This is a genomic window from Phaeodactylibacter xiamenensis (assembly GCF_965229835.1).
Taxonomy (GTDB): domain Bacteria; phylum Bacteroidota; class Bacteroidia; order Chitinophagales; family Saprospiraceae; genus Phaeodactylibacter; species Phaeodactylibacter xiamenensis.
This window is the reverse complement of sequence record NZ_OZ245931.1, coordinates 1,326,443-1,384,113: the sequence shown is the minus strand read 5'-3', so window position 1 is coordinate 1,384,113 and position 57,671 is coordinate 1,326,443. Positions and strand designations below refer to the sequence as shown.

Sequence of the window (57,671 nt, the reverse complement as noted above, 5' to 3'; positions counted from 1 at the left end):
GTTTCTGTACCAAACGGTCCTTTCGGTTGGGCCCAATCCAGGCACCTAAAGGTGTTTCGTGTTTTTCAAGGGTATCGAAGAGGTAAAACTTGTACGCCACTTCGAGGTGAACGGGCTGGCCTTCGAGGTAAAACAGGGCATCGATTTCACCCACCGTTCGTTTGTCCTGATGTATTTGAAGATTGTCGCAAATCCAGGAGACCGAAGGGCGCTTCTTTAACGCATGAAAAACGAAAGCCTCCGCCAGTTTGCCAAGCCGGTACTGATCAAAGGAAGCTTGCTCCTCCAAAGGCTCAGGGCTTAGCGCAAGCGCTATTTGCCGGAAAGGGGAGACGGTCGTGCCTTTCCAGAGTGGTGGGGTGGCGAGGCAGCCGAGATAACGTTGCTGAGTGCGTGGATCCATACTTTGCTGAAAGTACGAATCATTTAATAGATTTTAGAGTAGTTTTCCCGGTACCAGGCCTTCCAGTCTGCGGGAGTGATAGAATTAATGATGACGAGTTGTTTCTGAAGCTGCTGCGTAGAGTAGCCGTCCAGCTCTTTGGCTTTTTTGCTGACCAATTCTGAAACCGAAATGGCCTTTTCTGCGCAAGGCGCATCAGGAGGGACCATCAGGAGCATATCGATGGCTTTGCTGAGGTCCTGCCGGGAGCCGCTATTGGCAAGAATGGTACTCTTTTTAATGATGACATCACAGGCGTAGGCCTGATGCTTATCCAGTATGGCCTGCTCCGCATTGCTTTTAGCTTCCTGACAATTGCTTAGGGCATCATAGTATCCCAGCAAGCTGTTCGCTTTTGCCATTTCATGGTTGGCGAGCCGTTCATTAATGACGCTTGTTATTTTTGTGCAGGTTCCAAGGTTTTCCTGAATGTATTCCTGTATAAAGGCATGGACCTCATCATAATGCGCCCTGTCTCTAGCCATGGTAGTGCCTAATTTGGTAGCCAGGTCTTTCTCATTGGTGCCTTTGCATTTGATGGAAAGCGTTTTGCTGCGGTTTGGCAGCCCCTCAGCAGACAGGGAGTAGGTCAAATCTGCATCAGCGACGGTGTAGGTATCCATACCATTGATGGTGTGCATCTCACCGAAGTTGCCTGTTACATGCAGTGTGATGTAGCTGGAGGATAGTACATCGTAGTCCTTTTTTAGTCTGTTTTCCAGTTTCTGCTTTACTCCGCGAGCTGCGAAGGCATTGTCCTCTATTTCTACCTGTCCTACTACGAGGCTCGGTTTGGCTTCCTGCGCGAAAGCAAAAGGGCTGCCAAAGAGCAGCGTCAACATTACGGATACCATTATTCTCATGATCAGAGGCTTGAAAGGGTGATGGTAATGGCGCTACCGGTGATGGTTCGGTCTGCTTTGATACCTTTTTCCCGGAAGTGCCGCCTGAAGTCTGTCGCAAATGTTGAAATCCGGTAGTTTCTGCCCATATCATCTTTGAGAGGTACTTTTATGATATCGAATATTATTTTAGTTTCGCTTTGCCCCTGTATATGGAAATAATGTTTGTGGGCGTTTTCAGCAACCCATTCTTCGATCAGTTCAGAGAGGTAGTAGCCGCTGTCGTCTACTTCTGTGTCCAGGTTGAAGTCTGTACCGATTTCAATGCCCACTTCCATGGTAATTGTGCGGCCGTTTTCAACCATGTCGTTGAATTTTTCCTGTATGGTGTTGAGCAGGTTGTCCACTTCGGCTTCGATGGCTTTTTGCGTAAGCTTTTCGAAGTTTTCAGTATTAAATTTCGGACTGGAGGATACCTTGTTCGCCAATGACTCACCGGAAAAGGCATCGTAAGCAGTCAGGATACAGGTAACGCTGTTGCCAGTGTTAGTACGGTCTTTATTGGCCTCTACTTCCACATAAATATCAGCGCCGGACATTTTAATGACCTCGTCTTTAAGCGTCATTTCCTGGTCTTCCGTCAGAGCTTCAGCGTTTTGCAGCTGCTTTAGCTTCGCCCTGAAGTCGATGGTGTTTACGCCTCTTTGGTCAAATGCTTCCTTCACTTTGGTGATAGCTATTCTGTTGAGTTCGCTGTACTCATAGGCTTTCCTGGTGCTATTGCCCTCTTTGGCGAAAGGAATGACCATGATCGTGGGCTGAATCGTCGGTTGTTCCTGTGCAGTCAGGCTTTCGGCCAGGAAGCATATGAATAAGATTGTCAGTAGCTGTTTCATAGAGATAGGTTGAGGAGACTAGAGTCCAAATTTTTTCGTGATGCCTTCATCTTGTAAGAAGTTTCTTAAACTTCTTAGGTCTATTTTTATGACCTGATCCACAAAGGTGACTCCCCGGGAAGCTGAAGAGTGGCTAGTGTAGGAGTCCATAATAAACCGTTTATAGCCCTGATTTACCAGCAGTCTTTCCAGTATAACACCATTGTCTTCAAGGGCCAGATATTCATTGGGGACCATTGGTGATTCCTGATTGGTGTTGGGAATGCCTTTGAAAAGCAAATTTTCGAAGGCATTCCGCTCCGCATGGTAGACGGCTTTGTCCAGGTGCTCCGCCTGCCCCTGACTGCTGAGCACGACGATGGCATTCTCGTGGCTTATGGCGTTAACTTTTCCTGTTCGCTCGTAGGGGATTATGGTTTTGCTGCAACTCCATAAGAGCAGAACAAGCACTAAAAAACCGAATGGGTACTTCATATGCCTTTAATATCTGACTTTAAATCTGATTTTATCACCGTTGTCCAATGCCTGCTGTAGTTCCTTCTCACCTTTCGTGACCTTAACTTCCGCAATGGTGTTCGTTTTCTTTCTTTTTGCCCACACTTGCCCTATTTCTTCTTCTCTTTCTACCGTTCTTCCGCCAACCGTTTCCTCGGTGATTTTCATGATGTATAAAGTTGAGATATTCTCAAACCCAAAGGCACTGTAACCCAAAAACTCCTTGATTTTACCTTTTTTCTCTTTGGTGATTTCCAGGATTTCCAGGTCTTTATTCATGATATCCATGCACATATTGACGATCTGTACTTTCCTGTTAGGCGGTAGCTTGAGCAGCCCGCCGACCCCGCTGGCTTCTTCGTGCTCCAATCCCACAATCCTTCCGGTTTGTACATCCGTTGCTTTCATTCCGGTTGAAGTTTTTTCAAAAATCACTTCCACACCCTCTTGTTTATCCTGTACGGCTTCCATTTTGAAGTCCATGAATTTTTCAGCGGTATACTGGTCTGTGAAATAGCTGCGCTGCTGGTCAAAGTTTCGTTCTATAAGCTTTGTAGTCGCCACATCCAACAGGATGCTTTCCAGGTACAGCTCGCACATAAAGCACTCCCCTTTGACTTGTACGCGCTTCATAGGCTCATCCCTGCGATTCGCTTCATTGATCAAAGCCGTGCTTCTTGCGAATACAATTTCGTCTCCGCTTTGCAGGGCTTCGGTCATCTTTTTCTTAGCAAATACAGAAGGCACGGCTTTCGTCCGGTCCGGCCCAGCCTGGGTTACTTCCACTATGGAAAAGCCGGAAACCGAGGTATACATTTCAAAGTCTCCATATTTAGAAAGCTGATACATACTCAAAACATCGCCTTTGGCAATGTTTTCGGTAGATTTGGCATCTAAGTAGAGCTCACCCCATTTATCTTTTTCATCCAGCGTGAATTCATCCACTTTAAATAATCGTTTGTCTCCGGAAGCTTTGACCAGTCTTGCGAGGTCTATATTTTTGCCATACGATTGGACTTTTTTGGTATAAAATTCATCAATACGTTTGAGTTCCGCTTTTTTGAAAGCCTTCATTTTTTCATTAAAGACCTTTCTGTTGCGCTCCAGTAGTTTCGGGTTGTCTCCAAAATACTTTTTGAAGTCGGTTACCTGATAATGTTCCTGAATTCCCCAGTCTTTGGTATCAAAGGCATACACCGCGATAACTTCCGAGGTAGGCAGGTCAATCATCTTAAGCCGCGGCCCTATCTTATGCGGGTAGTAGACAAACATCTGCAAGACATTGCCTAAAGTATCTACCTGATAATTGGTTTTCAGTGTTTTTTCAAAACTGAACTGGGTATCGAGGTAGAGTGCTTGTTTGATGGGGATTGTACCAAAACCCTCGCCGTTCAGCGCTTCGATGGGTTCCGGATTGGATTCGGGGTTTTCATTCCAGGTATAAAATTCGGTATGTGGGGGGCTTTGATTGTTGTACTTTTCTACGATGGCCTGAACAAAAATCTTGTTGAATTCCCCCTTGTTGGGAGCTGTATCCATGAGTACAGCGGTGCCAAAGTTTTGAGAGAAAGCATAGACAGTTACCAGGACGAGTAGGCTGGTGAGTTGGCTTTTCATGATTTGTTATAATGTTTTTGTTTGTATAAAAATATTATCGGATTAATGCTCCGTATAGCTGTTTATTAGCGTTCAGCGCATTCATTACTGCTTCACCATTTTTGGTGACTTTCAGGATAGAGAAGTTAGCATCCTGAATTTCATCGATTTCGCCCATGGCAATCACTTCTTTGCGTTCGTATTCTTTGCCACCAACGGACTCTACTACGAGCTTGTAAATTTCGTAGGTATCTTTTTCCTTAGCTCTTTGATTGTAGCCAATTGCAAAAAGTAGATTTTTTGCTTTTGACTTCATTTTTTTGTCTGTGCACCTCAGGATCTCATACCTCAATTCAAAGCAATCTGCATTTACTTTTTCGATGACTTTGTTGATGGCAGACTGCAGGTTTTTGGGTGTACCAAGGATGGTGTGTCCCAGTTTTACTTCCTGGTTTGATATGACCATCCCTTTTTCAATATCATACACTTTGACCGAAAGAAGCTTTTCCTTTTTGTCATAAATCGGGTAGTAGCAATACTCAAAGCCTTCCTGCTTGCCCTGATTAACGATATAGCCGTCAATGAATTCTTCAGATTTTTGGCGGTCCTGCTCGTCTTTAATGAGCTGTATGTTGGCTTTGTCGATGACGATGAAGCGGTCATCGCTTGCATAATGGGCAACGATCTGACTACTGACCTGTCCCAGGCCTGCTATAGAACCGGCGGTGGTCTGTACATTAAAAATAGCAATTCTATGCTGCCCGAACAGAGATAGGCTAAAGAAGAGCCCCAACGATAAAAAAGAGAGTCTCATATTAGTTAATGCCTTTGTAATTTAAAGCCTAAAATTATAACAATTGCAGCAAAATACTGCAATCTTAGCCTGAAACATTGCAAGTGGTTGCGAGGCATGTGCTTCGCTTTTTCGATTTTGGAACCTAATACAAAGGCAATTTTCTTTGTTGATGCAGAGCTTATGCTTTACTGGACCGCATCAAACTCATGAGCTTCTGGTACACTCCTCCGTTTTGGAAATTCACCCTGAACATTAGGGAAATCAAATTTCCGGTTTCTTCTCTTCCGAGGTCGATTCGCTTTGTTTCGCAAAGAGCAATCAGCTTGCTTGCCTTGTCAGCATCCTGTTCCTGTATCCCTTCTTCTATTCCGCGCAGTAACACTTTGGATAGCTCAAAATTGTTCATCTCCGGGATCGGCCCATTATTCAAAATGGTGGCGAGGATCTCTGAGTAATTATTACCTTCTTTTACTTTTCTTAGCGCAAGAATTGTCATATCATCATTTTGCAGATCCTTGTATTTTTGATAAACCTGCATCAGCCCCTGCTCCAGGCTAATGGCATTGAGGGCCTCCTTAATATCTTCTTCAAAGGTGGTGGACAACCCATGGAATCCATCGGTTGATAACACCATACCATCAATACCCTCCGTGTCTTTTGTTTCAATTCCGAAACTAACCTGTTGGCTACCCATGACATTGGTTATGCCTTCTGCGGTAACGGCTATGCCCGAAACAATCATGGGTTTACCATCTTTTTTCCGGAGGATAACGGATTTTACTTCATCGGTGCTGATTTGGCTCACCTTGTTATTCGAAAAGGCATAAATCCTTGAATCTCCAATGCTGGTGTAGTGCACTTTTTTCTTCCCGATGTCCCATACCACCCCGCAGAAAGTGGTTTTCATCCCCTCGCACCGGTCTGTGGTTAGCAAGACTTCCTGATTAGCGGCTTTCAGGGCTTGCAAAAAGCGCTCAGTGATATCCTCATTGGTATCCGCCTTAAAGGCTTCGATGAATTTTTGGCAACTGACCATTGAAGCTTTCCAGTCACAGGGGCTGCTCCCCACACCATCCGCCAGGGCCAAAACAGCCAGGTGCCCGTTTTCCAGAAGCTCAAACGTACAAAAATCACCGTTCCTGTTTTTCTCCGGGTCTTTATAGGACTGCTTCGAGAGTTCTACTTTCATTCTTTGGTATTTCATTTGGGGGGCGCAATTTACAGCTGCTCTGGCAGCTGTAAACGGCTTTGTAAGTTAAGAAGCCTGTGAAAAATAGGTTTTTGTGTGAAGTTTCAACTCTTCCCACCCCAGTCTTTCATAGCTGTTTTTATGAATGTAATTGAGGATTAAATAAATCGTTTCTCCTGCCCGGAAACTGTTTACGTAAAAATATTCCGGGGCCCCTGTGTCCTTTCTATCCCATTTCAGGATTCTTACATCAGAATTAGGGCTAGGCTCATAGAGGCTTAGGTTAAGTGGTTGATTTTCATCTATCTTTCTAATTTCCTCTTCTGAAAGGAAGAAAAATGGGTTGATCCCCTCCAACGCCTTCGTTGAAATGATATCACCAAAGTATTGCCACCAGTAAAAAAATGAAACAACGACTTGTGGTGGTCCTCTTGCCACTCGACATTAATGCCCTCCCGAAGCGCAAAAATGGTGAAAATCCATAATCGGTTTCCTGCCCACATCTCCGTCTCCAGCATTTTTACCTGGGCTTCAGACAATACATCCCCAAGTTGGCCCGGATGGTATGCCGGAACGTGAATCATTACCCTTCGTCCTACCAAATCCCGATCTGCATCAAAGGATTCATGGCCATAAAAGTCTGCAAAATACTGTATGCTTTTTTGAAAGATGGCTTGCTGCTCCGGATTGTATAGAACTACTTCTATCTCCGTCTCCAGCAATTCGGGGTTTTCGAGTATCTGGACTTCAATAAAGGTGAAATGCCACCCTCGCAGGGAATACCAAAATAAGTATTCCGGAACAGCAGAGGGCCGCTGAGTTTTGATGCCTTCGTCGTGAAGGTCCCGATCGTTTATACCATAAATATATTGTTGCATATCGCTGTGATTTAAGCTCCCGGCTGACCTCAATTAATCCTTCAGCAGCAGGAGTGTCATATCATCAAATTGGGTCAACTGGTTCAGGTACATGATTTCGTCAAATTTGCTCTCCCAGTTTTCGGAACCCAAAACGAGGGCAATTTCCTGTTTGTAGTTTTTCCGGTTCGTGGAGACCCCGTCAGACATTAGGGCAAAGCAGGTCCCTTCCTTTAAAGAGCCTCCGCTTTTCACCCTGGACGGCAGTAAGTCGGGCTGTATGCGGAATTCGCATTCCGGAGTCAGTTCTTCAATTGCGCCCTCTTCAAATTTAAGGATCAGGCTATCTCCAATCCCGAAGTAGAAATATTCCCGTGACTGCCGATCAATGATAACGGCCACCAGGGTAGTCAGCATACCCTCGCATTGACCTTTGGTCCAATATATCCTGGCGAAGGTCTTCCTCAGGCTCTGTGCGATACCCTCCCGCACGCCTAAATCTGCAAATTCATTCTTATAAAAATAGACCAGGTCCTCACAGGCCTGTTCCGATGCTTTCCAGTCGCAGGCGTTTCCACCTACGCCATCCGCCACACAGGCAATCTGTACCTGCTCGTCTTCGTAAAAGCCGAAGTGGTCTCCATTTTTAAGTTTCCCTTTTTTGGGGAGGCTTTTGGCGATGTATTTCATTGGTGTGGGTTTTCTCAGCACTTTGGCTTTGTTGAATGTTTATGCCTGCGGTTTATTGTCATAGTTATTACTAATCAGCATTGCTTCCTGGTTCAATGGTGGCAGTGAATATGGCTGTTTGGGTATTACAGCACACAGCTGGAAATTTCAATACCAACAATGCAGGATAGCGGATTAGTTCCTGAGCGTACTCTTTTTCAACAATCAGGGAGTGTTTATAGTCAGTTGGCGGGGTTAGAGTTCCTCTTTCGGAGCAGATCATTGCTCATCAGAAGCTCAATTAGGAGAGGATAGGGGGCGTTCTCCAGTGGTATTGCGGGGCAGGGGCTGACTTGACAGAAAATCCCGAACCCAGGCAATAGCCAGGATTCGGGATTAACTCAAATGGATATAAAGTTTAGCGCTACTGGCGTACCACTTTCAGTATCTCCCGGTAGCCATCGTCTGTTATGGTTTCAAGGAAGTACATCCCGGCGGGCAGGTTCCCGGTATCCCATAGCAGCTCCGTTTCACCGGTACGCAGGGTCTGCCGGGCTACGTGCTGGCCGAACTCATTGAACAAGGTAGCGGTACCCTCCGCAGGGAGAGGCCTGCTGAAGTGCAGGGTAAAGGCATCCTGCACCGGATTAGGCGATACGGTGGCTTTTGGCAATTCAGGAATTTCCGTTTCCCATATCAGGTTGTCAGGAGCCGAGAGGTTCGCATTGACCTGGCTGCGGTAACGGACCATGCCAAAGGATGCACTGGCATCCCCATTCGGATCGGTGGTAAATACTGCCAGCCCCATTTCCACGCAGTTGTCCATCGGCAGGTAGGCCTGATGGAACAGCTGCCAGTCGCCATTATCTGTATTGCGATAGAAGGCGCGGATGTAGTCTCCCTGACGTCTCAGTCTCAGCCAGTATGGGAATGAAGCATACAATAGGTCTGAGGACCGTACCCCATTTTCCTCAGTCCGGATTTCACGCCGTATCAAATTGGTGAGGTTGGAATAAATAGCAATCATCTTTGCGCCCGGGGCACTACTCTCCCGGATCATGAGCCCGGCGTAGCCGCCCTGAACGTTCTCGATGCGGGCCTGAATACCGCCGTTGCCGCACAGGGGTACGCTGGCAAAAGCCAGGTTGTCGCTGTCCTGTGGAATAAGGTTGTACCCTCCGGTGTTGATATTGAAGTCGCCAAGGTCCGGGTTATCACCGGTACAGGGGTCGTAGGTGTAGCTGCTGCCATCGCCCTGATCGCCGATATCATTGGCAGTCCACGGAAGGGGCAGGGCAGTACCGATTTCCACGGTTACTGTTGCCATGCACAAAGCGGAGTTGCCATTTACATCGGTAGCCGTCAGGGTCACCATGTTTTGGCCCAGATCCTCACAGTTGAAATGCATAGGGCTAAGCGTCAGGCTGGCGATACCGCAAGCGTCTGTAGAGTTGTTGTTCACCTCATCGGGAGCAATACTCGCACTTCCTCCCGCATCCAACTGAATGGTCCGGTTCTGGCATCGAGCCTCAGGGGCAATATTATCGATGACCGTGATGCTGAATTCGCAGGTTGCTGAGCCGCAATCGTTCGTACCTGTAATAACAACCTCTGTTGTGCCTACTTCAAAAGCGCTGCTACTTCCCGTTCCTTCACCATTCGCAATAGTCGCACCTGAGAACACATAATTGTAGCTTGGTTCTGGTATGCCATTTGCTATTGCATCGTAGCTCACCAAGGCTGAACAGGCATCCGGATCTACATTTACAGAAAGCTCGCCAGGGCATGCTGTAAAGTCAGATGTTGGTACGCAGGAGCAGGGCTCAGGCGCAGTTATGAGCGTAGCACTGGTGAAACTACAGTCTGATGAAAACTCGGCTGTCAGGATAACATCGTTGCCATCTGAAGGCAGTTGCACTCCTGTAAAAGTATAAGTAGTTGTACAGGTCAGATCGGCCTCCGTAGTCGCCAGAGTCGTATTCCCCAGCTTCAACGTCAGGGTGCCATCAGTTGGCGCATAAGCAAAGGTCACCGTTATGTCTGTGGTGAAGTAGTCATCGGTGTCATCGATTGTGCCGTTGTCGTCGCAGCCGCTGGTGTTGTCGAGGCTGATGTCGGTGATGTCGCAAGCTGGGCCACTGCCGCCACTGAGGCTGCCACAGCCGCCGCTCAGGGCAATAGATCCCGAGGATAATGCACAACCTTGCGGGTCAGTCCAGCCAGTCGTGCAGGGAAGGTTGTCAACGGAGCCGTTCGGGTTGGAGGACCATACTTGACCAACTCCGCCAATCAGCCATTCAGAAGATGCCCCGTCCCACATAATGAAGAAACCATTTGCGGACTCCCAAACCGGAGCGCCATTCGGCATGCCAATATAGGCGTAAGTGCCGTTTGGCCCAAAGCAGCCAAAACCGGAGACGGTGATGTCAGATGGGATAAACTCCCCACTGCATTCGGGGGCCGTACCGATTTCATCATCACTGTAACTGCACCCCTCAGAGAAGGTGGCTGTCAGGTCAATATCACCGCCATCGGCCAGCATCTCCACGCCGATGAAAGTGTATGATGTAGCATCGGTACCAGATACATTGACCACCTCACTACTGATGACGTTCGGACCATTGAGCGAGAGGGTGCCGCTGGCAGGTTTTTCGCTGTAGGTCACCGTCACATCGGCAGTGTAAGTATCGTCGGTGGTGCAGGTGGTGTTGTTGCATTCGGCATCACTGATGTTGTCGATGGTGATACCAATTTGACCATAAGTAAGTGTCACTTTATCGGTCAGGTATTCAATCGAAAAACCAGCGGGTAGATTGACCGTGGAGAAAGTGCCTGTGTTTGAGGCATGGGTGATGATATCGAAAGCATCGCCGCAGGCCGGTTCGAAGCCATCCACGAGCGTCACGTTGAGCGTACCGCCCAGTGTGGAACTGGTCGGGAGAGCAAGTACGTCGTACTCTGTATCTGGCATAGTCCCACCGATTTCGATATCGATAGCACCTGTCGTATTCAGCTGGTTGATGGTCAGTGTACCAGGGCTGTCACCCGGCTGGATGCTGCCCATGGCGTCGTTGTCCAATGTGCGTCCGGCACTGTTGTCCAATGTACCCGTACCCTTCAGGATGCCATTGTTGGAAAATTGACTGGAGGTTGGGTTACTTGCCGTCATGGTGCCATCGAGGACGAACGTGCCGGTAGCCGTATTGTTGAACACATAGTTAGACCCCGTAATATTGATGGTAGCCCCTGCGGGAACCAGCAGGCTGTCGTTGTTCTCGAAGAAGGAAACTGATGAGCAGATCATCGTGGCGTTTTGGTATATCAGGTTGTTGTTCCTGACGAAGGCTGCGTGCTTCTGCTCGATGGTTCCTTCGTTGGTGAGCGTCCCGTTGTTTTCCAAGCCCACATTGCCATATTCGATATTCAGGGTGCCGCCCACATCGTTGAGAAAATCCCCGTTTTGGGTCATTCCCTTTTGCAGGGTCATGGTGCCCCCATTGCTGAAAGTTCCACTGGCCTCATTGGTCACGGTAAGGCTTCCATTGAAAATGGAGGTGCCACTGTTGGTCACGGTACCCGAATTGGTAAAGTAAGCGTTTTGAAACTGGCCAAATTCAATTGTACCTGCTACTACGTTAAAAGTGCCGCTGTTATTGACCCCCATGTACCAGTAAAGGCTGTTGCCCGGCCAGTTGTGGGTAAACTCACCCTCATTGGTGAATACCCCGGAACTGAAGTAAATATCGGCCTGGTTGTCCATCACCCCGGTAGCGTAGTTCGTGATGTTGGCATAAGAGTCCAGCTTTTTCAGGTTGGTGATAGTCCCCGTATTGAACAGATTGGCAGCACCGCTCATGGTAAGGCCGTTGGAGCCACCGTTGATGGTTAAGTCGCCGTTATTGTACAAGTCCATGTTCGGGAAGGTCGCCGTGCCGTTGCCCGTGAGGGTAACCGTACCGTTATTTTCAAAACCACCCGTGCCATTGACAGAGGCATCGGACTTACTAAAAGTCACGGCTTTCTGGATGTCCAGCGAACCGCCCATGGCTACTACTACCGAATCCCCGATACTCGAAAAGCTCATGCCGGGATAAATTACGGCATCGCCCAAGTAGGTGAAATGGCGGTTGTTGCCACTTGTTTCGGGCTGGTTGTTGTCCTGCCAATTTTCGGGCACGTCCCAGTTGCCGGTTCCGGTGAACACGTAGCGGCTGCAGGGGAATGGCGTCGAAATCATGGTGGAGGCATCACAGGTGCTGGCCGAGAAGGAAGCGGTTATTTCCACCTCCGTCCCGGTAGTAGCCATTTGTACCCCGTAAAAAGTGTGCGAAGTTCCGCTCAATGTGGTTACATCCACCGATGCTGTACTCAGCAGCCTGGTGCCGCTCAGGTCCAAAGTACCCGATGCAGGGATGCTCGTGAAATTGACGGTGATGCTGCCCGTCGTATAATCATCCTCATTGACGTAGGTCAAATTGCCATTGCAGGAATCAAAACCGGCACTGGTGATACCCGTCACACCGGGCACGACCACGACTGATTTAGGCTCTTCTATCAACGTAACTAACGAACCTGTAAGTGCGGGTACTTCGGTCTCGTCAGTCGTGCCATTTCCAATCTGTCCATACTCATTGTAGCCCCAGCCGTACAGGTTGCCATTTGATTTTAATCCTAATGAACTATATGCCTCATAGCTCCCTGTGACCTCTATCCAATCCATGTCAGTCCCTGATTGTACAGGGACGTTGGTATCATCAGTAGTACCGTTGCCCAACAGGCCATATCCATTGTATCCCCAGCCCCAAAGCGTGCCATCTGTTTTTACGGCATTGGTACAATAATATCCTGTCGTCATGTCTGCCCAATCAGTGCCAGTACCTACCTGAACAGGTGTGTCGCTATCATCATAGGTACCGTTGCCCAATTCGCCTTCGCCATTATAGCCCCAGCACCAGGCAGTGCCATCAGTCTTGAGACCTACTGAGTGATAGACGCCCGCATCCACTTTTGCCCAATCGGTGGCAGTACCTGACTGTATGGGCACCAGGCTATTGTCGGTGTCACCAGTACCAAACTGTCCATAATCATTATCAGAGCCCCAGGCCCATAGCGTACCATCCGTTTTGATGGCCAGTGCATATTTGCCATAAGGATTGGTAGAAATGCTTGCCCAATCGGTGGCTGTGCCGACCTGAACGGGTGTATCGCTATCATCAGTGGTACCGTCGCCAAAAAGTCCATATCTATTATACCCCCAGGCCCAAAGTGTACCATCAGATTTCAGGGCAAAGCTCATATAATATCCTGCCTCCACTTGTACCCAGTCCGTGCCTGGGAATAATTGCAGCGGGTTGGGGTTGTAACATCCTGCGCTGCCCAGCTCCCCGTCATCATTATAGCCCCAGCCCCACAGTGTGCCGTCGGTTTTTACCCCTAAGCTATGACGGTGACCGGCCGAAACATTTGCCCAATCAGTGCTGGCGCCAGATTGTACGGGTACGGTGGTGTCATCATAAGTGCCGTTGCCCAGTCCCCCGTCATCATTATAGCCCCAGCCCCATAAGGTACCATCTGTTTTAACGCCTAAGGAATGGTAACTACCTGCGGACATTTTTGCCCAGATAGCTGACCCAAAAGTATAAGTGACCGTACCACCTGCCCCGGCCCCAGCGGGGTCAAAAGTGGCTGTGCCATCCCCGTTGTCGGTGATGCCGGGGCCGCTGAAAGTGCCTTCGGGCGCCCGGTTGCCTGTAAGCGTGACAGGGCTGTCATCTGCACAGTAGGTTGGGTCAAGTCCGGCAAAATCCACGCAAACTTCGACGGTCACATCAGCCGTGAAAACAGCAGATATTACTTTCGTGAAAGTATTTCTATTCATATCGGTACCATCGCCGAGCTGGAAATAGTTATTGGTCCCAGCGGCATAAAGGCTGCCATTGCTTCTGATGGCGAAGGCATTTCCATTCCCCCTCGAGACAAGGGCCCAATCGCTGATGGTGCCGATTTGTTTAGGGGTATTGATAGGGGCACCAGATGAACCATCACCAAGCTGCCCAGCCCAGTTCTGACCCCATGCCCAGAGTGTGCCGTCTGATTTAATGGCATGGCAAGAATAATCAGCGTCCATGGTGACCCAATCCGTATCGGTACCTACCTGTACCGGGGCGTTTTGGTTGGTGTTGTTCCCTATTCCAAGTTGTCCATCCGTGTTCAGTCCCCATGCCCACAGCGAGCCATTTGTTTTTAAGGCAAATGCCTCGAAATCGCCGGGCACCACCTTGGCCCAGTCCGTGGCTGAACCGACTTGTCCTGGGATATTGGTGTCGGTATTGTTGCCATTTCCTAATTGCCCTTGTTCATTACGCCCCCATGACCAAAGGGTACCATCCGTTTTTGTAGCGAGGGTAAAAAGTCCTCCTGCACCAGCGCTGGCCCAGTCATTGTCACTCCCAATTTGCACCGGCGCATCACGGTTGGTATTGGTGCCATCGCCCAATTGTCCAAAAACATTATATCCCCAAGCCCATAGTGTGCCGTCCGTTTTTAAGGCAACGGCATGAAACCTCCTTGCGCTGATACTGGCCCAGTCGGTGTCGCTCCCAATTTGCACGGGGATGTTGCTATCCATGAAAGAGCCTATTCCCAATTGGCCACGATTATTTCGTCCCCATGCCCACAGGGTGCCGTCTGTTTTAAGGGCTATGGTGAAATTATCACCAGTGGTTACTTTGGCCCAATCCGTATCCGTACCTATCTGAACAGGGATTTCACTACTCACAAAGCTGCCAATTCCGTATTGGCCATAGTCTTCATTATCACCCCAGGCCCAGAGCGTGCCGTCGGTTCTTAAGCCGATAGTATGGAACGAACCGGCGGAAACGCTTGCCCAGCCTCCAGTACCGATGGTAGTGGTCGCGTAACTGATGGTCCCCGTGCCAATGGCATTGCCGGGCGTGAAAGTAGCCGTGCCATTCCCATTATCGGTGATACCGGGACCGGAAAAACTGCCCAAAGCAGCGGGCAGGTTACCGCTTAGGATGACCGGAGCATCCAGGTCGCAATAGTTTTCGTCCAGCCCGGTAAAAGAAGGAGTAGGGAAGGCGCCGACCTCCATCGTTACGGCGTTGCTCGTCACCGTTGGCGGGCCGGCACAAGGGTTGTGGGTATTCATGTCGCAAGTGACCACATCGCCATCTTCCAAAGCGTCGGTAGTGAAGGTATTGCTGTTTGTGCCAACAGGGCCTCCGTTCACTTTCCATTGGTAAACGGGCGAGGTGCCACCGTTCGTCGGGGTGGCGGTAAAGGTTACGCTGGCACCTGCGGCCAGGCTGCCACTTGGGTCGGCAGCTATGGCGACCGAGGCCGTCAATGGGTCATTGCACACAACGACCTCCATCGTAATCACATTGCTGGTGGCCATGGTGGAGGTGAGACAAGGGTCGTTGCTGGTCAATTCGCAAGTCACCATATCGCCGTCTGCCAAAGCGGCATTGGCGTAGGTGTCGCTGTTCGTTCCTACGGGGTTGCCGTTCAATTTCCATTGATAGACAGGGGTGTCGCCCCCGTAGAGCGGTATCGCCGTGAACGTGGCATTGGTGCCTTGCTCGATGGCATCGCTGGGGTCAACGCTAATGGTGACCTCTGGCGGCCCATTAAATTGGATGATTTCAAAATTGGTGATGGGCTGGGCATCACAGCCTCCCCCCGGAGTGGGCAGCCATCCGGTGGTGGGAGGCAATGGCAAGGATGTGGAAGGATTGTAAAACCAATCTTCCAAAATCCACTGGTCGCCATCAAAGTAAATCTCGGTACCATCTTCAGAATGGGCCCAATAGGCTCCACCTTGATACATACCTTCATAAAGGTAGAGGCCACTAAAACCACTACAGGCGGTCGTGATTTGCACGCTGGTACATTCCGGTGTGATTACCTCCATCGTCACCGCATTACTCGTGGCCATCATCGGGTCGGCGCAAGCATCGCTGCTCGTCATTTCACAAGTCACCACATCGCCATTGGCCAAAGCGGCATCGGTGTAGGCGTCTTGGTCAGTGCCGACGTTCGTGCCGTTTACTTTCCATTGGTAGGCAGGGGTGCTTCCGCCGTTGGTCGGGGTGGCGGTGAAGGTGACGGAGGTGCCGGGGGTGATGTTGTTGCCGGGGTCGGCGGCGATTGAAATGGCAGGGACAGGAAGGATAAATTCGCTGCACATCCCACCTGATGCTACACCGCCCGGAGTTATCCAGTTGGAAGTAGCACCCGAAAGGTCAAAGTTGGTCAAAGTCCCCGTTTGACTATTTCCACTCGCATCCGCCAAAGTGATTTCTCCTGTATTGTCTGCTTCTGCCACTCCCTGATTAGACTGGTAATAGGCCAGCAGCCCTGTCTGGTTGGTGGGGTCAAAAAGCTCGCAGGTGTAGTTGTTCTGGATTTCGCACTCAGAGAGGGCACGGTTCCAGATACGGACTTCGTCAATGGAGCCGTCGAAGTAGTTGTCATAAGAAAAGGCAGGCGAGAAAAAAATTGGCTTACCTATCAGGATAGGGTTACTCGTAGTGTTTGGCACTACCTGGGCAACAATGCTATAGAATAAGGCGCCGTCAAAGTAAAAACGTACTGTATTATTATCTTCAGGATCGAAGGTAAGTGCTACATGGTGCCAATTTCCGTTGTTAACTGTTGTAAAGGTAGTGTTAGCAGAGCCACCGCCAACGATGAAAGACAATCGTCCATTTCCCTGAACAAAAAAACCGAACCTGGTACCATTGGGACTTGCGACTCCGTAATCTAAAATAGTTCCTCCTGCCGTGCTTGTGGTCTTAACCCAAGCCTCCACGGTTCGGGCACTGTTTCCGGATGGGCCGTTGAGGGTGGTGACCACATGGTCGTCCACGCCATCAAAATGCAGCGCTGCGCCGGGGATGCTCGCAGCGCTCACTTCCATCATAATTCCATCGTTCACCGCGAGGGTCGGGTCGGCGCAAGGGTCGTTACTCGTCACTTCACAAGTCACCACATCATCATCGGCCAAAGTCGTGCTGGTGCAGGTGGCCACATGGTCGTCCACGCCATCGAAATGGAGGGCGCCTCCCGAAACGCCTGTTGTGGATTCGTTATTCAAATACAGATTGTCGGTGGCTGTAGAAAAATCAGGGATAGAGGACTTCGCATACACCGATAAGGTCAGAAAAAGACTAAAAAGTAGGAATAACTGCGTGAGCCCTCCCCGACTACGGGTAGAAGGAGCGTTTGTTGGGCTACTTTCCTTTCGTAAAGCGGACCATAGAGTATAGGGGTTAGGTAGAAGTCTTTTTTTCATAGTGTAGATTAGATTTGTTATTACATTTTGCAATTCAAAACAAGCTGTAGTCTTTTCTTTAGGCTGCGAAAACCTCAAACTGGTCCTGCTATATTGAAAGCAGTAAAAAGACCGGGGTAGCAGCGATAAAGAGCGTAAGCCTCTTAGGAATCAAGACAAGTAAAGGGTTCCGTCTTTTAGGTCGTGCGTATTTATATCGGGGTAAAGTTCACCTTTTGTACATGTGTTTCTTACAAAGCGAACCGGACAAAAACAGGACAAAATGACTTTTATCTTATTTGTCAAAAGTTGTTTTCAGCGGGAGACCATCACCTGAGGCTCAAATTGAACACCCTTTCTGCTGTATTTGATAAATAGCTGTAAATGAAGGGGTAAGAGAGGAAGGTTGATAAAAGGGCAGGCGAAGGCACCCGGACAGCACCCGGACAGTAATGGTAAATGAGGAGCCCTGCTATACCCGGTCCAAAGGTATAGGGTGGACTGTGCTTTTTGAGCAGGGCAAAAATTACAGCGGCCCATGGCAACGCCATGGGCCGCTTGAGTTAAGTTCCATTTTTTGAGATACTGTTCTGGAGGATTACACGTTGGACACGGTCTTGGAGTGCCCGGTAGAGTCGTCGAATGCCCAGGTACGGGCAAGTTCGGCTGAAGAGCTGATTGCCTGGTCCAGCAGCCACTCTTCAAACTGCTGTTGAGGGTCCTGCGCAAATACCTGCGCAAAACGCTCAGCAGTGCTTATGCTTTTGATGACACTCTTGAACATAGTCTGTGGTTTGAAAGGCACCCGGACTACGTTATCAGCGCAGAGCCAACAACGCAGACCAGGTGCAGTAACAGGGTATTATTAGCTCTTCGGCTTAGCTCCAGGCTTCAGCTCAGCGCCTGTTCTTAGCGCCATCTGTGCCTCGTCAGCTATCGCTTGCAAGTCGTTGCGGAGCGTAGCAAGCTCCTTGTCAGGGTCGTTGCCTGACTTTATCGCAGCGTCGATCTTGTCGATCCGCTGCAGGATTTCCTTGATAGTCATATCCGTGTGGGTTTAATGGATGAGTAAATGGGAGCGAAAAGGCGGGCGTGAGGGCAGCCTCCCGCTCTCGTTTGCATTCTCGCCTCCCGCTCTCGTCTGCGCTCTCGTCTGCGTCCCATCACCGCTCTCGTCACAGTCTCATACACGCCCTCTGAGCCAACTTACAGCCTGCGCTGAAGACGTAATCAGGTTGTTAGGAAAGTGCGCTTGTACGCCTCCTGACAACGTGGTGAGCGTAACTGACGACGTAGACCGGATGCTGACAACGTGGTGAGCGTAAGTAGTGACGTTGTCCGCAGGTGGTATAGAATTGCAGATCGAGCCTGTATAAGAGGAAATGCGCCAGCTCCGTTAGGAGCCAGCGCGGCATCGCTAGTCGGCGATGACGATTTCCAATGCTGCTTCCACAGCGTCAGCGGGAAGCATAATCTCTTCCAGGTCTTCGTTGTCCAGCGACAGGTAACCGCCTTCTTCACCCACCGCAGTGGCGAAGAAGTACAGCTTGTGCTTCATCCCGCGAGCCTGAAGCTCCAGGACTTCCTCGCCTTCTTCCGTGACCAACGTAATCTCTTTGCCTGCCGACGTGCGGAACTTGTCCGGCACCGTCGAGTCGTTGACCCAGATCGTGCCCGTCAGGTCCTGCTCCTCATCGACCACAATAAAGTAGCCCTTGTCGTCGCCAAACTCGCGGTACTGCACCGCCTTTAGCGGTGTCAGCTCACCGTTGTTCACACGCTCAGCGTAGCTCGCTACGAGCTTCTCAAATTCCGTTGTCTTCGCTTTTGATTTCGACTTAACTGCCATTGTAAATGATTTTGCGTTAAGCGGGGGGATATCCCACCGCCACGAACGGTGGGGGGTGGTCTGTGTGAAGTGGTGGGCGCTTTTGTCTGTGAGGTACAGAGCGTTATAGCGCTTGCGTTTACGGGGACGGTGGTCAATGGCTAAAAAAACTATGTGTAATCCGCAATAAAGATTTTAGGGTTCGAGTTATTTCTCTATCTTCATTGTTGAAGATCAATCCTACCGCTTAGCCTATTTTCTAGAAGAACAGATGATGTTTTCCTTGTCAGCTTCCGTTTACATGCTGAAATACTTGTGCCTTGAGTAAGTAAGAGCACGAGGTTGGAGAGGAAGAGGAGTTGAGTTTGTAAACGAGTTAGCTCTTATGCAAAAAGAAATATAATATGAAATTAATACACGGAATTTTAAATACTCAGGAAGTAAGTTACTCTTCAAATCTTAACAAGGACAGGTTAAAGGAAAAGTTTGACAATCTTTTTGAACAAAAAGCTTTAATCTTTAAAGGAAAATTTACGAATAATAATGAATTTGTAGCTTATGACAAATTGAATGTTATTGGCTGGAATATGCCTAATTTAAGAAGAAAATCCGCTTACTTAAAAGGGGAAATAACGCAAAAAGAAAATAGAACATTGGTGAAATTAGTAGTAAAACCAAATTCCCTATTGCCAATCTTTGCTATTCTTGCTATCCTTGGAGGGAGCATTATTACGATACTGACACTATCTAATACTGAAAATGATAAGTTCTTCTCAGTTTTTGGATTAGTTCTAATTGGGTTGGGAGTTATTTATTATCCAGTAAGTTCACTTTTAAGAAATCGCCTCAGGAACAAGATTGTTGAATATTTAGACTTGAAGAAGGTGTAAAGTGTCAATAAATGAACGAGCACAAAGAGCTAATCGAGTAGGGTAAGGAGCGGCAAAATTACCACTCCTTATCCCTCTCACACCACTTAGCGTACGGACCTCGTACTAAGCGGTTCGTGAACCATGGAAAAGTTGTTCATAATAATCGAGGAAAGATTTATAGCCGCGTTTGTCTAGTCTTTCCTTGGTGACGGTTAAGCCCATGATGGGCGATTGTGCGATGGCCCAACCACCCATCCGGGAGCGGGACCAGGCGTAGGCCATTCCGGCTTCGATGCCGAGTTGGCGGAAGGCACGCATGCGGCGATTGGGTTTCTTCCATTGTTTCCAGATGCAGTACCGCAAGCGGTTTCTGATCCAGCCATCCAGAGCTCTCAACTTACCCCACATTTTGCCTAGCTGAAAATAGCCCAGCCATCCGTACATCAGGGAGTTGAGGCGTTGAATGCGTTCTTCAAATGGAATTGGGCTGGTTTTACGCGTAAGTGCCTTGATCTTGAGCTTTAATCGCTTCCAAGATTTCGGCGCTACCCGTAGGTTATATTTCCCCTTCGCGCCTTTGCGGTAAGATGAAATAAATCCATAGCCCAACAACTCAAAACGGACCGGACGACAGATCGTCGTCTTGTCCTTGTTCACCAATAGGCGCAGTTCCTCTTCTATGAAACGGGTGATTGAGCGCAATACCCGGTGGGCGGCTCGCTTTGATTGCAGGAAAATACTGCAATCGTCCGCATAGCGGATAAAGCGATGACCACGTTGGGCAAGTTCCTTGTCCAGCTCGTCCAGTAGGATGTTAGACAGCAATGGGCTAAGTGGTCCGCCCTGGGGCGTTCCCTTGTCCCGCTGGCTAACCAGCCCGCCGAGCAATAAGCCGGAGCTGAGAAAGCTACGAATCAGTTTCAATAGAACAGGGTCCTTTACCTTGTGCTTCAGCAGTTTCAACAATAGGCTGTGGTTGACTTCGTCGAAGAAACTTTTCAGGTCCAGATCAATAATGTCCTGGAATCCTTCATTGATGTTACGCTTTGCCTGTCGCAATGCCTGGTGGGCACTCCGTCCTGGACGAAAACCATAACTGAAGGGTGAAAAGTCCTTGTCGAAAATCGGTGACAAAACTTGATGAATGGCCTGCTGAATGAAGCGGTCCGTCGTCGTAGGAATACCTAATAAACGGGTACCTCCGTTCGGTTTCGGAATTTCTACGCCCCGGACCGCCGCAGGGCGGTAGGTGCCAGCGCGTATTTCCGCTTCAATGCGCGACCAGTGTTCGCGTAAATACCCCGCTAGGTCGTCTACGCCAACTCCGTCTACTCCACTACTTCCCCGGTTACCCACGACGCGGTCGTAGGCCCTTCGCAAGTTGTCCTTGCTCAAAATCCGGTTAAGTAATGAAAACATAAAACAAAATTTCTTGCCTTTCCTTGCGGTAGCTGTAGGACTAACTACGCCCCGCAAAGCGGTCGGCGATCCAAGTCGATCCCACACCCACCGGTTGTTCCGGCGATTCACGTTCAGGCCTTCAGGCTAGCCTCTCGGGAACGGTTACTAGCAACGATGGCGGTCCCCCGTTTATCCCGGTTTGCCTCCCTACTATGCCTTCGGCTGACTTCTTGATCTATAGGAATACCGAACCTAGTTCAAGGCCTCCCCGGGTAAGACCTCCCTCTTTCTGCTGATCCCGGCCGTATCTACTGCTCAGGGTTTGTTGGTTGCGGCCTTTGACATGATGTGCTGCCTTGACCACCCTGAACAGCCTCTTATACGGTTCCTGTTCGTCCGTACCAGCATTTGCAGTCCCGCTTACTTTAGACCCGGAGTCACCTCACGCGCCCTTGCGGCTTGCTAGGTAGCTTCACCAACTCGCTACCAGTGGACTTGCACCACTTAGAAAACTCGCTATCTTTATAGCGAGGGGAGCCCATTCCGGGCACACACACAGCATAGCCGACAAGCCTCCTGACGTCGGCCTGCGGCTATGCCAACCGTTCGCTTCCACCAAGAAAAAGAAAAAATAAAAACGAAATATAAAATGACCACCCTGATAAATGAAAGATATGAAGTCAATTTAGAAGGCAAAGAAAATCTTCTTGGCAGAGGTGGTGAAGGTCAAGTTTATATCGGGAAAGATAAAACCTTGAAAACTGATGTTGCAATAAAGGTTGTAGATATAACAGAAAGAGTTTTTTCATATACTACACCCTCAAATAACATACAGAAGCTACAGTTGGAATTCCAAAAAATAGAGCAATTTGACCATACTAATGTAGTCGGATATTATGATTGGGGAGTTTTTTCAAGAAAAAGGAAAATCTATTTTGCTACCATTATGGATTTAGCTGACTCAGGAAGTTTGGCTACTTGGACATTTGACAATGAAACTAAAAAATTAAGTGAGATAAATGATTTTTTCGTTGGGATACTTGAAGGTTTAAAATATATTCATGACAAAGGGATAATTCATCGAGATTTAAAGCCAGCAAATATTCTAATAAAGAAATCAGAGAAAGGTAAATTTATTCCATTGCTAACCGATTTACTAACCAATATTGGTAGTCAAGCGAATAAGGAATTGGTAGCAACTGCAAGATTTAATAAGACATTTGGGACAATAGAATACATGGCTCCTGAATTACTTGGAACTAAGGATGTTTTCGTTGGTACGATGACTGATTTATGGTCATTTGGAGTAATGCTCTATGAATTTTTCAAAAAAGAATTACCATTTGGAACAAGAGAAAGAGGTGATTCTCCCCTTGAAATTGCTAAACAAATTTTATCAAAAGAGGTAGATGTTTCAGGAATTCCAAAACCTTATGATAAAATATTCATTGCCGTACACTTTTAGCTCGGCAAAAAGTTCATTGAAAGTTTGGAAAGAGAGACAGAAAAAATAAGGGTTTTCTGAGATTTTAAAATCTTTACAGAAAACCCTTGCAAAATGTCGTTCTGCAAAGATCTAAAAAATGGTTGATAAAGCATCAATCTGAGATTCCACAAGGCAACGCCTTGCGTCGATTAACTGTCTTATCTGGTTTATTAGGTGCCTTAATCAAAGGTGGCCGGGCATCTTTATCAGAGTTGGGCCGCCATATGGAAGACCCTACCGACCTGGAAAGTCGGGTCAAGAAGGCCAAGCGTTGGTTGCAAAATAAGTGGACCGATGTCACGGTACACTTTATACCCTACCTTCTTCCGATTCTCCACTCTCTGAGCAAGGCTGGAGAGTTAGTTCTGGCCATCGATGGCTCCTGTGTGGGCAAAGACTGCATGGCGCTGATGGTCAGTGTAATCTGGCGCAGGCGAGCCATTCCCATTTGTTGGGTAGTTCGTAAAGCTCCCAAAGGCCATTTCCCGGAACACATGCACGTGGCCATTATCGGTCAAGTGGCGATGCTTATGGACAGTATCCTGGAACAGGATTGCCGGATTTTCCTGCTGGGAGATGCCGAATTCGACGGCTGCGAGTTGCAACAGTCTTGTTTGGCTCACGGTTGGGAGTACGTGCTAAAAACGGCGAAGGATACTTTGGTAGCCGATCATCCGAACATGGAGCATGCTTCGGCTTTTGGCCATTTGGCCGCAAGTATCGGTCAAAAAAGCTTGTTCCTGCCCCAAATGTATGTGGCTAAGCAAGGGTTTGGGCCAGTCAATGTCTTGTTCTGGCATGACCGGACCCGATATGACCGACCTTTGTATCTGTTGACCAGCTTGGAATATGGCCCACAAGCCGAAACATATTACCGAAAGAGGTATCACATTGAAACCTTTTTCGGCGATATCAAATCTCGCGGATTCCACATTCATAAAACCAGGATTGAAGAGCCTCAAACCTTGTTCAATCTCTTGATCGTGGCTAGCCTGGCTTTCATCATCTGTATCTTGTTCGAGTTTGATGCCCGAACCTCAGCTCAGTTGGGCAAATTCTGCCGTAAAGACCGAATCGACAGCTTGTCCGTGTTTCAGATTGGACTGAGAGCTGTCCGATTTTATGTCAGGCATGCTATGAATCTTTCTTTCCAATTTTCAAAGAACTTCCCGTAAACTAAAAGTGTACGGCAATGAAATAAAATAATTGAACTATGCTTAGAAAAAGATATTACATCAAGAATTAGTAAGGTTGAGATATTACTGAAATTTTTAAGAACTCAACGGGAGCTAAATGAAGATAATAAATCAGAGCTAAAACCTCTTGACAAAGAATCAAATGGTTTCAAAAGGTTGCCAAAATCGAAAACTAAAAAACTTGGGAAAAGGGGAACAATAATATTGCAATCATTTATCCCATTACAATCAATGGCAGTAAGTGGAGCTACAATGATTGGAACTCCAAAGGAACTTCCTCCTGCAAAAATTCAAGAATCTGATTCAGAAGAGAAGAGTGAAAATGTTGAACAACAAAAATTTAAAAAATCACTTCTTGATGAAATTCAATTCTTAAAAGAGGAGATAGCGGCTCTTAAAGAACAGAGTAAGACTGAAAAAGATAATATTTCTATTGAGAAGTTAAAAAATCTTGTATCCGATGATAAACTTGCAGATTGTTTTCAAATATTGAATTTAAGAAGAAAATTGTTTTCACATGATACAGACAAAACTTTTATTGCAATTAAGGGAGAATGGAGTCAACTAAAAAAACAAGAATTGCTTGGCTTTATTGACTATGATACAATATCAAGGTCAAGTAGTAAAATAAGATATAAACTTCTTACTTTCATTGACGTAATTGAACTTGAAGAAAGTTGAAAAAGAAGGCGAGAAGCGAACAATGCATACCTGCCCATAGCCAGCAAAAGCTGGCTATGTCAGGTATGCGTAACGTTGAACAAAACCACCCTGTTTTTTACTCATAAGGTTTTGTTTTCCAGTGCATTAGAGCTGGTTTTCTCTTAGGTTTGGTGTTATTGTATCACCAAATCAAGAGGAATGAGCACACCCACCCCTACCCCCGCTACGCTCCGTACTACAGCTAGTTTACGCCTACTTCAAAACCCTAAACCCCCGCTCCCCAACCCACACCAGGTACATCCCCGGCCCCAGAAAGGAAAGGTCCAGCTTAACGCCCTCTGAGAAGTCTTGCTTCAGTTGAACCCGTCCCAGCAGGTTTTAAGCAACGAATACATCCCCTTCACTTCCAACTTTCCCCCAAACATCCTATCTTCACCCCTGACCAACTCGAATCCACTATATGCAGATTAACCTCAAAAAGGACGCTTTCCTGGGGCAGCGCTGTGCAATTCCTCGTCTTGGTCTCCACTAAAACTGTAACCTTGTCCAGGTTTAACCGTAAATAAGCTCAAACCCTCCTAAAGAATCAGTCTACATGGCGAAAAAGAAGAAAACATCTACAGAAGAGCCGTTAGAAACTCAACTCTGGAAAGCAGCAGATAAGCTCCGGAAAAACATCGACGCAGCAGAGTACAAGCACGTTGTCCTGGGGCTGATCTTCCTCAAGTATATCTCTGATGCCTTTGAGGAACTGTACGAAAAGCTCAAAGCCGGTGAAGGCGAATACGCCGGTGCTGATCCGGAAGATAAAGACGAGTATAAAGCCGAAAATGTATTTTTCGTCCCGGAAGATGCGCGCTGGAATTTTCTTATGTCAAAAGCAAAACACTCTAAGATTGGGAAATTTGTTGATGACGCAATGACTGCCATTGAGGGAGAAAATAAATCTCTGAAAGGGGTGCTTCCGAAGGTCTATGCCCGGCAGAACCTAGACCCAACCAGTTTGGGTGAACTCATTGATCTGATAAGTAATATCGCCCTGGGCGATACCAAATCCCGCTCCGCGGATGTCCTCGGGCATGTCTTCGAGTATTTCCTGGGTGAGTTTGCGCTGGCAGAGGGTAAGAAAGGCGGACAGTTCTACACCCCAAGAAGTGTCGTTGAGCTTTTGGTGCAGATGCTGGAGCCTTACAAGGGGCGCGTATACGACCCTTGCTGTGGCTCCGGAGGGATGTTTGTACAGTCTGAGGAGTTTGTAACGAGCCACCAAGGACGCATCAATGATATTTCCATCTACGGGCAGGAGAGTAACCAAACGACCTGGCGGCTGGCAAAAATGAACCTCGCCATCAGGGGAATCGACAGCTCGCAGGTGAAGTGGAACAACGAGGGCTCTTTCCTGAATGATGCCCACAAAGACCTGAAAGCAGATTACATCATCGCGAATCCCCCGTTTAATGTCAGTGACTGGAGTGGTGACCTGCTGCGCAAGGATGGGCGCTGGAAATACGGGGTGCCGCCTACCGGAAATGCCAACTACGCCTGGATTCAGCACTTCCTCTATCACCTGGCACCCAGCGGACAGGCGGGCTTTGTCCTGGCAAAAGGGGCTTTGACCTCCAAGAGTGGCGGCGAGGGCGATATCCGGAAGGAATTGATAGAAGCGGACCTCATTGATTGCATCGTCAATCTGCCGGCTAAGCTATTCCTGAATACGCAAATTCCGGCTTCGCTTTGGTTTATGAGCCGTAACCGCAGCAATGGGAAGTTCCGCGACCGGAGGGGAGAAATCCTTTTTATTGATGCCCGGAATATGGGGGAACTGATCAACCGCAGGACCCGTATCCTGACTTATGAGGATATGGACCAAATCTCCAGCACTTACCATAACTGGCGCAACCCGGACGGCAAGTACGAAGACGTTAAAGGCTTCTGTGCGGCAGTGCCCAAAGAGCGGGTGGCAGAGCTGGACTATGTGCTCACGCCCGGACGGTACGTGGGCTTGGCGGAGGAAGAAGATGACTTTGACTTCGGTGAGCGCTTTGCGAGCCTGAAAGCGGAGTTTGAGGCGCAACTGAAAGAGGAAGCGGAGCTGAATGAGCGGATACGCCAAAATTTAGCGAAAATAAAAATCGAAGAAAATTCAGCCATATGAACTATGAGATCAAAATAGATAATGCGGTTGAAGCCAAGGGCGCGATTGATCTCGGGCGGTTGGCAAAAATTGCAGAAGGCATCCGGAGGATATCTGAGGGGGCATTGCAAATCCGCCTCAGGGGTATCAGCCTCACAAAAGGGCGGAAGAAAGTCTCCCTGCAAAATGCGCTCAAGGTCACTTTGACTGATATCAAAGAAGGGAGCACGGTTTTATGCCTGTCTACCGAGCCATTTGAAAAAACGCTTGAGCCCTACCAAACCGATATCTTCAGGGCGGAGGCGCAGGCTGAATTGCCCGCTGAGACCCCCATGTCTTTATTCATCAAGTCTTTTCAATACGCCCTAACGGATGAGGACCCACAAGAGCTTTTGGACAAACCACTGCTGCGCGAGCTTAAGAGCCTGAAAAAAGCGTTTCTATCCGAGGGGGAAACCATGCGCTTCTCCAATCAAGGCAGTTTGCCCGTATTAGAGCTTACGCAAAAGGACTTTACGAAGATCAAAGTCTTGGAAGATGAAATACCCGACCCGCAGCCGGTGGTGCTCAATGGGATTGTAGAGCTGCTCCAATATTCTAAGCTGAAAGTGAAAATCAAAACAGCAGAAGGCATCGTGGACGGTTTTTTATCGGATGACCTGTCCTCCGAGGACATTGCTCCCTTTTGGGGGAAAGAAATAACCATCACGGGGACTAGCCACTTCAAGCCCAGGGGTAGGTCCGTTATTGAAATCGAACGCGTCTTTGAGCCAGGCGCAGGGGATGACTTCTTTTCAAAGCGCCCTAAGTCCGAAACCGTCGATATGCAGATCGCCCGGCAAATCAGGGAAAAAGGCAGCAACCCGCTAGCTGATATTGTGGGCAAGTGGCCTGGCGAGGAGACCGATGAGGAGTTTGAAGAACTGCTTAAAACGCTCGACTGATGCGAAAGTATGTACTCGACACCAGTATTCTGCTGCACTACGTCCGGCACTCTGACCTGGCACGGCAAGTGGAAGACAGTCTTAGCTTGCTGGCTAAAGACGCGGTCCCCATTATTGCTTCCGTGACGGTTGGCGAAATGCAAGGCTTTGTGCAGCGGCAGCAGTGGGGGGCGAGTAAGGTGAAACGCCTGAAAAAACTCGTGGAGAAAATGATCGTGGTCGATATCGCGGCTGTGGATGATGAGCTCATGAACGCCTACGCCACAATTTGGAATTACAGCAAGAATACCCTGCCGGGAAACAAGCTCGGGCACTCCATTGGCATCGGGCAAAATGACGTCTGGATCGCCGCCCTGGCGCGTGCCGCTAAAGCAGAACTGATAACCACCGATGGCGACTTTAGCCACCTGAATGAGAAGTGGATCACTGTGCATACATTCAAAAAGAAATAAACCAAAAATGAATTGGGAAATAAATACATATAAACCACTGACAAATAACACCTTAAATTGTTTTCCTCGCATGAGATCAGGAAATAAAACCAAGCTGTTAGGGGGCGACACCTATCCATTCACTAACCTTCAAAAAGTGAAAATTGATGAGTGAGTGGAAGGGATATTCTATAGAAGAACTTTTCCAAGTTCAAGGTAGGATTGGTTGGAAAGGCTACAAAAGAACTGATCTTGTGGATTCAGGACCAATCGTGGTTGGTGGTAGGGAAATTAATTCTGAACTATTTCTTGATCTTTCTGATGTCAAACATCTAAGCAGGGTAAAATATGAAGAATCGCCCGAAATAATGCTCAAACCCGAAGATGTCTTAGTGGTGTGTCGTGGAAACTTAGCAGAAGTTGGAATTTACCATAAAGAATATGGTGAAGGTACTCTAAACCCTTCCGTGGTATTACTGCGTTCTAGGGGAGTTATATCACCACTTTACGGTTTTTATTACTTGTCTTCTTCTATTGGAAGGGCACAGCTGCTTTCAATATCAAGCGGAAGTTCCGTACCAGCGATTTATCAATCAAGTTTGAAAACTTTACAGCTACCTGTTCCAGACAGGGATACTCAAAATGGCATTGTTGAGATTCTGAAAAGCCTAGACGACAAAATCGACCTCCTCCACCGCCAAAACCGGACGTTGGAGCAGATGGCGGAGACGCTGTTTAGGCAGTGGTTTGTGGAGGAAGCGGATGAGGGGTGGGAGGAAGTTAATATTGAATCTCTTTTTGAAGTTAGAGACGGCACTCATGATTCACCTAAAAAGCAAGAGTTAGGCAAAAAATTAATTACATCTCGCCATCTAAAGCCTAACTATATCGATTTTAAAAATGCCTATTTTATTTCTGAAGAAGACTATTTGGCTGTTAATAAAAGAAGCAAGGTTGAGAAAGGCGACATATTGTTTTCTATGATTGGCACAATTGGGAATTTGTTTTTAGAAGAATCTGACAGCGTAGATTATGCTATTAAAAACATCGGTTTGTTCAAGACTTCCCAAAATCCTAAATGGAGATACTTTACTTATTTGTGGTTAAAATCAGATTTAGGTAGTCAATTTATTCATGAAAATCGCAGCGGCAGTACTCAAGAATACATTTCTTTAGGCAACTTAAGAAGTATTGCTTTTTATGTTGAATCAGAATCCCAAGTGAGCGAATTCAATTCTGTCGTCAATCAACTTTTCAAGAAAATCAAATCCAACCAAACCCAAATCCGCACCCTTACCGCCCTACGGGATACCCTGCTGCCGAAGCTGATGAGTGGGGAGGTACGGGTGGACATATGAGGGGGGGTACCGGTACAATAAAAGAAAAGCCGGAGCTAAAAACAGGACTTATTCCGAGTTGATATGACACGAATCACCGAAAATACCATAGAAGACTTCGCCATTAAACTCCTGGAAGAGCTGGGCTATGAATACCTCTACGCTCCAAGTATTGCCCACGATGGGGACCATCCGGAGCGTAGCTCTTACGAAGATGTTTTGCTGAACAGCCGGATAGCAGCCGCCGTCAGGCGCATCAATCCCACCGTACCGGCAGCAGCACAAGAGGAAGCGATTAAGGAAATAGAGCGCATCCACTCACCCGAGCTGTTGACGAACAACGAAACCTTCCACCGCCTGCTGACCGAAGGCATTAAGGTCACTTACCAAAAAGACGGGCAGCAAAGAGGGGATCTGGTTTCGCTCATTGATTTTGAAACGCCAGAAAATAACGACTTCATCGTTGCCAATCAGTTTACGGTCATTGAGGACGGGGTCAACAAACGCCCAGACGTCGTCCTTTTTGTTAATGGTATACCCCTGGTGGTCATAGAGCTAAAGAACGCAGCCGATGAAAACGCTACGATCAAATCTGCTTTTCGACAAATAGAGACCTACAAAGCCACTATTCCCAGCCTCTTCACCTACAACGCCTTCACCGTGATTTCTGATGGATTGGAAGCACGTGCAGGAACCCTATCGTCCGGCATGAGCCGCTTCATGGCTTGGAAATCAGCCGACGGCAAGGAGGAAGCGTCACACCTGGTGAGCCAGATGGAGACACTCATCAATGGAATGCTCAATAAGGAAACGCTGCTGGACTTAGTCCGCCACTTCATCGTCTTTGAGAAATCAAAAAAAGAGGACAGCGAAACCGGCATCACCACCATTTCGACCATTAAAAAGCTGGCTGCATACCACCAATACTATGCGGTAAACCGGGCGGTGGAGTCCGCACTGCGGGCTACGGGTTACTCAGTCAAGGAAGAAACGCCGCTCAGCATGGCGATGGAGTCGCCGGAAAGCTACGGGGTGCCGGGCGTGAAATCCCAGCCTAAAGGGGACCGGAAAGGTGGAGTCGTATGGCATACACAAGGCAGTGGCAAGTCCCTCTCCATGGTCTTCTTTACCGGTAAAATCGTATTAGCACTGGATAACCCGACAGTGGTGGTCATCACCGACCGTAACGACCTGGACGATCAGCTCTTTGATACCTTCGCCTCCTCCACACAGCTCCTGCGGCAAGACCCTAAGCAAGTTGAAAACCGGGACGATCTGAAAGAAAAGCTTAAAGTTGCTTCCGGCGGGGTAATCTTCACCACTATTCAGAAGTTCTCCCCTGAGGAAGGGAATGTATATGAGACCCTTTCGGAGCGGGAGAATATCGTTGTGCTTGCCGACGAAGCCCACCGGACACAGTATGGCTTCAAAGCAAAGACGGTAGATGACAAAGACGAAGAAGGTAATGTTATTGGTAAAAAGATCGTCTATGGCTTTGCCAAATACATGCGCGATGCACTGCCCAATGCGACCTACATCGGCTTTACGGGTACACCTATCGAAAGCACCGATGTGAACACCCCCGCAGTTTTCGGGAACTACATCGACGTATACGACATCGCACAGGCGGTTGAAGACGGCGCAACAGTCCGTATCTACTACGAAAGCCGTTTAGCAAAAGTCAACCTCAGCGAAGCCGGCAAAAAGCTCATTGAGGAGCTGGACAACACCCTCGATCAGGCAGAACTGACCGACACTCAGAAAGCGAAAGCCAAATGGACACAGCTGGAAGCGCTGATCGGCAGCAAAGACCGTATAAAGAATGTAGCCAATGATATCATACAGCACTTCGGGCATCGGCAGGAAGTCTTTGAAGGCAAAGGCATGATCGTCGCCATGTCCAGGAGGATTGCAGCCGATTTATACGAAGAAATCATAAAACTAAAGCCCGAGTGGCATTCAGATGATTTGAGCAAAGGCGTAATAAAGGTCGTCATGACCGCATCGTCTTCGGATGGTCCGAAGATGCAACAGCATCATACTACCAAGCAACAACGCCACACCCTTGCCGACCGTATGAAAGACCCCGAAGACGAGCTAAAGCTGGTCATCGTCCGGGATATGTGGCTCACCGGCTTTGATGCGCCGAGCATGCACACGCTCTACATCGACAAGCCAATGAAAGGGCACAACCTCATGCAGGCTATTGCCAGGGTGAACCGGGTGTACAAAGACAAACCGGGCGGGCTCGTAGTTGACTACCTGGGCATCGCATCTGATTTAAAAAAAGCCCTGACTTTTTATTCCGACGCAGGGGGCAAAGGCGATCCGGCAATTGCGCAGCTACAGGCGGTTGCACTGGTATTGGAGAAACTGGAAGTAGTTTCTGATATGTTCTATGGCTTCCCCTATGAAAACTACTTTGCAGCAGATACACGGGAAAAGCTGAATATGATCTTAGCCGCTGAGGAACACATTCTGCAGCAGGAAGACGGAAAGCGGCGCTTCATCAACGAAGTCACCGCGCTGTCCAAGGCATTTGCCATAGCCGTGCCTCACGAGCAAGCCATGGACTTGAAAGACGAGGTTTCGTTTTTCCAGGCAGTGAAAGCCCGTTTAGCAAAATTTGACCAAACAGGTACCGGTCGAACAGACGAAGAAATCGAAACCACCATCCGTCAGGTCATCGATCAAGCTTTAGTCTCAGAGCAAGTCATTGATGTCTTCGATGCCGCAGGCATAAAGAAGCCCGATATTTCCATTCTATCAGAAGAGTTTCTGATAGAACTGAAAGGGATGGAGCACAAAAACGTTGCCCTGGAGGTGATGAAAAAGCTCCTCAACGATGAGATCAAGGCTCGGTCGAAGAAGAACCTGGTACAAAGCAAGTCGCTCCAGGAGATGCTGGAAAACTCCATCAAGAAATACCACAACAAGATTTTGACAGCCGCTGAGGTGATGGAGGAGCTGATCAAGCTCAGTAAGGAAATCATAAACATGGACAGCGAAGCCAGTAAGCTTGGCTTGACGGACTTTGAGTACGCCTTTTACACCGCAGTATCGAACAACGACTCTGCCAGGCAGCTCATGCAGCAAGATACGCTCCGGGAGCTCGCCGTCATTCTGACCGAGCGCGTAAGGCAAAACGCTTCCATAGACTGGACCATAAAAGAAAGTGTCCGGGCTAAACTAAAAGTCATCATTAAGCGAACGCTCCGGCAATTCGGCTATCCGCCGGATATGCAAAAACTGGCAACGGAAACGGTACTGAAACAAGCGGAGATGATTGCGAAGGAGTTGACAGTGTCTTAAAACGGAAGTCAATCAGATGGAAACATGGTCATTACAGCCTGGCTATAGAAGTATTTCTAACTGACATAGAAACCCCGCTACAACAATTGTAGCAAGAACGGACCACGTTGTCAGTACTGACATAGTCGGTGCGAAGCTGACGGAACGAAGTGCCTGTAAGCGATGCTGGCAAGCAGCGGTTGCAGTTACGCAGTGAAGCTCTGCGGAGCAAGTACGAAGCTAACATCTCGAAACATGCTTTTGTTTGAAACGTGCGAAAAATTTCCGGAAATATTTTTGACAGCTTTTCTGCTTAACGCAGACCTTGCCTACGCTACAAACGTAGTCTGGCTGACTGAATAATAACTTCTGGCTCACCCCGGACAACGTTGTCCGCAGTACGCAAAAAGCTCTATAAATCGCTTCTGAAGTGAGTTTGCCTGGCTGGCGGAAGCTTGTAAGGAGCTGGCGTAAACTGTGATTACAGCCAGCCGTATGCAGTAATATGGTGCTTTCTAAACTTACCAATAGACATTAACTGAAAGATAAACGAGCGGATCCTACTACTGACGCAAAGCGATGCTTTGGTCTGCATGGCTTTGCGTGCGGTGCACGCAGCCATCTGGACTGGATATACGCTCTGACTGTCAGATTCTGAACGGGGTGATTTTCAACATTCAGTCTTAATCCTACTCTGGACTGGATATGTACTCTGACACAAATTTGCCTGCAAGTTCCTAGAGGCTTTTCGTTGGTCTTAATCCTACTCTGGACTGGATATACTCTCTGACCGTTGTGGCGGGGGTTGCTGACTTGACGTACCTGTAGTCTTAATCCTACTCTGGACTGGATATACTCTCTGACTTGAGGACCTTTACTTGGAAAGCTTGGAGGACTAAACAGTCTTAATCCTACTCTGGACTGGATATACTCTCTGACGCCCAGAAATTGGAGCCAAAGAAGAAAAAACAATGTCTTAATCCTACTCTGGACTGGATATACTCTCTGACCTACTGATGAATCATCCTAAGGCGGCAACGCTTTGGGCGTCTTAATCCTACTCTGGACTGGATATACTCTCTGACAGCAAGCTGTACCCAATGGCGCAAAAGCTGGACGCCAAAGTCTTAATCCTACTCTGGACTGGATATACTCTCTGACGTAGTACACACATATAATACTCCTCCAGTATTCCATAAGTCTTAATCCTACTCTGGACTGGATATACTCTCTGACGCGGCAGTACAATACGCCTATTAAGGGAATTGAGGGGTCTTAATCCTACTCTGGACTGGATATACTCTCTGACAGCAACCTTTGCATTGCTCTGTTTATCAATCAGTTAATGTCAAAGAACTTGGAATTTTAACACTTTTTAACAGGGGTTTTTCCGAAAGAAGTACCCTGTAGTGTTAATAGATGCTTACCGAACAGAAGAGTCTTTTCCCTGCCGGATACGGCTAATATACAAACTATCTTCCGGAATGGTTCCCTTCAGAGTACGATAATGCACCCGCAAAGTCTTCTGACAAATAGTCTGTGAAGTTGTGCCGGGCAGGGGAGGAGAGGGCAGAAATTAAAAAGGATTGCATTTTAGCGTAAAATGCTGTAAAATAGGGCGTTCAGACACCGTGTTTTCGTGAATGTTTACGCAAGCGGCGCTGAAGCCTTTATTTTATAGGTACTCTGGTGGCCCCGCCAGGACTTCCCGGTAAAGCTGCGTGACGGCCTTATGGGCCTACTTCGCTAGACCGGGACAGGCTTCTCGTCCTGTTGTGGCCTGGTGGCCCCGCCAGGACTCGAACCTGGATCTAGTGTTTAGGAAACACCTATTCTATCCCTTGAACTACGGGGCCTGTGTGGGTGGATTTTGGACGCCCCAAAGATAAAAAAAATATCAAGCCACAAAATGTCGTTGTGCTTTCCTGCCAAACGATTAACTTGAGGGAAAAAGAACACCATGAATATCGAAGCTTTCCGGGCCTATTGCCTCAATAAACCGGGCGTGGAGGAGACCCTTCCCTTTGGGCCGGATACCCTGGTCTTTAAGGTAATGGGCAAAATATTTGCGGCTACCGGACTGGATGAGGAGGCCTTTCGGGTCAACCTCAAGTGTGACCCGGAGTGGGCACAGCAGTTGCGGGAGGAGCATCATCAAATCATTCCGGGATGGCATATGAATAAAAAGCACTGGAATACGGTTTACTTCGAAGATGGACTGGAGGAGGCTTTGTTGCTCAAACTGATTGATCACTCCTATGATCTTGTGGTTTCTAAGCTGCCTAAGAAAGACCGGGCGTTTATTGAGGTGGCACAGGAGCAACGCTAAGCCCTTGCTTTTTCAACAGGCGGAGCACGCCTTTGCCGCCGTACAGGTGGCCGGCGCCAACTGCGCAAAATACGGGCTGTCCGGCGATCATCTTTCCGATACGCTCCGCCATAATGGCATTGCGCCGGTACAACATGGGATACCGCATACCGGAAAGGCTGCGCTTTGACGATTGATGCAACTGAGGGAGATTGCCTGCTGCATACAATGCCGCCAACCGGAGCAAATGCCGCCGGTGCTGCCTGAAATGGCGTGCCATAGCGACAATAGACTGTGCCTGCACTTCCGGTGGGATTTTTTGCAGTACCTTCAGCTGCTCTTCGTAGGTTTCAATGCCCAGTATGGTTTTGTCTGCCTGACGGGCGTATTGCCATAGCATTTCATCCAGCGCTATAGGGTGGTCTTCTTCCAGCAGGCGCTCGTTGATGATGTTGCTGACCAGCAAAGGGGACAGCTGCCGCAGCGGAAATATGTCTACGCTCAGCGCCCGCAGGAAGAACTTCCGGATTTTCTCCAGTTTACGAGAGGGCAGCAGGGCTTCCAAAGACTGAGCAGGCACCTGTTGCATAATAACCGCCTGAGTATCCTGATCCATACGGCCCAAGTCGAACTCCAGCGCCATCGCTTCGCATTGGTCTATGCAGCGGCAGGCTTGTTCATAAAAGGTATAGGCGCGGTGGTCTCTGACATGCATGGTGCCAAAGAGGTAGGACGGTGCCATCAGGTCGGGAGACCGAACAGACCACAGCATGGTATGGTGTTGCTTTGCTGCCATAATAGAAGTTGTGCCAACTACAAAACGCAAAGCCGTTGCTGTAGGTAATTCAGCAACGGCTGTGATCGGTGTGTCATGCCATAGTATGCCGGGCGCTTACTCGTAGCGGTAAGGTAGGACTTTGGCGTCTTTTACAGTGGAAAGGGTCATGAGCGTCTTAAGGCGCTCAATTTCATCAATCTGTGAAAGTGTCTTGAACAAGAGTTTTTCGTAGGTTGGAATATCCTTGCAAACGATCTTGATCAGGAAGTCCGCTTCCCCGGTGATGATGTAGCATTCCGTGATTTCCTCGATTTCCTTGATTTTCTCAAGGAAGTGGTTGAGGGCATTTTCCTTTTGCCAGGCCAGGGATACCAGTACGAAGGTCTTAACGTTCAATCCGATTGACTGCGGATTAACCTTGGCGTGGTAGCTTTCAATTACGGTAGAGTTTTCAAGCTTCTTCACACGCTCCAGGGTGGGAGCGGGGGAAAGACCAATACGCTTGGAAAGCTCCAGGTTAGTAATTTTGCTGCTTTCCTGAAGGATTTTCAGAATTTTGAGGTCAATTTTGTCCAGTTTGTCCGACATTTTCCTGTTGATTATTCAGTTTTTACAAAACCGCTCCAATATATTGACAAAAACAGCTAATTGCAAACCTCATAGGGGTATTTGATAATAAAATATTTTGCAAAATAGCTTTTCGCCAAATATACTAAGGGTGTATGTTTAGACAGCGGGCACGTTTTGGGTGCCCGCTGTACGTTGTATATTGAGGAATGCTCCGCAGTTTATGGGAAAATTCCAAGCGACAGGTAGTCGCTGCTGATCTTGTTGATCGCGCTTACGAAGGAGGCCGTCCGCAGATCTTCCACCTTGCGCTTGCGCATCATGATCTCCCGAATCTGCTGATAAGCAGTGATCATCGTCTCTTCGAGCCCGGAGCGGACCAGGTCGATTTCTTCCGCGCCGCGGGCAACCATCATACGCTCCCGGTCGGTCACGCTCTTTCCGGTTGTCCGCTCGATCAGGTCAACCAGGTTTTGGTTGATTTGCTGATTGAAGCGTTTCTCCATACGGCCAAAGCGCATGTGCGACAGGTTCTTGAGCCATTCAAAGTAAGAAACCGTCACACCGCCGGCGTTGAGGTATACATCAGGAATGATCAGCTTGCCATTCTTAAGAAGTACTTCCTCTGCCATAGATGTAATCGGACCGTTGGCCGCCTCAGCGATGATTTTCGCCTTGATGCGGTGTGCATTTTCGGTCGTGATCTGATTTTCCAGTGCCGCAGGGATCAGGATGTCGCACTCGAACTCCAGTACCCGGGTGCGGTCCTTTTTGTCCAGATTTTGGGCACCGGGGAAACCAAGGATGGAGCCGGTTTCTTTTCGGAATTTCAGCAATTCGTGAATGTCGATGCCATTCTCATTATAAATAGCACCTTCCACTTCGCCCACGCCCACGATGATCGCATCGCCTTCGTCCTGCGAAATGGTAGCGGTGTAGGAGCCCACATTACCAAGGCCCTGCAGTACAATCTTCTTGCCTGCAATACCCGGTTCCAGCCCCAGTTTTTTCATATCCTCCACCTGATCGCAGGCTTCGCGGATACCGTAGAACACACCCCGGCCAGTTGCTTCCGTCCGGCCACGGATACCACTTTGGTTCACGGGTTTGCCCGTAACACAACCAGCAGCATCAATGTCATCGCCCTTAAAGGTGCGGTAGGTGTCATAAATCCAGGCCATCTCCCGGGAGCCGGTCCCGTAATCGGGCGCGGGTACATCCACAGAAGGGCCGATCATGTTCCGGCGTATCAGTTCGGTGGTGTAACGGCGGGTAATCTTCTCCAGCTGCGAAGGCGTGAACTCCCAGGGGTTGATTTTTACTCCACCCTTGGCACCTCCGAAGGGAACATCAACGATGGCACATTTGTACGTCATCAGCGTTGCCAGTGCCATCACCTCTTCCTGATTAACGTGATTACTGTAACGGATACCGCCTTTGGTAGGGGTACGGTGGTGGCTGTGCTGTACACGGTAAGCTTCGATGACTTTGTACTCATTGCCTACTTTGACGGGGAAGCGGATTTGGTAAACGGCGTTACATTCCCGGATCTGGTCCAGAAGCCCACGGTGCAGGCCCGTGTGCTGTGCTGCTTTTTCAAAGTAGTTTTGAACACTCTGATAGAAGCTCGTTTGTGATTTCGGTTCGAGATCAATCATTGTCCTTAATTTGGTTCTCTAATTTGGTTAGTTTCCTGTCGAGGTAAATGAGGAAAAGGACAAGACCGGCAAATATGGCCAGGATGACGGCGACTACGACGTAGATCTTCCCCGTACTACGCATGAAGTCTGTGTCTCCGGTTTGGGCCTGGAGCGCAGAAAAAAAGGTCAGGAAGACCAGAATTGAAGATAGGCGTCTTTTGATCATAAATGGTCCTATTTGTTTGGCTTGGTTAGGATTTCCCCATCCGGTTACCGACAATAGAATTTCGGGGGCTAAAGTCGTTTTTATTTTCCACTCCGCAAAATAAAATTTGGCTTTTCGGAGTCAAATTTTGGGTTTATTTAAAAACGGCTGCAGCCCGCGTTTCTTCCAGAAAACACTAACGGTGCTTTACTGTTCGTAGTGTGCAATGAGGGCTAAAGTTTTCGATTCGTCCAACCAGCCTTCAAAGGTATTGGTGCCCAGCCCGTCGTAGTACAAAAACCAGGTTTCAATGATGTGGCGCGCGCCATCATAATGGATGCTGAAATCGGTGAAATCCTCAGGTGTGATGGTCTGCAGCGTGGCATCCGTAGGAATAGCGATGACCTTAGTGTCCAGTTCGCCTTCATCCATGAGCTGCAGGGCACCAATGGCGCGCGCCTCAACTACAGTGCCGGTAGGCAAAGCTGCACAGAGCAGCAGTACATCCAGGGGGTCTCCATCACCACCTGCCGCTTTGTCCATTTGAGTGGATGGGATAAAGCCGTAGTTGCCAGGGTAGGGGAGAAAGTCAATCTGCCTGTCTTTTCCGTCGCGTTGATCCGCTTCGAAGCGCTGACTATTTTTTTGATATTCTATCTTTATGTTGGTGCCGGCGGGGATTTCCACGACCACGTTAATGCCATTGGGCGTGCGTGCAGGATAGGCGTCCGGGTCGGCCGGAGCGGCTTCCGGCTGACAACTATATATAAGGATTGCTAAAAACAGAAAAGGCCATAGTTTTTTCATCAGATTGAGGTTTAGAGTAATCCTAAAAAAAACAGGGGCAGCTGTTTTGGCAGTGCCCCTGTCGTTTGCATCAAGTCAAATAAGCTTATGCATTCACAGCCTGCCCCTGTACAGGAACAATCCAGCCGTGCTTATCTTCAATTTTGCCCGAACGCATGCCATCGATTTGAGCTTTGATGAACGGCCCGACCTTGCGTTCTTCCACCGGCGGAAGCTCCATCTCAAAGCCATCGTAAGCGACCTTCGAAACATGAGCCACCACCGCAGCCGTACCGGAGCCAAATACTTCCTGTAATTTGCCGGCTTTGTAGGCGTCTACCAGCTCGTCAATTGCGATAGGGCGCTCTTCCACTTTATACCCATGCTCAGGCAGCAGTTTGAGGATCGTGTCCCGGGTGATGCCAGGCAGGATACCGCCGTCCAGTTTCGGGGTCACTACAGTGCCGTCGATCACGAAGAAGATATTCATAGTGCCCACTTCCTGAATGTACTTGAACTCACGGCTGTCCAGCCACATGACCTGATCGTAGCCTTTCTCATTCGCCAGTTTGGCAGGAAGAAGAGAAGCGGCGTAATTGCCGGCGACTTTGGCCTCTCCTGTACCGCCTTGTACGGCTGCACGGGCGAATTGCCTGTCTGCTATCAGGCTTACTGGTTTGGGGTAGTAAGGGCCTACAGGCCCGGTGAAAATGATAAACCGGTAAGTCGCAGATGGCTTTACTCCGATGAATTCATCTGTAGCAAACATATAAGGGCGGATGTAAAGCGCACTGCCTTCCTGCGGCGGGATCCAGTCGCTATCCAGGTCGACCAGCGTATGAAGAGCTTCAAGAAACAGCGCTTCGGGGACTTCGGGCATGCACATGCGGCGGGCTGAGTTGTTGAGCCGTTTGGCATGCATCTCGGGGCGAAGGAAGAAAGGCGTGCCATCGTGAGATTTAGAGGCTTTCATCCCTTCAAAAATCGCTTGCCCGTAGTGAAGGACCATCGCAGCAGGGTGCATTTCAAACCGGCCGAAAGGAACAATTCTTGGCGAATGCCATTCGCCATCTTTGTAGTCGGCTACAAACATGTGATCTGAAAATACCCGTCCGAAAGGAATGTCGTCAAAATCCACTTGTCCGAGCTGTGAATTTTGAGCTTTCGTGATTTTTATATTAAATTTCATCTGCAATATTTTTTATGCGAAAATAAGAAAAAATTACAATTATTCTATATTTGGAATAAATCCATATCTTTTCTTATTGATTATTTGGTGTAAAACCTTAATTTAAATCAAAAATTTTGAAATCCACCTTTTTAGATTTCCATCTTTTTCCTGTTCCGGAGCAAGCTCAGCCTAAAAATGGCGTCAAAGGAGCAGGAGATAAGGGCATTTGGGTATGGTACGAGGCCGAAGTGGCGCAGCAGGAAGAAATAGAAGGCTTTCTGGCCAAAGTGTTCGGCGCTGCAAAAATTGACCTCGCACAACAGGCAAAACACATCTGTTTAACAAAAGAGGAATCCATTAGTTTCAGCCGGGTGGAGGGAAGCAAAACGGCGAAATTCGTTTTTCTTTTCGGAGTCAGTGGCAAACGGCTGGGTTTGCATTTTCAACTGCACCCTTATCAGCCTGTGCACTTCGGCACGACCTCTTTTATCCTTACCGACAGCATCGCTGATATATTTGAGGAGCGGCAGGCGGGCGGGAAAGAAAAGTCCGGCCAGCTTTGGCGAACCCTCAAAGCTTGCTTTCACGTTTAAATCAATTAAACAAAACCTAATTATACTACATGCAGTCTATTGTATTTGCAACCGGCAACCCCAACAAAATATCTGAAGTCAGCCAGTTGCTGGAAGGCAAAATTGAAATTCAGGGGCTTAAGGATATCGGCTGCGATGAAGAGCTGCCGGAAACCAGCCCCACTATTGCCGGCAACGCCTCGGAAAAAGCCTGGTACGTGTACAAAAATTACAAGGTCGATTGTTTCTCTGAAGACACCGGACTGGAAGTGGATGCGCTGAATGGCGAACCAGGCGTTTACTCTGCACGCTATGCTGGCCCTGCCCACGACGATGAAGCCAACATGAGCCTGCTGCTTGCCAATATGAAAGGGGAGGAGGACCGCAAGGCGCGTTTCCATACTGTGATCAGCCTTATCATTGATGGGAAAGAGCATCAGTTCGAAGGTACAGTGGAAGGGCAAATCATCCACCATAAGAAAGGCAATCAGGGGTTTGGCTATGATCCTGTCTTTATGCCTGATGGCTTCAACCGCACTTTCGCACAAATGTCTGCTGAAGAGAAAAGCAGCATCAGCCACCGCGGGCAGGCCGTGCGCAAGCTTGTGGCCTTCCTGAAAACGAAAGTTTGATTTAAAGGAAGTTTTTCTTAATTTGTTTGGCTGGAACAAAGGCTTTAATTATTGCAGGGAGCCTAATGCATAATCAATGTATCTCAAATTATGAATGCCGAAACCTTTAGCCGATATCTGCAAGACCGATCTTTGCTGCATCAGCTGCCCTACGAGGAGCTGAAAACCATGGCGATGCAGTATCCTTTCTGCCAGCCGCTACAGCTGCTGCTGCTGAGAAAAAGCCTGCAGGACCGTCGTCAGGACTGGGATACTGTACTGGCAAGGGTGGCGGCAACCACGAGCGATCGCAGCCTGCTTTATGCAGAAGTTGAAGCCTATCTGGAAACGGCACCGGAAGAAGAGGTTTTTCAGCTTTCAGAGGATTATCTGGAACTGAACAGCCTTGAAGAAAAACCTGCAGAAGCCCTGGAGCTCTCTGATTTGGATATTAACCCTGAACCCTCAGAATCTGTTCTGGAACTTGATTTTGGTTTCGATACCGATGCCCCCGGTGAGGCAGATCATAGCCCCGAAAGCGATACGCCTGCTGCTGGTGTGGGTGAAGAACTTAACCTTTCAATGGCAGATGAACTGAATGGACAGGAAACGGATATTGAAGCCTGGAAAAACCAGGAACTGCAGGCCTTAGAGTCCGCTCTGAATGAAGTTACACCGGACGGAGCTGCTCATCCCGAACTGGAGGAGCCATATTTCAGTGGCATAGCCGAGGAACAAGTGGGCGATCCCTCACTTGAAGCCTCCTTTTTTAACGCCATAGCCGATGCAGTAGCCGTAGCGGGGCTTATCAGCCAGGTTACTTATTCCGAGCAGGAAGAGTCACCTGGTGCAGACCGTATGGCGCCTCATGAGCCATTGCATGGGCCTAAGCCCTCTCCACGCCCCAAGAGTTCCTTCAGCAGCTGGGTTGCACAATTCCAGCCCCCGGATATACAGACTCAGCTTAGCGAAATCATGGAGTCCAAAAAAATGGAGGACAACCGGAAAACGCAAAAAAAGGAGAAAAAAGCTAATCCCAATAGTAAGGTAGATGAAATTGTGCTGCAGAGCATAACTGAAAACGGCAACCTTGTCTCCGAAACGCTGGCCAGAGTGCTGGCACAGCAGGGGCAGCACGAAAAAGCCGAAGAAATGTATCGCCGCCTGATGTTGGTTTTTCCAGAAAAAAGTGATTACTTTGCGCAGCAAATTTTGAATATAAAAAGCGATTAAGATATGCTGACTACCATGACTGTACTGATTGCCCTTGTCTGTGTGCTACTGATGGGCGCAGTTTTGATCCAGAACCCTAAGGGCGGTGGCGTTGACTCCACCTTTGGTGGAACGCAAGCCAATCAGATGTTTGGCGCAGCCAAGTCTACCGATTTTATTGAGAAAGCGACTTGGTACCTCGCCATTGCTCTGTTCGTGCTTTGCATCGTAACAAGCATGATGGTAGGTGGTACAGAGGGTGCGATTGAGCAACTGCAGTCTCAGTAATAAAATCTGACAGCATCTGTTGCTGTTGAAAGGGCTGAATGAAAGTGTTTACCGCTTTGTTCAGCCCTTTTTAATTTAATGAAGCTTTCTGAAATGCGCCCCTTGTTCGTTTACGGTACCTTGCTCTTTCCGGAAATCCTGCATATACTGCTCGGCCGCCTGCCCGGCTCATCGGCTGCCACACTTCCTGATTATCATCGTTTTTCGATACACGATGGGGCTAACGTGCAGCCGTATCCTGCTGTATTCCCACAGCCTGCCTCTGAAGTTCAGGGCTTGCTGCTACATGGGCTTTCACCGGCGGAGCACGCCATACTAGATGCCTATGAGGATGAGGATTACATAAAAACAGCAGTCCCCGTTTTACGGGATGATCAATGGGTAGAGGCCAGTGTTTACGTCTGGCGTGCAGACAAAAGAGGGCAGCTGAGAGGAGTATGGGACCCGGAACAATTCATGAGGCAGCACCTTGGCACCTACCTTAAGCATATGAAATAAAAAAACTTGTCAGGCAAGATTCACCTGGCCATCCTGATGGCGTATTTAGTCTGGCAGAGTTTCGAAAATATAATTTCTTTTTCCTAAATTGTGAGCCCTCCTAACGACCACTTACCGGCAACACTATATCAAGACTTTTATAACCCATTTGACCATTTGCAGCGCTTGTAAATGGTGCACAAAACACAAGTAAGCATGAAAAAAACGCTCTACCCACTTGCATTGCTATGCCTGTTTTTAACCCTCCCTCATTTTTCATCCGCACAACAATGGTTTAAAGATGCCCATTTGCAGGACGCGCAGCGGCTTGGCGGTACCCGTCAGATACAGCCCGATGAGGCCCGGATCATCAGTGTAGATATGGAAGCGGTGATCTCTGCTTTGTCTGAAGCTCCAATGTGGCACACGCCTGATGCCAGAGCTAACGCGATATCCCTGGAATTGCCTCTGCCCAACGGGCACAACCGTACTTTTAAAGTCGTAGAGGCACCGGTGATGTCGGAAGGCTTGTCCGCCCGGTATCCCGGGATGCGCTCCTTTGCGGCCTATAGCCCGGAGGATGGCACTGCCTATGCCCGTTTTGGGTATACTCACAAGGGCTTCCACGCCATGATTCTGTCCGGGCTGCACAGTACGGTTTTCATTGATGTCTTCTCAGAAGGGCAAACCCGCTACTATCAGGTGTATTACAAATCTGACTATAACGGCATCCCCGGTAATGAATTCAGCTGCCGGATGGATACCGATGCAGCCAGTACTGCCGGTCATTCAGACACAGCGCCCGCAGCGTTGCTCGGCGATTGTTCCCTGCGTAACTACCGGCTTGCTATTGCCTGTACAGGCGAGTATGCACAGTTTCATGGAGGGACAGTGCCAGATGTGCTTGCCGCCTACAACGTTGCCATGACCCGGGTAAACGGCGTTTATGAGCGGGACTTCACGGTGCACATGGAGCTCATTGACGAAACGGATCAGGTGATTTTTCTGGATGGCGCCACAGACCCCTTCACCAATAACAGCGCCGGTACGCTGCTGAGCGAGAACCAGGGTGTCGTAGATGGCCTGGTGGGCTTCGATAATTATGATGTCGGGCATGTGTTCAGCACAAGTGGAGGTGGTGTGGCCTCTCTGGCTTCTATTTGCACCAACCGAAAGGCCCGTGGCGTTACAGGGTTACCATCTCCAGTCAATGATCCGTTTTACATTGATTATGTAGCCCACGAGTTTGGTCATCAGTTTGGCGCAAATCATACCCAGAACAATAATTGTAACCGGGTGGCTGCTGCAGCCATGGAACCTGGCAGCGCCTCCACGATTATGGGGTACGCCGGGATTTGCAGCCCTAACGTTCAAAACAATAGCGACGACCACTTCCATGCCATCAGCATACAGGAGGTTACGAACACGATAGAGTTCGGCGCTGGCAGCACCTGCCCGGAGCTGATTGATGTCGGGAATACAGGGCCAATACTCACAGATGAGGAGGACGTGCTGTTCCTGCCTGTATCCACGCCTTTTTTCCTCAAGGCACAAGCGATGGATGCTGAAGGGGATGCATTGACCTATTGCTGGGAACAAATGGATAATGAGATAGCAACGATGCCTCCGGTTTCTGCCAGTACAGGTGGGCCGGCTTTCCGGTCCTTATCGCCAACTCCTGATCCGGTGCGCTATTTTCCCAATTTGAATGCAGTGGTTGCCAATACACAAGATACCTGGGAGGTGTTGCCTTCCGTTTCCCGAACCATGAGCTTCCGGTGCTCCGTCCGGGACAATTTCCCGGGGGGCGGATGCGTGAAAGCTACGGATGTAGAGCTGGTTTTTTCTGATGACGCCGGCCCATTTGTAGTACAGCAGCCCAATACCAGTGTAGTCTGGGAAGTAGGCGATCTGGAGACCGTCACATGGGATGTAGCGGGTACCGATGGTGCACCGGTGAATTGCAGCGCTGTGGACATTTACCTGTCCAAAGATGGTGGCTTCACTTATCCGGTGCTACTGGCTCAGGGCGTGCCTAACGATGGGGAGCAGGAGATTCTCGTTCCGCTTGAACTGACGAGCACGGCAAGGATTCAGGTGGTCGCTTCCGGTAGCATTTTCTATGATATCTCAGATGTGGATTTCGAAATTCAGCTGCCGCCCAGTCCGACAGTCTTGATGGCCTCCACACCTTTAGCTCAGGCGCTGTGCAATGACGAAAGTGCTACGTTTGAAATTTTTACCACTCCGGTTGCCGGGTTTTCTGAAATGCTGAATTTGTCGGTGACCGGGCTTCCGGATGGCGCCACGGCTACTTTTAGTGCCAATCCGGTCGGGGCAAACGCCTCAAGTATTCTTACCATCAGCAATCTGGCGGATGCCGCTTCGGGCGTGTATGAACTCTCCCTTGTGGCGGTCAGCCCCTCTGTCAGCAAGAGCATAGAGCTTACTCTGGACGTCGCTGCGGGTGCCCCTGTAGCGGCCATTCCTGCCGCACCGGCTGCGGGCGCCCAATCGGTGCCCTTGAACCCTACAGTCAACTGGTCAGCCTCTGCTTTTGCAGATCATTATCTGCTGGAGGTCGCTACCTCGCCGGCATTTGGTGCAAACACAGTCATCGAAGAGACCGTCTTAGATACGGCTTATGAGCTGTCAGGGCTCGATGAATTCACCGTCTACTACTGGAGGGCTATACCCGTTAATGAATGCGGCGGGTCTCCTGATCCGGTATGGTCAAGTTTTCAAACCCTCGGTAACAACTGCACGGTTTACACCGATGCCGAACCTGATTTGGTGATCCCACCCAGCGGATCGGGTGAATTCACCACCACACTGGCTACTGATGGCGACTTTACGATACAGGACCTCAATATAGGCTTAGCTATCGATCATACCTGGCTTGGCGACCTCTCTGCGACCCTTTCGTACGAAGGTGGCCCATCCGTCACCTTGTTTGATCAGCCGGGCGTCCCGGGGTCAGACTTCGGGTGCTCTCAGGATAATATGCTGGTGGGTTTCGATGATGAGGCATTACTCACCGCTGCTGATTTCGAGAATTCGTGTGAGGCGAGCGGGCCCTATGGTATTTCCGGCAACTTCCAGTCTCTAGACCCACTGTCTGCTTTTGCAGGCTTACCAGCTTCCGGGACCTGGACCCTCACCATTAGCGATGCCTTCAATCAGGATGGTGGAAACCTGGTGTCATGGTCGATTGAAGCCTGTCCCCCTTCCGATGTGCCAGATCCTGCAGAAGTTTTAGCTAATCAAACACTGGAAGTCCCTTATGCACAGCAGGAGACCATTACTGCTGATTTTCTGGCTTTTGAGAAGGGCGCCCTTGCTCCGGAAGATATAGCCTATGTGTTGACCGCTCTCCCTGAGCATGGGACATTGCAACTGAACGGCATCGGGGTACTTTCTATCGGTGATGTGTTCAGCCAGGCTGATATCAATAGCGGGCTGCTGTCCTATCAGCACAATGGGAGCGCTGCCACAGCCGACCATTTTATGTTCGATCTCACCGATACAGAAGGCGGATGGCGCCCGGGCGAGGTCTTCGAACTGCTGATACTTGAGCCTTCCGTGCTTTCGGCCCTGGTAAGCATAACAAACCCGCTTCGTTGTGCCGGCGATACGGATGGTGCGATTGAAGTTGCCGTAGCCGGTGGGCTGCCACCTTATGTTTTTGCCCTGAATGCAGGCACCCCGCAGGATAACCCTGTTTTCGAAGGGCTTGGGGCCGGTGTATATACCATCATTGTAAGTGATGATTCCGGGCAGGAGATTACCCTGCCTTCGGTAGACCTGCAGGAACCCGACCCGCTGGAGCTGTCCGCAGGCTTATCGGTCAATACACTGGTGCTGGAAGCTTCAGGTGGTACAGCACCTTATGAGTACAGCCTGGACGGTGGTGTGGTCTTTGGTCCGGAGTCCTCCTTCGACGGGCTGCCCAATGCGGTCTACAGTATCGTAGCGGAGGATGCCAATGGCTGTTTGGCTTCCCTTGAACTGGAAGTGAATTTGTTGCAAAGTGCAGCCTTTTCGGTAACGGATAACAGTTGTGCCGGTGCCGCCGATGGCAGTATCACTGCTACGAATATTCAGGGTGGGGTAGAGCCTTACAGCTATAGCCTTAATGGAGGGGACACCCAGCCGGGCCCGGAGTTCACGGCTTTACCTGCCGGCAATTATAACCTGCTGATTACGGATGCGAACGGTAGCGTGTTGCAGTTGGATAATATAGAGGTCGGCGCACCGGATCCGCTGCAGTTCAGTACCGGTCTAACCGGTAACGATCTAACTCTTTCCGCCACAGGTGGTACACCGCCCTATCAATACAGTATTGATGGTGGCGCCACTTTTGGCGCAGCTTCGGCGTTCAACGACCTGCCAAACGAGACCTACGAGCTGGAAGTCCTTGATGCGAATAACTGTTCGGTTACAGGTAGCATCACCATCAACCTGATTGTTGCCGCAGAGTTCAGTATCACCGATGCTTCCTGCAGCAATACCGCCGATGGTAGCCTGACGGTGGTCTCTATAGAAGGAGGGGAAGCCCCTTATACCTATCAGTTGGGAACAGGGCCTGCGCAGGACAGCCCGGTATTTGAAAACTTGCCCGCAGAGGAGTATGCGCTTACAATTACGGATGCGAATGGCAATCTGTTCCAAATAGCTGGCTTATTGGTTGGTGCTCCGGCCCCACTTACCTTATCCGCAGAGGCTACACTTAATGACCTCGCCTTGTTGGCTGAGGGTGGTACACCGCCCTATAGCTACAGCATTGATGGCGGAGCGACATTTGGCGATGACTTCATATTTGCCGGGCTGCCTAACGGCACCTATGCTATTGTGATAGAAGATGCGAATGGCTGCACGGTTGCGGGACAGGCAACAATCAATATCATCACAAGTGCTGCTGCATCCGTAGTGGAGGTCAGCTGTGCTGGTGCGGCAGATGGGCGCATCAATGTGAATGGAGTAGAGGGTGGTTCGCCTCCCTATACCTATAGTCTGAACGGTGGGGATGCACAAAGCAGTAGCGTATTTGAAAACCTGTCGGCCGGCCCCTATACCATAATCGTCACCGATGCTAATGGCAGTTCCTTCCAGGTAACGGGAATTGTGGTGGGAGAGCCCCCGGTGCTGGAGCTGGCAGCTGATGTGGAGGACAATACCCTGACCCTGCAGGTATCAGGAGGTACGCCGCCTTACGCCTTCAGCATAGACGGTGGGGATACTTTTGAACCCTCCGGTGTTTTCACCGGGCTGGACAATGGAGACTATACCGCTCTTGTAGTGGATGCAAATGGCTGTACCGTTGCGGTTGATGCCAACGTCAATATCATTGTTGATGCCAGCATTGAGGTGCAAAATGTATCCTGCGCCGGTGATGGCGATGGAGCCATTCAGGTACAAAATGTAACCGGTGGCATAGCCCCTTACACTTACCAGCTCAATGAGGGAGGCTTTGGAGGCAGCCCGGTATTTTCAGATCTTGATCCTGGTATTTATAATCTGGAAATCCAGGACAGCGAAGGGTTTATTTATAGTGCCGCAATTGAGATTACTTCGCCCGCACTGCTTGAGGCGGCCGTTGAAGTCGTTGAAGATGCGATTACTATTGCAGCCTCTGGTGGTACGCCACCCTATGTATACAGTATTGACGGAGGGGCTAACTTCAATAGCCCGTCCTCCATTACCGGCCTGCCCAATGGAGTGTACGAGGTAATAGTGATGGACATCAACGGCTGTCAGACCGAAGTGCAAAGCGTCACCGTTATGGTTTCCGGTGTAGGCAGCTTCCCGGCGGACTGGGCTGTACGGCTTTCGCCTAACCCCACGAACGGCCCTTTGATGATGGAGGGCAATGGCTTTGAAGTACCCGAACTGCAGTGGTCGCTCGTAAGCCCGCTGGGGCAGGTGCTGCAATCGGGACGGGTGCCGGTTGCCCATCAGCAGTGGCAATTGCCGCTTGCACTTGGACAGCTGCCCTCAGGCATCTATTGGGTGGAATTGCGTACGGCAACAGCCCGCGGTGCCTGGCCCGTGATTAAGCAGTAGATTGATTAAATTGAAAGGATCGAAGGAGCGCCGGGTTATTCAACTTCCCAGCGCTCCTTTCATTTTTTGCATCAGGCGAGCCACCCGGCTGTGGCGAACAAGCCATATTCCAAAAAGAACAGCCCCCACACGGCCTGATAGTAGCGCATGATGGACGCCTTTTCCGAGAGGTCTACCCGGCTGGCCAGGAGGAGAAAACCCAATAACAGGCTCAGGTGCCCCAGGCCAAAGAGCAAATGATGTACCTGAAGGTCAGCCCATAGAGGAAGGGTGGCCAGTAGGAGGAATAAACAGCCCAGGAGGCTGTTGCCAATCCAAAAAACGCGCCTGAGGCCGACTTTGATCGATAATGTCTGAATACGGTGGGCCTCATCTCCTGCCGTATCCGGCATGTCCTTAAACCAGGCAATAATGAGCCCGTAAATGAAAATGGCAACAGTGAGCCATATAATGATGGGCGGAAGTGCCGTATCTCCGCTCAGTTGATTGTAAAAGTGGAGGAACAAAAGCAGATTGACGATCAGCCCGCGCACCGTAATAATGCAGAAGGCCGCCCAGAAGTGAAACCGTTTCAATCGGAGCGGAGGCAGGGAATAGGCGATGCCCAGCAGCAAGCTCAGCCCAACGGTCCACATCAGATAGGGCCCTCCGTACACGGCAAGGGCAAGCGCAATAAATAGTGCAATACCAATAATGGCTTGTCCGGTACGTACAGTGTAAGCACCCGAGGCGAGCGGCAGGTAAGGCTTATTGATGCGGTCGATTTCGATATCTGTCAGCTGATTGAGGCCAACGATGAAAATATTGGCACCCAGGCAGCTGACCCAGGCGGTCAGGAAGATGTTCCAGTCTCCTGTTTCATTACCCGCGTAGCTAAGGGCGAGCACGTAAAGTGCCAGTACACTCAGGCTTGTACCAATAATCGTATGCGGCCGGCTAAAACGGATGAAGTCCATCATAAGATTACACAGGTTTTTGAGCTTGCAGAACCCCAAAGCAGATCGTCCCCTGCTTAAACCCCCGGGTCATATGCCGCATGGCCAGTGCCCCGCGGATGGTGGGCAGGCCGGCTTTGAGCAACCCACTCAGGCTTTTCAGTTTCAGGGCAGACTGGATCACCGCCTGCCAGAAGGGAGCTACCTGAGCACTCCAGTCATCCGTTTGCAAACCGGTGAAACCAGCTTTTTCTGCATCCTGCCGCAGCCTTGACAGAGGAGCCAAAGGCGGAAGGTGGTACAAATGCCGGATACGGCTGAGGATCTGTTCGTCCTTTGAGGTTAGGGGCGGTGGAGTTTCGCGGTGGCACCAGGTAGCCATGAGGAGTTTTCCTCCGGGTGCCAGCAAGTTATAAAACAACTGTAGCATTTGGGCTTTGTCCTCAATATGTTCTGCGCTTTCCATGGACCAAACCAAGTCAAACGGGCCATCCTCAGGGCGAAGGGACATCATATCCCGGGCTTCGGTTTTTACAATATTGCTCAGGGCTGCTTCCCGGTTGTAGGCGGTGCCGCGCTCTGCCTGTACGGTACTCAGGGTGCAGCCCAGGACATGCTTTGCCTGCAGTTTCTCCGCCAAATACCGGGAGCTGCCGCCTACGCCACAGCCGGCATCCAAAATCCGGGAAGCCTGCTGTAGGCTGCCCCATTCCAACATCACATTGACCAGGTCAAGCTGTGCCTGCCGGTGGTCTTTGCCGGAAGGCCCCTCGCCGTAGTAACCATGATGCATATGCTCTCCCCAGGTATCGAGCCATACCTGAGTGGAGCGGTCATAAAAGTGAGCGATCTTGTCATTGAGCACGGGCAGTAATTTTACGGGATGAATCAATTGTTTTACCGAAACAAAGCAATAAGCAGGATGATCAGTAGTGCTGTAACGATCAGCGCCGCAATTTGATACCGGTTGAGGCGCTCCCGCTCGGCTTCCGGGATATGCGACTGATCAGTAAAAGCCATGCGGACGTAGCCCAGCAGGGCTGCCGGTATGAAAAGGAATCCTGCCAGCGACCCAATCAGTACCCGGAGGATCATGAGCAAACGCCTGCCCGGGCCCATTTTTTCAGGCTCAGGCTCAGTTTCAGGTATAGGGGGTTCGGATTGCCCTGTGTTTGCGGTCAGCGGTTTACGGCCGGCCAGTGCAATGCCATATTTCCCTTTGCCATCCACCCACTGCGGCTTGACATAGCAGACTTGCAGGTCCTCAAAGCCTGCCTCCCGGAACCATTGCCAGTATTCTTCTTCTTTGGGAAAAAGCATCCAGAGTTCTGCGATAAACCGCCCCACGGGATTAGCCGGCTCCAAAGGGCCAATCATCAGGGCAAGCCCGCCAGGCTTCACTATCCGGTAGGCTTCGCGTATGCCTTTTGCGGGGTCTGGCCAGTATTCGATACTCCCCGCAGAGACATAGCGGTCGAAGCTATTGGAAGGCAGGGGAAGGTTTTCGGCATCCCCCTGAAGGAAGGTGCATCCCAGTAGTTCAGGTTTGGCTTTCGCCTTTGACATTTGGTGCGGGCTTTGATCCACGCAGGTGACCTGTTGGGGAGGAACGATCTTTACAATCCCCTCTGTGTTAAAGCCGGTGCCTGAGCCTACATCTGCAACCGTGATGCCGGCCTCCTGCAATTGCCCGAGCTGCAGCGCCTTGTCCCGCATGGGGACCGTCCAGAAAAGCGGATTGACAATTTTGTCGTAAAAGATGGATAGAAAGCGGTAAAACCAATACGCTTCCTGCTTGTGTTGTACTAATCTCATAATGCCGAAGGGTTAACGCCAGATATTGTTGGCGAGGATCGTCAATATAAGACTTAAAATTGACCTACAGCCTGAAAATGGGTTTCATTTCCACCCATTTTGTACCTGCCTGTACTCCCGGCAGCGCTTGCTGGTAGTCCCACATTAGGGTTTCCCACTCCTGTACCTTAGGATTGGCCGCATCAAGACGGGCTTTTTCTGCCGGGTCGAAGTCATCCTCCGTTTCCATGATCATACACAGGCGGTTGGACCAGCGGTAGATGGTCATATGCCGGATACCGCTGCCTGTTATGCTGTCGAGGATTTCCGGCCAGACAGCTTCGTGGTAGCGTTCGTATTCCGCGATGAGTGCCGGGGCGTCTTTCAGGTCGAGGGTATAGCAGTACGTTTTCATCAGCTGTATTTAGAGGGCACGGTCCAGGTGGACGTAGCCGCCATCGATAAAGAAATGCTGCCCGGTGATGTGGGAGGCGCGGTGGGAGAGTAGGAAGAGGGCCATGTCTGCCATCTCTTCACAGGTCGTCATTCGTTGTCCGAGCGGGATTTTACTTTCGATACTCCGCTGTTTGGCTGCAGGGTCATCGAAGGTATCAAGCCAGGTCCGGTAGAGCGGGGTCATCACCTCGGCAGGCACCAGGGCATTGACGCGAATGTGGTAGGGGAGGAGTTCCACCGCCCACTCCCGGGTGAGAGCCAGTTGGGCGCCCTTTGCGGCAGCGTAAGCAGAAGTATTGCCCTGTCCGGTTACGGCGGTTTTAGAACTGACATTGATAATACTGCCTTTACGCTGCTTAAGCTCGGGGAGCAGGTAGTGTGCCAAATAATAATAATGGTGCAGGTTCTTTTGCAGAGAGTTGATCCAGGCTTCCGGGCTCCCATCTTCCAGCCCCACGCCATCATTGGCACCGGCGTTATTCACCAGTCCGTCCACTCTGCCGGTAAGCTGAAGGGCTTCTTCGACGACCTCGCGGCAGCTCTCTGCGGTGCCCAGGTTTTTTACAATTTGAAAGCCCGTGCCCAGTTCCTCCAGGATAGCATCCCCTTTAGCTTTATTACGGCCCACGATGACGGGCAGGGCGCCTTCCGCTACCAATGCCCGGCTGATGCCGGCCCCTATGCCGCTTGCGCCACCGGTGACGAGGAATACTTTATCTTTTAGGTTTAAGTCCATGGTTTTTTAGTTAAGTTGGTAAAATTGGGTGGCCGTTGCCCCCAGAATAGCCGGTTGGGCTTCCGGGGCGTATTGCCGGAGGTACGTCTGCACTACATTCACTGTTTCGTGGTAGGAATCAGCGGCAAGCAGACATACCGGCCAGTCTGAGCCAATCATCAGCCGCTCGGGCCCAAATGCTTCCATCGCGATATCCAGGAAAGGGTAGAAGTCCTCTTGTTGCCAGTTGTTCCAGTCTGCTTCGGTGACGAGCCCGGATAGCTTGCAGTAAACGTTAGGGTGGGCGGCGATGGACCGGATATGGTCTGTCCAAAGCGGACTGGGCCCTCCTTCTATGACAGGCTTTCCCAAATGGTCCAGCACAAAAGGCTGATCGGGGCAGGCATCCAGGAACTTTAGCACTACCGGGAGGTGGCGCTCGAAGACGAGGATGTCATAGGTATAGCCCTGCTGTCCCAGTTTTTGCACACCACGCAGAAAGTCCGGGCGAAGCAGAAACTCATCATCCGGTTCGTCCTGAACAATATGGCGCATCCCTCTGAGCAAAGAGTTGCTTTGGTAATGGTCCAGGGTTTGTGCTACATCAGGTGCCTGCAAGTCAATCCATCCCACCACACCTTTAATGAAAGCATGTTGCTGAGTAAGATGTAGCAGAAAGTCAGTTTCTTCGGGAGATTGCCGGGCCTGTACCGCCACACAGCCACCCATGCCTTCCTCTTTCAGTAAAGGGCTAAGGTCAGTGGGCAGGCGGTCCTTCCGGAGTTTAGGCATCGCCTCAGAAATCCAGGGATAGGCAACCGGGTCATATTCCCAAAAATGTTGGTGGGCATCAATGCGCATTTTTATCGTTTTTGCCAAAGTACTATTTAAAGTGTGCGGGCGGTAGGCATTTGTAACCCTATGGTGCAGCGGGATTATCTGCGGGGGCGGAGAAATCCACAGAAATGCGTATCTTTTATGAAAAATATGCCCAGGATATACGTCAATCAAACGGAACTTTACTACGAAGAGCATGGTCAGGGAACGGAAACCCTGCTGTTTGCTCATGGCTTGCTTTGGAGCAGTCGCATGTTTGCTGATCAAATTACGTTTTTTAAAGACCGATACCGGGTCATCGCCTACGACCACCGGGGGCAGGGGCAGAGTTCAGTTACAGAGGGTGGGTACGACATGGACACGCTCACCAGGGATGCTGTGGCTCTGCTTGATGCGCTGAAAATTGATCGTTGCCACTTCGCGGGGCTGAGTATGGGCGGCTTTGTCGGGCTGCGCCTTGCCAGTCGGCACCCGGATCGAGTCCAGTCATTGACACTTATAGATACTTCTGCCCAGGCAGAGCCTGAAGAGAACATCCCGCGTTACCGGATGCTCAACCGGATCGTGAAAATGCTGGGCGTTTGGGCGGTCAAGCGCCCGGTCATGAAAATCATGTTTGGCCCATCCTTTCTGCAGGACCCAAACCGGCGTTCGCTCAGAAAATATTGGGAGCAGCAACTGACCCGCAACAGCCGGAGCATTACGCGTGCGGTGGAAGGCGTCATTGAGCGGGAAGCAGTACCACCCGGGGCCTTAGCTAATATTCAGTGCCCAACGCTGGTATTGGTCGGGGAAGAGGATGTTGCCACCGTTCCCGCCAAATCAGAATACCTTGCTGAGCACATTCCAAATGCCCAATTGCGCATCATACCCCACGCCGGCCATACCTCATCTGTAGAAGAGCCGGAGGCGGTTTGTGAGGCTATGGCTGCCTTTCTGGATGAACAATAAAGCAGGGCCTACTCCGGATGATACACCCGCAACGCTTCATCCAACACCGCCTCCTTATCCAGCGTCATCGGCTTAAGTTCCTGGCTGGTGAATCGCTGCATTTGGTCGGTATAGTGCGGGCTGTCGGGGCGGGCGGAAGCTCCGTAGGCGTTGATGCTTTCAATTTGAACCCCTTCCTCACTGTAGCGGACAAACTGTATATAGGAATCACCGGAGACCGGGCGCAGGCGGCCATCCTTTTGCAATTCGCTACGTACTGCGGCGAGTACATCCGGGCCGCCGCCCATGGGCAGGCTAACGTTGCCCCGGCGGTGCTGCTGTAGCTTGCCGAGACGAACTGTAGGTTGCCCAAAGTGCTCAACAAAATGCTCCTGCGCGAATCGCAGGGCTTCCGCAAGCTCTTTCTCTGGAAGGGTGTCCAGTTCCAGTACTGACTGTCCGGATTTTAGCGCAGATTCCAGGTGGTAATAGGCAAGAATGGCCGTGGCAGCGGCCTCGCTATTTGCATCTGCCACCCGGTCCCAATCCCGCAGCAGCCGGATTTGCTCCTGAATATCCGGATAATCATCAGGGTTGAGATGGAATATGGGCTCAAACCAGGGTACAGCTACCATGGGCTGCTCATAAGCCTGATCGTACTTGATGCGCTTGAAGTCCTCGTAGCTTACCTGATCGTATTGCTGCATCAAAGCCTGGAAGCGGGCGCCCCGGTTGGTGAGGTCGTTGGGGCGTTTGTAACCCATGTGGGGCGGTATGGCAGTGGTGTCAGGGTTGTCTTCGGGAGCGGTACTCCGGAAGGGAGTGTGGTTGCAGTTGTAGACATAACCTGAAGGCGGGTCAAGTACCTGCACCAGCTGGTCTACCGGGTAAAAGTCATTCTCCCATAGGGTGGCGGAAGTGTCGCCGGGCAGTATGCCTGACCAGTCGTAGTTGGGGTCTCGTTTGGGCAGCAGCCCATTCCCGAGGTGATAAATATGCCCTTCTCGGTCCGCATAAACGATGTTGGTACAGGTGATGCCCTGCAGGTCCAGCGCCGCCCGGAATTCATCCCAGTTCCGGGCTTTATTCATGCGGTACCACTGCTCTGGTGCTTTGATGGTCTGATTGGCAACGGTGCGCAGGGCGAAGAACCCATTGGGCGTTTCGAAAGTTATGCCGTATTTGCTCTGGTAAAATTTTTGTTTTTTGCCTGCGGGCAGAAAGCCCAGCAGCCGGATGCGTGCCTTGTAAAAGTCGGGCTGCAGTTCCAGCCATTCTCCATTAAAACGGTAAGCCAGTTTCCGTTCCGGGTGCATCTTCAGTTTGTAGATATCTGTAAAATCGGGATAATTGACGGTATGCGCCCAGCCGAGGTAGGGATTGGTACCCAGGAACAGGCTAACGCCCCCGGGGAAATTCGCGCCCAGCATATTCCAGCCCTCTTCACTGCACACATGAGCCTCGTACCAGGAGTAGAGCCCTTCCAGCGGTTGGTGAGAATTGGCAAGCAGAAAGGTCTCGCCGGTTGTCGTTTTATGCGGGGCGATGGCGGCGGCATTGGAGCCTCTTTCCTGACTCACTTCCTCACCAATTTTCCCACTGAAAATTTCACTCAGTGGCTCATCAATTTGCGAAAGCAGTGCCAGACCGAGCATGTAGGAGGGGATAAGGTCCTGCCCATCCACCGGGAAAAGCTTGCGGTGGAGGACTTCCTTTGGGTGCCTGGCGGCATAGGCGTTGAGCCCATCGGCATAAGCTTCGAGAATCTTCCGGAAATCCGGGCTGAGGTCGGTGGTGTAGCGCTCCCGGGTCGTTTTTCTTGCGCCCAGCAGGTGCACAATCACATCAAGCTGAGCGCCTTGTTTGCCAAAGACCTGCCCCATCAGCCCCTTAGCGGGCAGCAGCTGCTTTTGCATGGTGAGAAAGTCATCCTCGGCAGAAGCCCAGGCGAGCCCGTAGGCGACTTCAGCATCCGTAGGGGCAAAAATGTGGGGCACCCCCCATTGGTCGCGGGCGATTTGGATATTTTGGGGGTCTACCTGCGCGCGCAATGGTATGGCGATGGTCAGGACCAGAAACAAGCGGAAAAAGAGCATTATTTTCTATTTTTGATAAGGCATTTTTTGGGAACTGAATGTAAGCAGAACCTTTTGAGTAACGGAGGATATTTTATATTTTTGCTTCTGACATTGTTTCATTAACTTAGGATGCGTTTCTCTCGTTGACTTCCTCCCAAAATTCAAGTAAAACGGATAAGCGTTCCAAATTATCATTTTTATCATGAAGTATCTACCCTTGTTGCTTAGCCTGATGGCTTTGATGATGAGTTTTGATGTAGCCGCTCAGGACGATTTGGCTGCTAAAATGAAAAAAGAAGGCGTTGTCCCCGGCGCTATTTACCAAAAAGGTAAAAAAACGGAGGGGTATATAAAGACGATCACCTATCGGAGCGATAACGGGGAGTACACTTCTCCCTGGGCTTATCAGGACGACTTCAAATTTATTGAGGCTGAAAAATTTCTCAAGAAGGATAAGGTTAAAAATAAGGATTTTGAAAAGTACGGACCTAAAGATATTGATGGCTACGACTATGAGGATTTGACATACGTATCTGCGAAGTACTCAGATATGACTGCTGTAGGAACTAATATGATCGCCCGAAC

General features: G+C 49.7%; 45 protein-coding genes, 1 tRNA gene and 1 CRISPR repeat array (2 of these 47 running past the window's edge). Of the genes, 18 read left to right on the top strand and 28 right to left on the bottom strand.

All coding sequences use genetic code 11. The features are described from left to right. The 13 genes from ACO08I_RS05015 to ACO08I_RS04955 all read right to left on the bottom strand — a co-directional run. A protein-coding gene (locus ACO08I_RS05015) for a DUF1853 family protein (protein WP_421948699.1) crosses the window boundary here: on the bottom strand, nucleotides 1-403 show its start. It extends 407 nt beyond the left edge of the window; 403 of the gene's 810 nt are visible here — the first part of the coding sequence; its start codon is at nucleotides 401-403; its stop codon lies beyond the left edge, outside the window. Nucleotides 404-426: 23 nt separating this feature from the next. Then, a complete protein-coding gene (locus ACO08I_RS05010; RefSeq protein WP_421948698.1) occupies nucleotides 427-1,305 on the bottom strand; it encodes a hypothetical protein in 879 nt (292 codons plus the stop codon). Between the two features lie 2 nt (nucleotides 1,306-1,307). After that, entirely contained in the window at nucleotides 1,308-2,180 is an 873-nt protein-coding gene (locus ACO08I_RS05005) for a DUF6175 family protein (protein WP_421948697.1), read from the bottom strand. An 18-nt stretch (nucleotides 2,181-2,198) separates the two neighbouring features. Further along, a complete protein-coding gene (locus ACO08I_RS05000) occupies nucleotides 2,199-2,654 on the bottom strand; it encodes a hypothetical protein (protein WP_282774304.1) in 456 nt (151 codons plus the stop codon). Between the two features lie 6 nt (nucleotides 2,655-2,660). Further along, nucleotides 2,661-4,292 carry a hypothetical protein gene (locus ACO08I_RS04995; RefSeq protein WP_421948696.1) on the bottom strand — a complete coding sequence of 544 codons (1,632 nt, stop codon included), beginning with the start codon at nucleotides 4,290-4,292 and terminating at the stop codon, nucleotides 2,661-2,663. Nucleotides 4,293-4,326: 34 nt separating this feature from the next. Next, nucleotides 4,327-5,085, bottom strand: coding sequence for a hypothetical protein (locus ACO08I_RS04990; protein WP_421948695.1), 759 nt, complete (start codon nucleotides 5,083-5,085; stop codon nucleotides 4,327-4,329). Between the two features lie 160 nt (nucleotides 5,086-5,245). Beyond that, nucleotides 5,246-6,271: a PP2C family protein-serine/threonine phosphatase gene (locus tag ACO08I_RS04985; protein ID WP_421948694.1), complete on the bottom strand. Its 1,026-nt coding sequence runs from the start codon at nucleotides 6,269-6,271 to the stop codon at nucleotides 5,246-5,248. 287 nt (nucleotides 6,272-6,558) lie between these two features. Then, nucleotides 6,559-7,134: a hypothetical protein gene (locus tag ACO08I_RS04980; RefSeq protein ID WP_421948693.1), complete on the bottom strand. Its 576-nt coding sequence runs from the start codon at nucleotides 7,132-7,134 to the stop codon at nucleotides 6,559-6,561. 33 nt (nucleotides 7,135-7,167) lie between these two features. Continuing rightward, the gene (locus ACO08I_RS04975) at nucleotides 7,168-7,803 is read right to left on the bottom strand and encodes a protein phosphatase 2C domain-containing protein (RefSeq protein ID WP_421948692.1); all 636 of its coding nucleotides are present in this window, start codon (nucleotides 7,801-7,803) and stop codon (nucleotides 7,168-7,170) included. Between the two features lie 403 nt (nucleotides 7,804-8,206). Beyond that, nucleotides 8,207-17,101 carry a LamG-like jellyroll fold domain-containing protein gene (locus tag ACO08I_RS04970; protein WP_421948691.1) on the bottom strand — a complete coding sequence of 2,965 codons (8,895 nt, stop codon included), beginning with the start codon at nucleotides 17,099-17,101 and terminating at the stop codon, nucleotides 8,207-8,209. Nucleotides 17,102-17,678: 577 nt separating this feature from the next. Then, a complete protein-coding gene (locus ACO08I_RS04965; protein WP_421948690.1) occupies nucleotides 17,679-17,864 on the bottom strand; it encodes a hypothetical protein in 186 nt (61 codons plus the stop codon). Nucleotides 17,865-17,945: 81 nt separating this feature from the next. After that, nucleotides 17,946-18,125, bottom strand: coding sequence for a hypothetical protein (locus ACO08I_RS04960; protein ID WP_421948689.1), 180 nt, complete (start codon nucleotides 18,123-18,125; stop codon nucleotides 17,946-17,948). Between the two features lie 372 nt (nucleotides 18,126-18,497). After that, nucleotides 18,498-18,929 (bottom strand): hypothetical protein, encoded by a 432-nt coding sequence (locus ACO08I_RS04955; protein ID WP_421948688.1) that lies wholly within the window; start codon nucleotides 18,927-18,929, stop codon nucleotides 18,498-18,500. A 383-nt stretch (nucleotides 18,930-19,312) separates the two neighbouring features. Between ACO08I_RS04955 and ACO08I_RS04950 the strand changes: the two genes are divergently transcribed. Continuing rightward, entirely contained in the window at nucleotides 19,313-19,798 is a 486-nt protein-coding gene (locus ACO08I_RS04950; protein WP_421948687.1) for a hypothetical protein, read from the top strand. 105 nt (nucleotides 19,799-19,903) lie between these two features. Here the strand turns inward: ACO08I_RS04950 and ltrA are convergent, their stop codons facing one another. After that, nucleotides 19,904-21,199 (bottom strand): group II intron reverse transcriptase/maturase, encoded by a 1,296-nt coding sequence (ltrA, locus tag ACO08I_RS04945; protein ID WP_421948686.1) that lies wholly within the window; start codon nucleotides 21,197-21,199, stop codon nucleotides 19,904-19,906. Nucleotides 21,200-21,830: 631 nt separating this feature from the next. Between ltrA and ACO08I_RS04940 the strand changes: the two genes are divergently transcribed. The 8 genes from ACO08I_RS04940 (at nucleotide 21,831) to ACO08I_RS04905 (ending at nucleotide 32,684) form a co-directional block, all read left to right on the top strand. Then, nucleotides 21,831-22,646 carry a serine/threonine-protein kinase gene (locus ACO08I_RS04940; protein WP_421948685.1) on the top strand — a complete coding sequence of 272 codons (816 nt, stop codon included), beginning with the start codon at nucleotides 21,831-21,833 and terminating at the stop codon, nucleotides 22,644-22,646. Between the two features lie 86 nt (nucleotides 22,647-22,732). Beyond that, a complete protein-coding gene (locus ACO08I_RS04935) occupies nucleotides 22,733-23,842 on the top strand; it encodes a transposase (RefSeq protein WP_421948684.1) in 1,110 nt (369 codons plus the stop codon). A 177-nt stretch (nucleotides 23,843-24,019) separates the two neighbouring features. Further along, nucleotides 24,020-24,544 (top strand): hypothetical protein, encoded by a 525-nt coding sequence (locus ACO08I_RS04930; protein WP_421948683.1) that lies wholly within the window; start codon nucleotides 24,020-24,022, stop codon nucleotides 24,542-24,544. 577 nt (nucleotides 24,545-25,121) lie between these two features. Next, a complete protein-coding gene (locus ACO08I_RS04925; RefSeq protein WP_421948682.1) occupies nucleotides 25,122-26,681 on the top strand; it encodes an N-6 DNA methylase in 1,560 nt (519 codons plus the stop codon). Further along, nucleotides 26,678-27,604, top strand: a complete 927-nt coding sequence (locus ACO08I_RS04920; protein WP_421948681.1) for a hypothetical protein — start codon at nucleotides 26,678-26,680, stop codon at nucleotides 27,602-27,604. The genes ACO08I_RS04925 and ACO08I_RS04920 overlap by 4 nt, the downstream gene beginning before the upstream one ends. Continuing rightward, nucleotides 27,604-28,056, top strand: a complete 453-nt coding sequence (locus ACO08I_RS04915) for a PIN domain-containing protein (protein WP_421948680.1) — start codon at nucleotides 27,604-27,606, stop codon at nucleotides 28,054-28,056. The genes ACO08I_RS04920 and ACO08I_RS04915 overlap by 1 nt, the downstream gene beginning before the upstream one ends. Before the next feature lie 146 nt (nucleotides 28,057-28,202). Further along, complete coding sequence (locus tag ACO08I_RS04910) at nucleotides 28,203-29,393, top strand: restriction endonuclease subunit S (protein WP_421948679.1); 1,191 nt, start codon at nucleotides 28,203-28,205, stop codon at nucleotides 29,391-29,393. 63 nt (nucleotides 29,394-29,456) lie between these two features. Next, nucleotides 29,457-32,684: a type I restriction endonuclease subunit R gene (locus ACO08I_RS04905; protein ID WP_421948678.1), complete on the top strand. Its 3,228-nt coding sequence runs from the start codon at nucleotides 29,457-29,459 to the stop codon at nucleotides 32,682-32,684. A 659-nt stretch (nucleotides 32,685-33,343) separates the two neighbouring features. After that, nucleotides 33,344-33,972: direct repeats of the CRISPR family, unit length 37 nt; unit sequence GTCTTAATCCTACTCTGGACTGGATATACTCTCTGAC. A 472-nt stretch (nucleotides 33,973-34,444) separates the two neighbouring features. Here ACO08I_RS04905 and ACO08I_RS04900 read toward each other — a convergent pair. Beyond that, nucleotides 34,445-34,519, bottom strand: a tRNA-Arg gene (locus tag ACO08I_RS04900). A gap of 104 nt (nucleotides 34,520-34,623) precedes the next feature. Between ACO08I_RS04900 and ACO08I_RS04895 the strand changes: the two genes are divergently transcribed. After that, a complete protein-coding gene (locus tag ACO08I_RS04895) occupies nucleotides 34,624-34,992 on the top strand; it encodes an MmcQ/YjbR family DNA-binding protein (RefSeq protein ID WP_421948677.1) in 369 nt (122 codons plus the stop codon). Here the strand turns inward: ACO08I_RS04895 and ACO08I_RS04890 are convergent. From ACO08I_RS04890 to ACO08I_RS04865, 6 genes are all read right to left on the bottom strand, one after another. Continuing rightward, complete coding sequence (locus tag ACO08I_RS04890; RefSeq protein ID WP_282784194.1) at nucleotides 34,964-35,767, bottom strand: TraB/GumN family protein; 804 nt, start codon at nucleotides 35,765-35,767, stop codon at nucleotides 34,964-34,966. The genes ACO08I_RS04895 and ACO08I_RS04890 overlap by 29 nt on opposite strands. A gap of 96 nt (nucleotides 35,768-35,863) precedes the next feature. Continuing rightward, on the bottom strand, nucleotides 35,864-36,337 hold the full coding sequence (locus ACO08I_RS04885) for an Lrp/AsnC family transcriptional regulator (protein ID WP_081968960.1): 474 nt from the start codon (nucleotides 36,335-36,337) through the stop codon (nucleotides 35,864-35,866). Between the two features lie 200 nt (nucleotides 36,338-36,537). Continuing rightward, complete coding sequence (locus ACO08I_RS04880) at nucleotides 36,538-37,974, bottom strand: Glu/Leu/Phe/Val family dehydrogenase (protein WP_282784190.1); 1,437 nt, start codon at nucleotides 37,972-37,974, stop codon at nucleotides 36,538-36,540. Beyond that, complete coding sequence (locus tag ACO08I_RS04875) at nucleotides 37,967-38,182, bottom strand: CcmD family protein (protein ID WP_052516423.1); 216 nt, start codon at nucleotides 38,180-38,182, stop codon at nucleotides 37,967-37,969. Before ACO08I_RS04875 ends, ACO08I_RS04880 begins: the two co-directional genes overlap by 8 nt. Before the next feature lie 186 nt (nucleotides 38,183-38,368). Then, nucleotides 38,369-38,968 (bottom strand): inorganic diphosphatase, encoded by a 600-nt coding sequence (locus ACO08I_RS04870; protein ID WP_421948676.1) that lies wholly within the window; start codon nucleotides 38,966-38,968, stop codon nucleotides 38,369-38,371. An 85-nt stretch (nucleotides 38,969-39,053) separates the two neighbouring features. Further along, nucleotides 39,054-40,136: a branched-chain amino acid aminotransferase gene (locus ACO08I_RS04865; RefSeq protein ID WP_282784186.1), complete on the bottom strand. Its 1,083-nt coding sequence runs from the start codon at nucleotides 40,134-40,136 to the stop codon at nucleotides 39,054-39,056. Between the two features lie 116 nt (nucleotides 40,137-40,252). Here ACO08I_RS04865 and ACO08I_RS04860 point away from each other — a divergent pair, with 116 nt between their 5' ends. The 6 genes from ACO08I_RS04860 (at nucleotide 40,253) to ACO08I_RS04835 (ending at nucleotide 49,341) form a co-directional block, all read left to right on the top strand. Further along, nucleotides 40,253-40,711, top strand: coding sequence for a hypothetical protein (locus ACO08I_RS04860; RefSeq protein ID WP_282784184.1), 459 nt, complete (start codon nucleotides 40,253-40,255; stop codon nucleotides 40,709-40,711). A gap of 29 nt (nucleotides 40,712-40,740) precedes the next feature. Then, complete coding sequence (locus ACO08I_RS04855; protein ID WP_282784182.1) at nucleotides 40,741-41,322, top strand: non-canonical purine NTP diphosphatase; 582 nt, start codon at nucleotides 40,741-40,743, stop codon at nucleotides 41,320-41,322. A 90-nt stretch (nucleotides 41,323-41,412) separates the two neighbouring features. Continuing rightward, on the top strand, nucleotides 41,413-42,534 hold the full coding sequence (locus tag ACO08I_RS04850; protein ID WP_421948675.1) for a hypothetical protein: 1,122 nt from the start codon (nucleotides 41,413-41,415) through the stop codon (nucleotides 42,532-42,534). A 3-nt stretch (nucleotides 42,535-42,537) separates the two neighbouring features. Beyond that, nucleotides 42,538-42,801 (top strand): preprotein translocase subunit SecG, encoded by a 264-nt coding sequence (secG, locus tag ACO08I_RS04845; protein WP_044149171.1) that lies wholly within the window; start codon nucleotides 42,538-42,540, stop codon nucleotides 42,799-42,801. A gap of 78 nt (nucleotides 42,802-42,879) precedes the next feature. Further along, nucleotides 42,880-43,299: a gamma-glutamylcyclotransferase family protein gene (locus ACO08I_RS04840; RefSeq protein WP_421948674.1), complete on the top strand. Its 420-nt coding sequence runs from the start codon at nucleotides 42,880-42,882 to the stop codon at nucleotides 43,297-43,299. A 195-nt stretch (nucleotides 43,300-43,494) separates the two neighbouring features. Continuing rightward, nucleotides 43,495-49,341, top strand: a complete 5,847-nt coding sequence (locus tag ACO08I_RS04835; protein ID WP_421948673.1) for a reprolysin-like metallopeptidase — start codon at nucleotides 43,495-43,497, stop codon at nucleotides 49,339-49,341. A gap of 71 nt (nucleotides 49,342-49,412) precedes the next feature. Here the strand turns inward: ACO08I_RS04835 and ACO08I_RS04830 are convergent, their stop codons facing one another. From ACO08I_RS04830 to ACO08I_RS04805, 6 genes are all read right to left on the bottom strand, one after another. Beyond that, nucleotides 49,413-50,300: a homogentisate phytyltransferase gene (locus ACO08I_RS04830; RefSeq protein ID WP_421948672.1), complete on the bottom strand. Its 888-nt coding sequence runs from the start codon at nucleotides 50,298-50,300 to the stop codon at nucleotides 49,413-49,415. 4 nt (nucleotides 50,301-50,304) lie between these two features. Next, complete coding sequence (locus ACO08I_RS04825; protein ID WP_421948671.1) at nucleotides 50,305-51,141, bottom strand: methyltransferase domain-containing protein; 837 nt, start codon at nucleotides 51,139-51,141, stop codon at nucleotides 50,305-50,307. Nucleotides 51,142-51,173: 32 nt separating this feature from the next. Further along, on the bottom strand, nucleotides 51,174-52,091 hold the full coding sequence (locus tag ACO08I_RS04820) for a methyltransferase domain-containing protein (protein ID WP_282784170.1): 918 nt from the start codon (nucleotides 52,089-52,091) through the stop codon (nucleotides 51,174-51,176). 64 nt (nucleotides 52,092-52,155) lie between these two features. Then, on the bottom strand, nucleotides 52,156-52,485 hold the full coding sequence (locus tag ACO08I_RS04815; RefSeq protein WP_421948670.1) for an L-rhamnose mutarotase: 330 nt from the start codon (nucleotides 52,483-52,485) through the stop codon (nucleotides 52,156-52,158). A gap of 9 nt (nucleotides 52,486-52,494) precedes the next feature. Continuing rightward, entirely contained in the window at nucleotides 52,495-53,262 is a 768-nt protein-coding gene (locus tag ACO08I_RS04810; RefSeq protein WP_421948669.1) for an SDR family oxidoreductase, read from the bottom strand. 6 nt (nucleotides 53,263-53,268) lie between these two features. Further along, nucleotides 53,269-54,102 (bottom strand): amidohydrolase family protein, encoded by an 834-nt coding sequence (locus ACO08I_RS04805; RefSeq protein ID WP_421948668.1) that lies wholly within the window; start codon nucleotides 54,100-54,102, stop codon nucleotides 53,269-53,271. Nucleotides 54,103-54,228: 126 nt separating this feature from the next. Here ACO08I_RS04805 and ACO08I_RS04800 point away from each other — a divergent pair, with 126 nt between their 5' ends. Beyond that, a complete protein-coding gene (locus ACO08I_RS04800) occupies nucleotides 54,229-55,029 on the top strand; it encodes an alpha/beta fold hydrolase (RefSeq protein ID WP_421948667.1) in 801 nt (266 codons plus the stop codon). 8 nt (nucleotides 55,030-55,037) lie between these two features. On the opposite strand, the gene ACO08I_RS04795 is transcribed toward ACO08I_RS04800, so the two are convergent. Then, nucleotides 55,038-57,104, bottom strand: a complete 2,067-nt coding sequence (locus ACO08I_RS04795) for a penicillin acylase family protein (RefSeq protein ID WP_421948666.1) — start codon at nucleotides 57,102-57,104, stop codon at nucleotides 55,038-55,040. Between the two features lie 184 nt (nucleotides 57,105-57,288). On the opposite strand from ACO08I_RS04795, the gene ACO08I_RS04790 reads away from it, so the two are divergent. Next, nucleotides 57,289-57,671 carry the 5' portion of a hypothetical protein gene (locus tag ACO08I_RS04790; RefSeq protein ID WP_282781336.1) on the top strand. It continues 349 nt past the right edge of the window, so the window shows 383 of its 732 coding nt (coding positions 1-383); its start codon is at nucleotides 57,289-57,291; the stop codon falls past the right edge of the window.

Excerpts from the sequence above, each read along its gene's own strand:
- ACO08I_RS05010 (WP_421948698.1), bottom strand. The coding sequence starts at position 1,305 with ATGAGAATAATGGTATCCGTAATGTTGACGCTGCTCTTTGGCAGCCCT.
- ACO08I_RS05005 (WP_421948697.1), bottom strand. The coding sequence starts at position 2,180 with ATGAAACAGCTACTGACAATCTTATTCATATGCTTCCTGGCCGAAAGC.
- ACO08I_RS05000 (WP_282774304.1), bottom strand. The coding sequence starts at position 2,654 with ATGAAGTACCCATTCGGTTTTTTAGTGCTTGTTCTGCTCTTATGGAGT.
- ACO08I_RS04995 (WP_421948696.1), bottom strand. The coding sequence starts at position 4,292 with ATGAAAAGCCAACTCACCAGCCTACTCGTCCTGGTAACTGTCTATGCT.
- ACO08I_RS04990 (WP_421948695.1), bottom strand. The coding sequence starts at position 5,085 with ATGAGACTCTCTTTTTTATCGTTGGGGCTCTTCTTTAGCCTATCTCTG.
- ACO08I_RS04985 (WP_421948694.1), bottom strand. The coding sequence starts at position 6,271 with ATGAAATACCAAAGAATGAAAGTAGAACTCTCGAAGCAGTCCTATAAA.
- ACO08I_RS04980 (WP_421948693.1), bottom strand. The coding sequence starts at position 7,134 with ATGCAACAATATATTTATGGTATAAACGATCGGGACCTTCACGACGAA.
- ACO08I_RS04975 (WP_421948692.1), bottom strand. The coding sequence starts at position 7,803 with ATGAAATACATCGCCAAAAGCCTCCCCAAAAAAGGGAAACTTAAAAAT.
- ACO08I_RS04970 (WP_421948691.1), bottom strand. The coding sequence starts at position 17,101 with ATGAAAAAAAGACTTCTACCTAACCCCTATACTCTATGGTCCGCTTTA.
- ACO08I_RS04965 (WP_421948690.1), bottom strand. The coding sequence starts at position 17,864 with ATGTTCAAGAGTGTCATCAAAAGCATAAGCACTGCTGAGCGTTTTGCG.
- ACO08I_RS04960 (WP_421948689.1), bottom strand. The coding sequence starts at position 18,125 with ATGACTATCAAGGAAATCCTGCAGCGGATCGACAAGATCGACGCTGCG.
- ACO08I_RS04955 (WP_421948688.1), bottom strand. The coding sequence starts at position 18,929 with ATGGCAGTTAAGTCGAAATCAAAAGCGAAGACAACGGAATTTGAGAAG.
- ACO08I_RS04950 (WP_421948687.1), top strand. The coding sequence starts at position 19,313 with ATGAAATTAATACACGGAATTTTAAATACTCAGGAAGTAAGTTACTCT.
- ltrA (WP_421948686.1), bottom strand. The coding sequence starts at position 21,199 with ATGTTTTCATTACTTAACCGGATTTTGAGCAAGGACAACTTGCGAAGG.
- ACO08I_RS04940 (WP_421948685.1), top strand. The coding sequence starts at position 21,831 with ATGACCACCCTGATAAATGAAAGATATGAAGTCAATTTAGAAGGCAAA.
- ACO08I_RS04925 (WP_421948682.1), top strand. The coding sequence starts at position 25,122 with ATGGCGAAAAAGAAGAAAACATCTACAGAAGAGCCGTTAGAAACTCAA.
- ACO08I_RS04920 (WP_421948681.1), top strand. The coding sequence starts at position 26,678 with ATGAACTATGAGATCAAAATAGATAATGCGGTTGAAGCCAAGGGCGCG.
- ACO08I_RS04915 (WP_421948680.1), top strand. The coding sequence starts at position 27,604 with ATGCGAAAGTATGTACTCGACACCAGTATTCTGCTGCACTACGTCCGG.
- ACO08I_RS04910 (WP_421948679.1), top strand. The coding sequence starts at position 28,203 with ATGAGTGAGTGGAAGGGATATTCTATAGAAGAACTTTTCCAAGTTCAA.
- ACO08I_RS04905 (WP_421948678.1), top strand. The coding sequence starts at position 29,457 with ATGACACGAATCACCGAAAATACCATAGAAGACTTCGCCATTAAACTC.
- ACO08I_RS04895 (WP_421948677.1), top strand. The coding sequence starts at position 34,624 with ATGAATATCGAAGCTTTCCGGGCCTATTGCCTCAATAAACCGGGCGTG.
- ACO08I_RS04890 (WP_282784194.1), bottom strand. The coding sequence starts at position 35,767 with ATGGCAGCAAAGCAACACCATACCATGCTGTGGTCTGTTCGGTCTCCC.
- ACO08I_RS04885 (WP_081968960.1), bottom strand. The coding sequence starts at position 36,337 with ATGTCGGACAAACTGGACAAAATTGACCTCAAAATTCTGAAAATCCTT.
- ACO08I_RS04880 (WP_282784190.1), bottom strand. The coding sequence starts at position 37,974 with ATGATTGATCTCGAACCGAAATCACAAACGAGCTTCTATCAGAGTGTT.
- ACO08I_RS04875 (WP_052516423.1), bottom strand. The coding sequence starts at position 38,182 with ATGATCAAAAGACGCCTATCTTCAATTCTGGTCTTCCTGACCTTTTTT.
- ACO08I_RS04870 (WP_421948676.1), bottom strand. The coding sequence starts at position 38,968 with ATGAAAAAACTATGGCCTTTTCTGTTTTTAGCAATCCTTATATATAGT.
- ACO08I_RS04865 (WP_282784186.1), bottom strand. The coding sequence starts at position 40,136 with ATGAAATTTAATATAAAAATCACGAAAGCTCAAAATTCACAGCTCGGA.
- ACO08I_RS04855 (WP_282784182.1), top strand. The coding sequence starts at position 40,741 with ATGCAGTCTATTGTATTTGCAACCGGCAACCCCAACAAAATATCTGAA.
- ACO08I_RS04850 (WP_421948675.1), top strand. The coding sequence starts at position 41,413 with ATGAATGCCGAAACCTTTAGCCGATATCTGCAAGACCGATCTTTGCTG.
- secG (WP_044149171.1), top strand. The coding sequence starts at position 42,538 with ATGCTGACTACCATGACTGTACTGATTGCCCTTGTCTGTGTGCTACTG.
- ACO08I_RS04840 (WP_421948674.1), top strand. The coding sequence starts at position 42,880 with ATGAAGCTTTCTGAAATGCGCCCCTTGTTCGTTTACGGTACCTTGCTC.
- ACO08I_RS04835 (WP_421948673.1), top strand. The coding sequence starts at position 43,495 with ATGAAAAAAACGCTCTACCCACTTGCATTGCTATGCCTGTTTTTAACC.
- ACO08I_RS04830 (WP_421948672.1), bottom strand. The coding sequence starts at position 50,300 with ATGATGGACTTCATCCGTTTTAGCCGGCCGCATACGATTATTGGTACA.
- ACO08I_RS04820 (WP_282784170.1), bottom strand. The coding sequence starts at position 52,091 with ATGAGATTAGTACAACACAAGCAGGAAGCGTATTGGTTTTACCGCTTT.
- ACO08I_RS04815 (WP_421948670.1), bottom strand. The coding sequence starts at position 52,485 with ATGAAAACGTACTGCTATACCCTCGACCTGAAAGACGCCCCGGCACTC.
- ACO08I_RS04810 (WP_421948669.1), bottom strand. The coding sequence starts at position 53,262 with ATGGACTTAAACCTAAAAGATAAAGTATTCCTCGTCACCGGTGGCGCA.
- ACO08I_RS04805 (WP_421948668.1), bottom strand. The coding sequence starts at position 54,102 with ATGCGCATTGATGCCCACCAACATTTTTGGGAATATGACCCGGTTGCC.
- ACO08I_RS04800 (WP_421948667.1), top strand. The coding sequence starts at position 54,229 with ATGCCCAGGATATACGTCAATCAAACGGAACTTTACTACGAAGAGCAT.
- ACO08I_RS04795 (WP_421948666.1), bottom strand. The coding sequence starts at position 57,104 with ATGCTCTTTTTCCGCTTGTTTCTGGTCCTGACCATCGCCATACCATTG.